This is a genomic window from Novosphingobium sp. HNCC26DJ243, assembly GCF_057180545.1.
The window spans coordinates 1-57,430 of record NZ_JBXUGN010000006.1 but is presented as its reverse complement, the minus strand read 5'-3'; the positions used below and the strand labels follow the sequence as shown (position 1 = coordinate 57,430).

Sequence of the window (57,430 nt, the reverse complement as noted above, 5' to 3'; positions counted from 1 at the left end):
AATTCCTCAAGCAGCATATCGCGCCGTTCAAGATTCCGGTCCGATTCTGGGAAGTGCACGAACCTCTGCCGCGCCTCGGCACCGAAAAGGTCGACAAGCGCTCCTTGCGAGAGCGTTACACCAGGGAAGTCACGCACTCCGCCTGATTCACTTGTTATTGGACGGTAAGCCGCGAGAGTCTAAAGGGGAGGCATGATGCTTCCCCGGATTGCCAACCAGCGCGCCATCGTTGACCGCCGCGCGCTTGCCGACGCCGTTGCTGCCGCCTTTGCCGAACAGGGCGATAAATCGCGTCCGGTGGTGGTCGAACTTCTGCGCAAGGCGCTTGAGGACGGGCGTGCGGAGATCGCGCGGCGGCTCGAGGCAAAACCTTCGGCTGGCAGCGAGTGCGCGCAGGGGCAGGCGTTCCTGATCGATCAGCTTGTGCGGGTGATCTATGATCATATCGTCGGGCGGGTCTATCGGGCAAGCAACCGGTCGACGGGCGAGCGCATCGCCATTCTCGCGGTCGGCGGATACGGGCGCGGCGAAATGGCACCGCATTCCGACGTCGATATTGCCTTCGTCACCCCGACCAAGCCGACATCGTGGTGCGAGCAGGTCATCGAGGCGATGCTCTATTACCTGTGGGACCTGGGGCTGAAGGTCGGCCAGTCGAGCCGCTCGCTCGACGAGGTCGTGCGCATGGCCAAGAGCGACCTGACCATCCGCACCGCGCTGCTCGAAGGGCGCTACGTCTGGGGCGATCGCGATCTTTACGAGGAGGCGTCGCGCCGCTTCTGGGCCGAAGTCGTGACCGGCACAGAGAAGCAGTTCGTTGCCGAGAAGCTGGAAGAGCGCAACCAGCGGCACAAGCGGCTGGGCGACAGTCGCTATGTCGTCGAGCCCAACGTCAAGGAGGGCAAGGGCGGCCTGCGCGACCTTCATACGCTCTACTGGATCGGCAAGTACATCCACAAGGTGCGCGACGCTTCGGAGCTGGTCGACGTCGGCCTGCTGACGGCCGAGGAATACCGGGCGTTCCGGCGGGCCGAGAACTTCTTCTGGTCAGTTCGCAGCCACCTTCACACTTTGACCAACCGCGCCGAAGACAGGTTGACCTTCGACCTGCAGCGCGAAGTCGCCATGCGGATGAACTTTGCCGACCGTCCAGGCAAGAGCGCGGTCGAGCGGTTCATGCAGTACTTCTTCCTGCAGGCAAAGCAGGTTGGATCGCTGACCGGGGTGTTCCTGGCACAGCTCGACGGACAGTTTGCCGGCCAGAAGCGCGGGTTCTTTGCAGCGCTGCGCAATCGCCGTCGCAAGAAGGTGGGGCCGTTCGTGATCGACGCCGGCAAATTGGCCGTGCCGTCGGACGAGACCTTCCGCGAGGACCCGGTGCGACTGATCGAGCTGTTTGCCTGCGCGGCGGCCGAGAAGGTCGAGATCCATCCCGAATCGATGCGCGTCGCGCGGCGCGATGCGACGCTCATCGACGCAGGCGTGCGCAAGGACGCGCGCGCCAACGCGCTGTTCCTGGAGGTGCTGACCAGCCGCAACGATCCGGAAACTGTGCTGCGCTGGATGAACGAGGCTGGCGTGTTCGGTCGGTTCGTGCCCGACTTTGGCCGCGTTATCGCGCAGATGCAGTTCGACATGTATCACCACTACACGGTGGACGAGCACACGATCCGGGCGATCGGCCTGCTGGCGATGATCGAGAAGGGCGAGGCCAAGGAAGATCATCCGTTGGCGAGCGAGGTCGTTTCCAAGGTCGCCTCGCGCCGGGTGCTCTATGTGGCGACGCTGCTGCACGACATCGCCAAGGGGCGGCGCGGGGACCATTCGGTCCTTGGTGCCGAAGTGGCGATGAAGCTGTGTCCGCGCCTGGGCCTGTCCGCTGCGGAAACCGAGCTGGTCGCCTGGCTGGTGCGCTGGCACCTCTTGATGAGCGCGACGGCGTTCAAGCGCGATCTTGCCGATTACAAGACGATCGCCGATTTCGTGAACACCGTTCAGAGCCAGGAGCGCCTGCGCCTGCTGCTGGTACTGACCATCGTCGATATTCGCGCGGTCGGTCCTGGCGTGTGGAACTCGTGGAAGCGGCAGTTGCTGGGCGACCTGTTCGTCGCGGCCGAGGAGATGCTGCGGCTTGGCCACAAGACTCATGGCCGTGCAGAACGCATCATCGCAAAGAAAAAGGCGGTGGGCGCGATCCTGAAGGAGCGCGATGCCCTGATCGGCACCGTCGGCAAGCAACTGGGCGATGCTTACTGGATTGCCGAACCCGAGGACATCATCGCACTCAACCTGCAGCAGATGGATTCGGCGCTGGGCGAGCCGCTTTCGGTCGAGGCGCACTGGTATCCGGCGCGGGGCGCCACGCTGGTCACCGTGCTGGCGGCCGACCATCCGGGCCTGTTCTACCGCATCGCCGGCGGCATTCACCTTGCGGGCGGCAACATCATCGACGCGCGCATCCACACCGCGCGCAATGGCACGGCGGTCGACAATTTCCTTGTACAGGACCCGCTGGGACGCCCACTGAACGAGGCAACGCAGATTGCGCGGCTGAAGAACGCGATCGCCGATGCCCTGGCCAACCGGGTAAAGCTGGTGCCGCAACTCATGGCCCGCCCGCTCGCTCGTCCGCGCGCCGATGCCTTCGACGTGCGGCCGATCGTGATCTTCGACAATAAGGCGTCCAACCGCTTCACCGTGATCGAGGTGGGCGCGCGCGATCGCCCGGCGCTGCTCAACCGCCTTGCGCGAGCCCTGTTCGAGGCAAGGCTGGTGGTCCATTCGGCACATATCGCGACCTATGGCGAGCGCGCGGTCGACACCTTCTACGTTACCGACGTTCTTGGCGAGAAGGTCGAGAACGATAGCCGGATGAAGACCGTCGAGAAGAAGTTGCTCGAGGCTGCCGAGGAACGCAGCATGAAGGTGGCGGCGTGATCGCGCGCACCTCGTAATTGTCCATCGGTAGCCCTATCTTGCCGGATGATGAGCGAAGCTGAGTACCTCGCCGGCAGGCTGCTGCTGGCCATGCCCGGGATGGGCGATCCGCGGTTCGATCATGCCGTGATCGCAATGTGCGTGCACGATGAGCATGGTGCGCTGGGAATCGGCGTTGGCCAAGTGCGCGAGGGTATCACCCTGCACGGTCTGCTGGAGGATATCGGCATCGATCCGGGCGTGGCTCCCGACACGGCGGTGCTGAACGGTGGACCGGTAGAGACCGCACGCGGCTTCGTGCTCCATTCGAACGACTGGGGCGGAGAAGGCAGCGTGACGGTCAACCCGTTGTGCGAGCTTTCTGCCTCGCTCGACGTCCTGCGCGCCATTGCCGAGGGACGCGGGCCGTCAAAGTTCATCGTCGCGCTGGGCTACGCCGGGTGGGGCGCTGGCCAACTCGAAGGCGAGATGCGCCATCACGGTTGGTATGCGGCACATGGCAGACCCGAGATTCTCTTCGAGACCCCCACCGGGCGCCGCTGGACACAGGCGTGGAAGCGCGAGGGGATCGATCCCTCGCACCTGTCGGGCCAGATCGGCAGCGCCTGATCGCGTCGCTGTGCGTGCCTGTTGCATCCGGGCGGGGATGCACCTAGATACCGACATACATCGAGAGTTGGAGTGACGCTCCAACGCCAACCTGCCTCTCCGGGCAAGGTGGCGCCTGACGCGGGAAACCGGCCGGAAATCGGTTGGTCAACCGGGAAGGGGATGTGGCCGATCCGGCAATTATTCGGACACTGCCGCAGGCGTCTTCTCCAGTCAGATACGAGAGAAAGACCAAACGCCGTGCCGATCAGGATTTCCGACAATCTTCCCGCCCGCCGCACACTCGAAGCCGAGGGCGTTATCGTCATGGGCGAGACCGAGGCCGCGAGGCAGGACATCCGTCCGATCCGCATCGCGCTGCTCAACCTGATGCCCGACAAGATCACGACCGAGACGCAGATCGCGCGGCTTCTCGGGGCCACCCCGCTGCAGGTCGAACTTGAGCTGCTGCGCATTTCCGACCACGTCAGCAAGAACACTTCTGCTGGCCACCTCGCCGAATTCTACCGTCCGTGGGAAGATGTGAAGGCCGAGAAGTTCGACGGACTGATCGTGACCGGAGCGCCGGTCGAGACGATGGCCTTCGAGGAGGTGACGTACTGGGACGAGTTGCGCAGGATCCTCGACTGGTCGCAGAGCCACGTCCATCGCACGCTGACCTTGTGCTGGGGCGCCATGGCGGCGCTGCACCACTTCCACGGAGTGGAGAAGCACAACCTGTCGGCCAAGGCTTCGGGCGTATTCAGTCATTCTAACAAGGCGCCTGCCAATCCCCTCATGCGCGGCCTGCCCGATGTGTTCGACGTGCCGGTCTCGCGCTGGAGCGAGGTGCGGCGCGAGGACCTTCCCGAAGGGCACGGGTTGAGCGTTCTGGCCGAGAGCGCCGAGACCGGTCTGTGCCTGATCGACGATCCGGCGCAGCGCACTTTGCACATGTTCAACCACCTCGAATACGACACGTTGACCCTGGCAGGCGAATACGCGCGCGATGAGGGCGGGTACCTTCCGCGTCATTACTTCCCCGGCGACGATCCGCAGGCCCAGCCGTCCAACACCTGGCGCGGACACGGGCACCTGTTGTTCGGCAACTGGATCAACGAAGCCTACCAGACGACCGCGTTCGACCTGGCGGACATCGGGGTAACGTGAGTCTGCTTGCCTTTCCCGAGCGCTTGGCCTAACGGCCCCAGCTTCAACCGACACGGATTCGATGATCGGCCTGGCCACAAGGGCTGCCAAGGCAGATCGGACGCGTCGTAATCAGGAGACGAAAATGCCCAAGATGAAGACGAAGAGCGGCGTGAAAAAGCGCTTCAAGCTCACCGCCACCGGCAAGGTGAAGCACGGCGTTGCCGGCAAGCGCCACCGCCTGATCAGCCACAACGCCAAGTACATCCGCCAGAACCGCGGCACTGACGTGATCTCCGACGCCGATGCGCGGACGATCAAGAAGTGGGCGCCCTACGGGCTGAACTGAGGAGCGCTGACTTATGAGCCGTATCAAGCGTGGTGTAACCACCCGTGCAAAGCACAAGCGGATTTTGGATCAGGCGAAGGGCTATCGTGGCCGTCGCAAGAATACCATCCGCGTCGCCCGCCAGGCCGTCGAAAAGGCCGGCCAGTATGCCTATCGCGACCGCAAGGTTAAGAAGCGCAGCTTCCGCGCCCTGTGGATCCAGCGCATCAACGCCGCTGTCCGCGCCGAAGGCCTCACCTATTCGCAGTTCATCCACGGCACCAAGCTGGCCGGGATCGAACTGGACCGCAAGACGATGGCCGACCTTGCCATGAACGAAGGCGCCATCTTCACCACGGTTATCGCACAGGCCAAGGCAGCGCTTCCCGCCGCCTGATCGCCAGCGATCGTGCAAGACAAGAAGGGGCGGGTTCCTGAGGGAGCCGGCCCCTTTTTCGTTGCGACTCATTACGCTGCGATGCACTGTGCGCAGGACAGGTACGACTGAGAAAACGGGGCGCACATTATCTTGACCGGGGACTGTACAGTCCGGGTTCGATTCCATCGGCCGCCAGAGCGGCTGAGCCGCTATTTCACGACCTTCTATCTGACCGAGATCGATGTGCCCTCGGGTGGGCGAGTTACCGATCGCCTCCATCCCGAATGGGCCAACCTGCGCGTCTACAGCGGGGACCTTCCGGACTCCGAACTGCCTGGTCAGCCGCCGTTCGGCGGCGCAGCGGCCAACTTCACAGGACCCACCAGCACGACGCTCCGGTTCACGGTGGGAACATCGCGGATTTGGGGTATCGGCTTTCTGCCGCTGGGCTGGGCGCGGTTTCTCAAGGTTCAGGCGAACCTTCATGCCGACCATATCTACGCTGTGGAAAGTGCGCCGTTCCTTTCGGGTTTCAGGCCGCTGGCCGACAGCATCTTCGGCGAAGCCGTGGACGAGGCGGCCGAATTGCAGCGTATCATTGATTTCTTCCACCACGCTCTGGAGCGATCGGACGAAGAAGATCCCCGCATTCTGCCCGCCCACGCCGCGCTGATGAACCCCGACGTTTCCAGCGTAAGCGAAATGGCTGAAGCCGCGCATCTGCCGGGCCATACGCTCGAGCGGATATGCCGCCGCTATTTCGGTTTCACCCCGCGCCTGCTGCTGCGCCGCCAGCGCTTCATGCGCAGCCTGGTGCAGTACATGCTCGACCCGTCGCTGCACTGGATCGGGGCAATGGACGGGCACTATCACGATCAGGCGCAGTTCGTGCGCGACTTCCATCGCTTCATGGGTACCAGCCCGAGCGAATATGCCATGGCGCCCAAGCCCGTGATCGAGGCGGTCATGCGGGCGCGCCATGAATTCATGGGCAGCGCCGTCCAGGCGCTCGATGCGCCGCTGCGGGCATAGCTGCGGACTTTTCAAGTGCGCCGTTTGCCGCTAGCGGCTTCGCGCATGGAACAGCTCGATCAACAGCAGCACGCAACGCTTGCGGCAATCGCGGATGCGGCCACGCCCGAGGCCGTGGAGGCGCTGCGCGTCTCGGCTCTGGGCAAGCAGGGATGGGTCAGCGCGCTGCTCAAGTCGCTTGGCGGGATGACGCCCGAGGAACGCACGAGCGAGGGTCCGAAAATTCACGCCGCGCGTGAAGCGGTGACGGCGGCACTCGCATCGCGCAAGGCGGCGCTCGAAGGCGCTGCGCTCGAAGCGCGGCTGGCTGCCGAGACCGTCGATCTCTCGCTGCCGGCGCCCGAAACACCAAGGGGTTCGGTGCATCCGGTCTCGCAGGTGATGGACGAACTGGCCGAGATTTTCGCTGACATGGGCTTTGCCGTGGCGAGCGGCCCGGAGATCGAGGACGACTGGCACAATTTCACCGCGCTCAACATGCCGGAAACCCATCCGGCGCGCGCGATGCACGATACGTTCTATTTCCCGGACAAGGACGCGCAAGGGCGGGACATGCTGTTGCGCACGCACACCTCGCCGGTGCAGATCCGTTCGATGCTGAAGGAAGGCGCGCCCTTGCGCATCATCGCACCGGGCCGGGTCTATCGCTCGGACTCGGATGCGACGCACACGCCGATGTTCCACCAGATCGAAGGCCTCGTCATCGACAAGGGCATCCACCTCGGCCACCTGAAGTGGACGCTCGAGACCTTCCTCAAGGCGTTCTTCGAGCGTGAAGACATCGTGCTCCGCCTGCGCCCGAGCTATTTTCCGTTCACCGAGCCTTCGGTGGAAGTCGACGTCGGCTACACGCTGATCAATGGCAAGCGCGTGGTCGGCGGCAGCGGCGACGCGGCCGATGGCGGCTGGATGGAAGTGCTGGGCAGCGGCATGGTCAACCGCAAGGTTATCGAGTTCGGCGGGCTCAATCCGAATGAATGGCAGGGCTTTGCATTCGGCACGGGCGTCGATCGCCTCGCCATGCTCAAGTACGGCCTCGACGATCTGCGCGCCTTCTTCGATGGCGATGCGCGGTGGCTGGCCCACTACGGTTTCGGGGCGCTTGACGTGCCGACCCTTTCCGGCGGTGTTGGAGTACGTTCGTGAAGTTCTCGCTCTCGTGGTTGCGCTCGGTCCTCGATACCAAGGCAGATGCAAAGCTGATCGCCGAAAAGCTTACCTCGCTTGGGCTTGAGATCGAAGGCATCGAGGATGCCTCGGCCGCGCTGACGAAATTCCGCGTGGCCCGTGTGCTGAGCGCGGACAAGCATCCCCAGGCCGACAAGCTGCAGGTGCTCTCGGTCGATACCGGTAACGGCGCCCCGCTCCAGGTCGTCTGCGGTGCGCCCAATGCCCGTGCGGGCCTGGTCGGCGTACTCGGGCTTCCGGGCGCGGTGGTTCCGGCCAACGGCATGGAACTGCGCAAGTCGGCAATCCGTGGCGTCGAATCCAACGGCATGATGTGTTCGACGCGCGAGCTGTGTCTGGGCGAGGATCACGACGGGATCATCGAACTGCCAGAAGACGCGCCGGTGGGCATGAGCTTTGCCGACTACATCGGATCCGACCCGGTGTTCGACGTTGCGATCACCCCCAACCGGCCCGATTGCATGGGCGTTTATGGCATCGCGCGCGATCTGGCAGCAGCGGGGCTTGGCGTGTTGAAATCGATCGCGGCGGCACCGGTGGCAGGAAGCTTCCCTTGTCCGGTCGAGGTTCGCACCGACGACACCGAAGGCTGCCCCGCCTTTTTCGGTCGCGTCATTCGCGGCGTGAAGAACGGTCCCAGCCCGAAATGGATGCAGGACTACCTCAAGAGCGCGGGCCAGCGCCCGATCTCGGCGCTGGTAGACGTCACCAACTTCGTGATGCTCGGCTATGGCCGTCCCGCGCATGCTTATGACCTCGCCAAGCTGAGCGGTGCGGTCGTCGCGCGCAAGGCGGTGGCGGGCGAGAAGGTCACTGCGCTCAACGGCAAGGAATATGCGCTCGAACCCTGGATGACGGTAATTGCCGACGATGCCGGCGTGCACGACATCGCCGGGATCATGGGCGGTGAACATTCGGGCTGCGACGAGGACACGACCGATGTCCTGCTTGAGGTGGCATATTTCGATCCGCCGTCGATTGCGCGCACCGGTCAGGCGCTCGCACTCGCCTCGGACGCGCGCGGACGGTTCGAGCGCGGTGTCGATCCGGCGTTCCTCGATACCGGCATGGACCTGCTGACCACGCTGATCCTCGAGATCTGCGGCGGCGAGGCATCCGAAGTCGTCCGCGCCGGGCAGCCGCCGCTGGCGCGCAAGACCGTCACCTATGATCCGGCGCTGGCTGGCAGCCTCGGCGGCATCGATGTCGCCAATGGCGAGCAGAAGCGCATTCTCGCCGCGCTCGGCTTTGCCGTATCGGACGACTGGTCGGTCACGGTGCCGACCTGGCGGCCCGATGTCGACGGCGCGCCCGATATCGTCGAGGAAGTGATCCGCGTGCACGGCCTCGATGCGGTGCCGTCAACTCCGCTGCCGCGCGCAGATGGCGTGGCCAAGCCCACGGCGACGCCGGTGCAGATGCTCGAACGCCGCGTGCGCCGCGCTGCTGCTGCGCGTGGCCTGCACGAGGCGGTCACCTGGTCGTTCCTTCCCGACGTAGAAGCCGCGCACTTCGCCGATGGTGAAGCATTGTGGGCGCTGGCCAATCCGATTTCCGAAGACCTCAAGGTCATGCGCCCTTCGCTGCTGCCCGGCCTGTTGTCGGCGGTGAAGCGCAATCTCGATCGCGGTGCCGACAGTGTGCGCCTGTTCGAGATCGGACGCCGCTATCTGCGCGGGGCCGATGGTGCCAGCGACGAGAAGCTGAGCCTCGCCGTGGTGCTCGCGGGAGAGAAAGTTGCGCGCGGCTGGGCCATAGGCAAGGCACAGGGCTTCGATGCTTTTGACGCCAAGGCCGAGGCACTGGCGCTGCTGGCCGAAGCTGGCGCTCCGGTCGACAATCTTCAGGTCATGGGCGAGGCGGGAGCGCAGTTCCATCCGGGGCAGTCGGCTACGCTGCGTCTGGGGCCCAAGACGGTGCTGGCACGCTTTGGTGTGCTGCATCCGGCCACCGCAAAGGCCTTCGACATCGGTGGACCCGTCGTCGCGGTCGAACTGTTCCTCGACCGGATCCCGGCGAAGAAGGGCGCAGGCAGTTTCGCCCGTCCGCACTTCGCGCCGCCGCCGTTGCAGGCGGTGACGCGCGACTTCGCCTTTCTCGTTGCGGCCGATGTCGCGGCGGGCGATCTGCTGCGCTCGGTCAAGGGTGCGGACAAGGTCAACATCGTGGCAGCGCGCGTGTTCGATGATTTCCGCGGCGCAGGCGTGCCCGAAGGTCACAAGAGCCTTGCCATCGAAGTGACGCTGCAGCCGGTCGAGAAGTCCTATGACGAGGCCGCCCTGAAGGCGATTGCCGACAAGGTGGTTGCAGCTGCCGCGAAGCAGGGCGCAACGTTGCGCGGATGAGCGACGAGCTGGTCACGATTTCCAGCGGTGGCCTGACCGCGCGGATCAATCCGCTCGGCGCGGAGCTGTGGTCCCTGACCGAGGCGGTCGGCCGCGAATACATGACCGATGCCGACCCGGTGTTCTGGGGAGGACACGCGCCGCTGCTGTTTCCGATTGTGGGATCGCTGAGTGGCGATGTGTTGCGGCTCGACGGGAAGGACTATCCGCTGCCCCGTCACGGATTCGCGCGGCGGAGCCTGTTTGCCCCGGTCCATGTCGAGGATGGGCTGGCGCGGTTCCGGCTGACGGATTCGCCCGATACGCGCGCCGTCTATCCGTTCGGCTTCGTGCTGGAGGTGACCTTCCGGGTTGAAGGCATGACGCTGTTCACAGAGGCGAGCATCACCAATCCGAATTCCGGGCCGCTGCCCTTCAGCTTCGGCTATCACCCGGCATTCGCATGGCCGCTTCCGGGCGGGCCGGACAAGGCCGCGCACAAGCTGGTGTTCGACAGCGATGAGCCACAGGACGTGCGCCGTGTCTCGCGCGAGACCGGACTGCTGCTCGATGCGGGAGAGCCGACCGCGATCGTCGGGTGCGAACTGATGCTTTCCGAAGACCTGTTCCGCGCCGACGCGATGATCTGGGACAAGCTTTCCAGCCGCTCACTGTCTTATGGAGCAGAAGGCGGGGCCTGGCTCGACATCGCATTTCCCGATACGCCGTCGCTCGGCGTGTGGCAGGTTCCCGGCGCTCGCTACATCTGCATAGAGCCCTGGGCGGGTCATGCGGACCCTCAAGGGTTTGCTGGTGATTTCCGCGAAAAGCCCGGCGTGGTGCTGCTCGATCCCGGCGCAACGCGCAGCTTCCGCATGGACGTAAGCCTGCGTCCCGTTTAGGGGGGCGCTCATGTCAAATCGCCGCACCTTCGCCATCATTTCGCACCCTGACGCGGGCAAGACCACACTGACCGAGAAGCTGCTGCTTCAGGGCGGCGCGATTCATCTTGCCGGCGAGGTCAAGGCGCGTGGGGCTGCGCGGCGCGCGCGCTCGGACTGGATGAAGATCGAGCAGCAGCGCGGTATCTCGGTGACCTCGTCGGTGATGACGTTCCAGAAGGACGGTATCGTCTTCAACCTGCTCGACACGCCGGGCCACGAGGACTTCTCCGAAGACACCTATCGCACGCTCACCGCAGTCGATTCGGCGATCATGGTGATCGACGCGGCCAAGGGCATCGAGCCGCAGACCCGCAAGCTGTTCGAGGTCTGTCGCATGCGTTCGGTCCCGATCATCACTTTCGTCAACAAGGTCGACCGGGAAGGTCGTTCGGTATTCGAGACGCTGGACGAGGTGGCCGATGCGCTTGCGCTCGACGTCGTGCCGATGTCGTGGCCGATCGGCATGGGCGGCGTGTTCCAGGGCGTGATGAGCTTCGCCGACGAAACCATCGCGCGCCCCGAGGGCGACAGCCGCGAGTTTCTCGGCAAGGTGGGGCCAGCTGACGATATTCCCCAAGACATCGCCGAGGAAATCGAACTGGCGCGGGCGGGCTATCCCGAGTTCGATCTCGAGGCCTATCGCAATGGCGACCTGACGCCGGTCTATTTCGGATCGGCGCTAAAGAATTTCGGCGTGATCGACCTGATCGATGCCATCGCGAAGTTTGCACCGCCGCCGCGCCCGCAATCGTCTAGCGTCGGCACGGTGGATCCGGAAAGGCCCGACGTGACCGGGTTCATCTTCAAGGTGCAGGCCAACATGGACCCGCAGCACCGCGACCGTATCGCATTCATGCGGATGGTTTCGGGCACCTTCAAGCGCGGGATGAAGCTGACGCCTTCGGGCCTGGGCAAGCCCATCGCGGTGCATTCGCCGATCCTGTTCTTCGCGCAGGACCGCGAGATTGCCGATACCGCCGAGGCGGGCGACATCATCGGCATTCCGAACCACGGCACGTTGCGCGTGGGCGATACGCTCTCGGAACGCAACGACGTGCGCTTCACCGGTCTTCCAAACTTCGCGCCGGAAATCCTGCGGCGCGTGGCACTGAAGGACCCGACCAAGACCAAGCAATTGCGCAAGGCTCTGGACGACCTGTCAGAAGAAGGCGTGATCCAGGTGTTCTACCCGGAGATTGGTTCGCAATGGATCGTCGGCGTCGTCGGCCAGCTCCAGCTTGACGTGCTGATTTCGCGGCTCGAGGCAGAATACAAGGTCGAAGCGGTCCTCGAAGCTTCGCCCTTCGATACCGCGCGCTGGCTCAAGGGAAGCGACAGTGCGTTGAAATCATTCGCAGATTTCAATATGTCAAACTTGGCCAAGGACCGCGACGGCGATCCGGTGTTCATGGCGCGATCGGCATGGGATGTCGGTTACCAGCAGGAGCGCAATCCTGAACTGGTATTCTCTGCAACGAAAGAAAGGTAAGTTCTGCGGGGTTGAAACCGGATGGCAGGGGGTGCAGTTACCCCTCCATGCAATTGCTCGGTCCCACTTCGAACACCTTCATTTCGCAACGCCTGCGCCTCCACTACGTGGATTGGGGCAATGCCGACAAGCCGCCGCTGCTGCTCGTGCACGGCGGGCGCGACCATTGTCGGTCGTGGGACTGGACCGCCGAGGCGCTGCGCGAAGACTGGCACATCATCGCGCTGGATCATCGCGGGCATGGTGACAGTCAGTGGACGCAGGACGGCAATTACCGGACGATGGACCTCGTCTATGACGTCGCGCAGCTGATCCACCAGCTTGATCTTGCGCCAGTTACGATCGTCTCGCACTCTTGGGGCGCGAACACCAGCCTGCGCTACGCCGGCCTTTTCCCCGAGAACGTGCGCAAGATCGTGGCGATCGAGGGGCTGTTTCCGACGCCAGAGCGCGAGGCTTTGATCAAGGACGTGCCCTTCGCGCGAAGGGTCCGCGAATTCATTGGCGAAAAGCGCAAGGCCGCCGGGCGCCTGCCGCGCCGTTATGCGACGCTCGAAGACGCCTATGCACGAATGAAGGGCGAGAATCCGTACCTGACCGACGCCCAAGCAAGGCACCTGACGCTGCACGGCATCAATCGCAACGAGGATGGCACCTTCAGCTGGAAGTTCGACCCGCACCTCAATGTCGATGGTGCGCCCTATGACATTACGATCGAGCAGCGCAACGAGCTGTGGAAGGCGATAACCTGCCCGACGCTGCTGCTCAATGGCGCGGATTCGTGGGCCGGCAACCCGGAGCGCAACGGCATGGCTGCGCATTTCCGCAATGCCGAAGTGGTGGAATTCGCCGATGCGGGCCATTGGCTGCATCATGACCAGTTCGACCAGTTCATCGCCGCGCTGAAGGATTTTCTCTGATGGCAGACTTCACCGACCACATCACGCCTGCGCACGAGGCGATGATCGGTCGGCAGGCGGTGTTCTTCGTGGCGACGGCCGCGGGCGAAGGGCGGATAAACCTCTCGCCCAAGGGGTATGACAGCTTCCGCGTGCTCGGACCGAACCGGGTCGCCTATCTCGATCTTGGCGGCTCGGGCAACGAAACCCACGCGCATCTTCTGGCTGACGGACGCATCACCGTGATGATGTGCAACTTCGAAAACCCCGCGCTGATCCTGCGGCTTTACGGTCGGGGCAGGCCGGTGCTGCCCGCCGATCCTGAATGGGCAGACATTGCCGCACATTTCACGGTACTGCCGGGCACGCGCCAGATCTTCGACATCGCGGTGGACTGCGTCCAGACGAGCTGCGGCTGGGGCGTCCCTGTAATGACGCTCGATCACGAACGGGCAACGCTGGTCAAGTATCACGCGCAGGCCGATCCGGTTGCGTGGGAAGCCAAGGTTGCCGGACGGACTCGGAGCATTGACGGGCTGCCAGTGCGGCCGACCGATCGCTACATCGGTGGCGCCTGACGCCGTCGTGAAACTGAAGGTCGCCAGCTACAACATCCACAAGGGCGTCGGTCTTGACCGGCGGCGCGATCCCGACCGCATCCTGACGATCCTGCGTGAAATCGATGCCGATGTGATTGCCTTGCAGGAGGCGGACTTGCGCTATGGCATGCGCGAGGCGGTGATCCCGCGCGCGACGCTCGACGACCACAGCCCGTGGCGCGCGGTCGAGCCGGGACACTTCGATCGCGCACGGACAGGCATGAGCATGGGCTGGCATGGCAATGCCTTGCTGGTCCGGCGCGACATCGAAGTCGTCGGAGCTTGCGCGGTTCCGCTGCCGACGCTGGAGCCGCGCGGGGCAGTCTGCACCACCTTGCGGGTCGACGGCCATCTTGTGCGGGTCATGGGGATGCACCTCGACCTGTCGGGCCTGCGCCGCCGCGCCCAGGTCGAGACGGTCTGCGGCCATATCGCGGGCTATGACGAACCAGGGCACGCAGTGCTGATGGGCGATTTCAACGAATGGTCGGTTACCGGCGGGGCGCTGGCGGCCTTTACTGCCCCGTTCCGGGTGCTGGCTCCCGGACGCAGTTTCCCCTCGCGCCGGCCGATGGCTCAGCTTGACCGGATCGTCGTCTCGCAAGGGTGGGAGGTCGATGGCAGCGGCGTCCATCACAGCCCGCTTGCCGCGATCGGCTCGGACCATCTCCCCGTCTGGGCACATCTCAGGCTGCCCTGAATCAAGGCGCTTTTGCCTGCTTAAAAAAGAGGCAGATGCCTCACATTGCCCAAGAATCGGGCGCGCATAAGCGTCTTTCGGCTTGTTTGGTTCCCGTAACCGTCTGAATCCGTGAAATTGCGGATTTGGCACGCCCCTTGCTTAATCACTCTTGCCGGCAGGTCGCCCGGTGCGAAGGGTCATGAAAGGGGGCATGAATGAAGTTCATCATCGCCATCATCAAGCCGTTCAAGCTCGACGAAGTGCGCGAAGCGCTGTCGGCTTTGGGCGTTGCTGGGATGACGGTGTCGGAGGTGAAGGGTTTTGGTCGGCAAAAGGGCCAGACCGAGATTTACCGCGGCGCTGAGTACTCCACCAACATGCTTCCGAAGGTGAAGATCGAGATCGCCGCGAGCGACGACCTCGCGCCGCAGATCGTCGAGACGATCCAGCAGGCTGCCAGCACGGAAGCCATCGGTGACGGCAAGGTGTTCGTCCTCGACCTCGCGTCGGCGACCCGCATCCGCACCGGCGAAACCGGGGACACCGCGCTTTGAGCGGGCTTTCCATTTCCGACCTTAGGGGAACCAACATGATCCGTAAGATGATCGGTGGCTTGGTGGGAACGGGCGCTTCGCTCTTCGCCGCTACGGCTGCCTTTGCACAAGATGGGCCGATCAAGGCTCCGACCGCCGAGCAGATGGCCGGCATGGTCGACAAGGGCGACACGACCTGGATGCTGATGAGCTCGGTGCTCGTCCTGCTGATGAGCGTGCCCGCTCTCGCTCTTTTTTACGGCGGCCTTGTCCGCACCAAGAACATGCTCAGCGTGCTGATGCAGGTGTTCATGATCGTTTCGGTCGCAGCGCTCGTCTGGGTGAGCTGGGGCTACTCGATGGCCTTCACCAGCGGCAATGCGTTCATTGGCGGCTTCGGCAAGGTGTTCCTCATGGGCGTGGATGCCACGACTTACGCGGCGACTTTCTCGAACAACGTCTACATTCCCGAACTCGCCTTCGTCATCTTCCAGATGACCTTCGCCTGCATCACGCCGGCGTTGATCGTCGGTGCTTTTGCGGAACGCGTGAAGTTCACGCCGCTGATGGTCTTCACCGTGCTGTGGCTGACCTGCATCTATTTCCCGATGGCGCACATGGTGTGGTACTGGGCCGGCCCGGACTTCCTGGCTGATGCTCCGACCGACTATGGCTACCTTTGGGGCATGGGCGCGCTCGACTTCGCCGGTGGCACCGTGGTTCACATCAACGCCGGTATCGCTGGTCTCGTCGGCTGCCTCATGATCGGCAAGCGCGTCGGCTTCGGCAAGGAAGCCACTCCGCCGCATTCTCTGACCATGACCATGATCGGTGCCTCGCTGCTGTGGGTGGGCTGGTTCGGCTTCAACGCCGGTTCCAACCTCGAAGCCAACGGCGTGACCGCAGTTGCTTTCATCAACACCTTCGTCGCCACCGCTGCCGCCGCCGTCTCCTGGGCGATCGTCGAGCAGCTTCACCATGGCAAGCCTTCGATGCTGGGCGCTGCAACGGGTGCCGTCGCCGGCCTCGTCGCGATCACCCCGGCTTCGGGCTACGGCGCGCCGATGACCTCGATCGTGCTCGGCCTGCTCGTTTCGCCGATCTGCTACTTCTTCGTCAGCACGGTGAAGAACAAGCTGAAGTATGACGATACGCTCGACGTGTTCGGCGTGCACTGCATCGGCGGCATCGTCGGCGCAATCGCAACCGGCGTGATGGCGGCCCCTTCGCTGGGTGGTCAGGGCGTGTTCGACTACACCGTGTTCCCTGCCGGCTTCGATGCCGCCAGCTACGACATGGGCAAGCAGGTCTTCATCCAGATCAAGGCCGTCCTGCTCACGCTGGTCTTCTCGGGTGTCGGTTCCGCGATCCTGTTCTTCATCGTCGACAAGATCTTCGGTCTGCGTCCGACGGAGGAATCCGAGCGCGAAGGCCTCGACATCTCCGAGCACGGCGAACGCGCCTATAACTACTGATCTCACCGAATTGGCGGGGTGGGGGAAACCAGATCCTCTCCCTCTCATCCCTCACCCCGCCAAACCATGTTCCTCCTGCGAACAGACTCAAGGCCGGAAGCGCTAGCCCGCTTCCGGCCCTTTTTTCGTCCAGCACTTGCGGTCCGCTTGCCCGGAACCTGCGTAAACACTAAGGCGCAGGCCATCATGGCAAACGCTCCGCAACCCAAGGACTGGATCCTCGGCATTCACGCCTACGTCCCCGGCAAGTCGACCGGTGCAGACGGCAAGGTGCTGACCAAGCTCTCCGCCAATGAAAACCCGCTGGGGTCAAGCGCAGCAGCGCTCGAGGCGCGCGGTCATGCGGGCGATCCGGCGCGCTACCCTGATCCCGACAGTGTCGCGCTGCGCCGCGCGATCGGCGAAGTTCATGGGCTCGATCCCAAGCGGATCGTCATGGGCACAGGGTCGGACGAACTGCTCAACCTTGCAGCACAGGCCTATGCCGGGCCCGGCGATGAAGTGCTCTACGTACGCTATGGCTTTTCGGTCTACGACATTGCCGCAAGGCGCTGTGGCGCGGTGCCGGTGGTGGCGCCCGATACCGATTACGGCACCGACGTCGACGCGCTTCTCGCCTGCGTGACCGAACGGACGCGCGTGGTGTTCCTTGCCAATCCGAACAACCCCACTGGAAGCTGGCTGCCGCGCGCAGAGATTGCGCGGCTGCACGCAGGTCTCCGGCCGGACATCCTGCTGGTGCTCGACGGGGCCTACGCCGAATATCTCGATCCGGAACACGATGACGGCGCGCTGGAGCTTGCGACCAACTCGGCCAACGTGCTGGCAACCCGCACGTTCTCGAAGATCTATGGCCTTGCGGGCGAGCGGATCGGCTGGGGCACGGGTCATGCCGACGTGGTCGACATGCTCAACCGCATTCGCGGACCCTTCAATGTCTCGCTGAGCGGTCAGGCATCAGGACTTGCCGCGGTGCAGGATCAGGCTTTCGTCGAGGCGTCGCGCAAGCACAATGCCGAGCAGCGGGCGCGGTTTGTCGGGAAGCTGGCAGCGCTCGGCAACCACGGCGTGCGGCCCTTGCCGAGCCAGGCCAACTTCGTGCTTATCCTGTTCGAAGGCAAGCTGACTGCCGAAGCAGTCTATCTTGGCTTGATGGACCACGGCTACATCACGCGCTGGTTGCCCGGGCAGGGACTGCCCCAAGGCCTGCGCATCACGATTGGCACGGCCGAGCAGATGGACGAGATCGCAGACGCGATCCGTGCAATGTGCGAGGCTGCAAAGTGAGCGTGGCGCCGTTCTCGCAAGTGACGATCGTCGGGCTGGGCTTGCTCGGCGGATCGGTCGGGCTTTCGGTACAGGCGCACATGCCCGGTGTCCGGGTGATCGGCTACGATGCGGATGCCGAGGTGCGCGCCAAGGCGCGAGAGCTGGGCCTTGCGCACAGCGTTGCGGAAACGCCGGTCGAGGCTGCACAGGGATCGGACCTCGTGGTTCTGTGCGTGCCGGTTGGCGCCATGGGTGCGGCGGCAGCAGCGCTCGCACCGGGCCTGCGGCCCGATGCAGTGATCAGCGACGTCGGTTCTTCAAAGGCATCGGTTGCGCGCGCACTTGCCGAGGCGCTGCCCGATCACGCGATCATACCGGCCCACCCCGTGGCAGGGACGGAGCGCAGCGGCCCTGACGCAGGCTTTGCCACACTGTTTTCCAATCGCTGGTGCATCGTGACTCCGCCCGAGGCCGCCGATCCGGCCCTCGTTGCGCGGATGGTTGCCTTCTGGGAAGCGCTTGGCGCCCGCGTCGAGACGATGGACCCCGATCATCACGACAAGGTCCTTGCTGTCACCAGCCACCTGCCACACCTTATCGCTTACACGATCGTCGGCACGGCGTCGGATCTTGAGCAGGTCACCCAGAGCGAAGTGATCAAGTACTCGGCCGGTGGCTTCCGCGACTTCACTCGCATCGCCGCTTCGGATCCGACGATGTGGCGCGACGTCTTCCTGACGAACCGCGAGGCGGTGCTGGAAATGCTCCAGCGTTTCACAGAAGACCTCACCGAATTGCAGAAGGCGATCCGCAAGGGTGATGGCGACGTGCTGTTCGATCACTTCACCCGCACTCGCGCGATCCGCCGGGGTATCATCGAGATGGGTCAGGACGATGCGCGGCCCGACTTCGGTCGGTCGGACCACAGCGGCGGCAGGTAACGCTCAGCCAAGCAGGAACAGCAGCGCAATTCCCCACATCACGGCGGTGGAGAGCCAGCCGCCGAAGGCGAGTTTGCGCGAGATCGTCAGGTGCCCCATGACGCGCGGGTTGCGTGCGATCAGCATGGTCACGACCATCAGGGGCGGGGCGAGCAGGCCGTTGACCACGGCGGCCCAGTAGAGCGCGCGCATCGGATCGAGCCCGGTGAAATTGAGCGCAACGCCGCCCAATGTCGCCACCGCGATCACGCCGTAGAAAGCCTTGGCCTCGCGCGGCTTGCGGTCGAGGCCCTCGGGCCAGCGGAAGGTCTCGGACACGGCATAGGCTGCCGAGCCTGCGAGGACCGGCACGGCAAGCAGGCCGGTGCCGATGATGCCGATGGCGAAAAACGCGAAGGCGAGGTTTCCCGCGATCGGACGCAGGGCGTTTGCGGCCTGCGCGGCCGAGGTTATGTCGGTGACGCCGTGGGCGTTGAGCGTGGCGGCTGTGGCGATGATGATGAACAAGGCAGTGAGGTGCGAAAAGCCCATCCCGACCAGCGTATCGGTGCGGATGCGCTTGAGTTCGGGCCCTGCCGAGCGCGGCGACACATGAAGCGGCTTGGTATGGCGGCGGTGCTGCTCTTCCACCTCCTGCCCGGCCTGCCAGAAGAACAGGTAGGGGCTGATCGTGGTACCGAATACGGCGACCAGCGCCATCGTGTGATCACGGTCGAGCGTGAAGGACGGGATGGCGACCCCGCGCAGCGCGTCCCACCAGTTCACTCCGGCGACGAAGACCACGGCGACGTAGGAGAACAGCGAAAGGGTCGTCCACTTGAGGATGCTGGCGTAGCGGTTGTAGGCGATGAACACCTCGGCAAGGACGCTCAATACGCCGAAGAGAACGGTGAACGCCAGCACCGGACCGGGAACCAGGAGGCCCAAAGCCGCGCCCATAGCTCCCAGATCGGCGCCAAGATTGATCACGTTGGCGATCAGCAGGAGCAGGACCATCACCCGCAAGAGCGTCGGGGGATAGTGGCGGCGCAGGTTGTGCGCGATCCCACGCCCCGTAGTCGCGCCGATCTGCGCGCAGATCGCCTGGGTGGAAGCGAGCAGAGGAAAGCCGAACAGCATGGTCCAGGCCATGCCGTAGCCGAATTGAGCCCCGATCTGGCTGTAAGTGCCAATGCCGGACGGATCGTCGTCAGCCGCGCCGGTGACAAGCCCGGGGCCAAGTACGGACATGAGCGGGCGGGTTTCGGTCTCGCTCATGGATTGAGCGCGTTGATCGCGGCTTCGACGCGAGCCTCGATGTCCTCGCGCGGGAGGCCGGGCGGGATTTCTTCGCCAAAGCGGTAGCGCACGGTCCCCGGCTGCTTCCATCGGCGGTGGTAGAGTGGACCACTGTCGACCGCGACCGGGATTACCGGCAACCCGAGAAGCTTGTAGATTCCGGCAAAGCCCGACTGCAGCGCGCGACGTTCTCCGTGGGGAATGCGCGTGCCTTCGGGGAAGATCACCAGTGGCCGTTCCTCGGCAATGCGCGCTCGGGCTTCGGTCAGCATGGCGCGCAGCGCGCGTGCGCCACCTTCGCGATCAACTCCGATCAGGCCGAAGCGCGCGCCGGCAAAGCCCCAGCCGGGAATGCGCAGAAGCTCGGCCTTGGCGAAGACGACCGGGTTGAGGAACAGCCACGGCATGTCGATCGCTTCGAAGAACGCTTCATGCTTGACCGCGTAGAGGACGCCGGAGCGAAACACCGGGCTTTCCAGCTCGACCCTGATGCCGAGCAGGAAGCGGCAGCACAGGCGGTGCCAGTGGCTCCATTCGCGAACGACCCAGCGGAAAGCCCCCTGTGAAACCTTCATCTGGGCGAGCGAGGCGAGCACATAGGGCACCGATCCGAGATAGAACACGGCGTAGAAAACGAGACTGCGCGCGATGGAAGCTAGGGTGCGGATCATTACCAGCCAATAGCCCATGCGAGCAGCCGCGCTACCAGCTTGTTGTATTCAAGGAACAGGATGCGGAAGCTGGGGCGCGACGGAACGGCGTCTTCAAGGATCACGGTGCCCGCTGGCACTTCTTCGGCAAGGTCAAACGCGGCGCGACGCATGTGCCAGTCGGTGGTGACAAGCCGCACCGAGGAGATCTTGTTCTCCTTCATCCAACGCGCGGATTCGACGGCATTTGTGTGCGTGTCGACGGCGTCGTAGCCGAGCATGATGCAGCAGGACATCAGCTTGTCCGGCACTTCATATTCGACCGCGAATTCACGCGGGCGCACTTCGCGATCGACGCCCGAGACGAGCAGCCGCTTGGCCGCACCGCGTTCTAGCAGGCGCAGGGCGTGGGGGATGCGTCCTCCGCCGCCCGTCAGTGCGATGATGCCTTCGGTGCGTACAGGCCCTGCAAGCGGTCGCGGCAGGAAGGTTGCGAACCAGATGAAGCCGAGCGCCCAGGCCAGCAGCAGCAGCGAGAGGAGCCGCCGAAAGATGCCGCGCTTCGTCACAGCATCCGCCTCAACGCTCCAAGCACGGTGTAGCGTGCGGTGAGAACGGCAAGCAGAACGCCAGCGAGCGGGATGCAGCAGATGAACAGCCAGTCGATCCAGTCAAGACCCGACGAGGTCATCATGCCCGATCCGAGCGCCGCGAACTGGCGCCCGAGCAATGCCGTGGCGACAACGCCGAGCAGCAGCCCGCCAATGCCGCCTGCCGCTGCGTCGACCGCCATCGAGCGCTGGAAGATGCGGGCGATCTGGCTGTCGGTGCCGCCGAGCATGTGGACGATCTCGATCGTCGCGCGGTGATTGCCCAGAGCATTGCGCGAGGCGAGCAGCACGGTGGCGATCGTGGCGAAAGCGAGAAGCGCAATGAGGCCGCCCGCCAGCCATTGCAGCGTCGTGATTGCCTCGAAGACCGGGGCCAGCCAACTCGCCTGCGCGTCGATCCGTGCTGCCGGGGCTGGTCCTTTCAGGCGTTGGCGCAGGGTGGTGATATGCGCGTCGTTCGCGCCATCGGTCAGACGCACGTCGATCAGCGCGGGAATGGGCAGGGCGTTGATGTCGTCACCGGCGCTGGTGCCGAGCCAGGGTTCGACAAGGGCGTTGAGTTCGTCTTGCGGCACGAGCCTGGCGGTCTCGATGCCGGGCGTGGCGTTGATTACAGCAAGCGCTGCCTTGGCCTGGCGGTCGCGCTCGCGTGGTGCGCCGTGAACGATCTGCACGGTGACGCCGCCTGTGACGTCCGCGCTTGCTACCCTTGCCGTGTTGCGCAAGGCAAGGCCGCTCGCGGTGGCGACCACGGTCAGGCCGATCATGATCGCGATGACCCAGGGCATCGGGCCGGAAAGCTTGCCCTGCGGCAGCAGCCGGTTCTCCGCACTGGCGCGGTCACGCCATTCGCCGCGCAGGGCATCGACCACGGCAGGCAAGACGCTCATGCTCCGAGCACGTCCGGTCGTGGCGGCTGCATCGCACGGCGAGGAGGATAGCGGAGCGCGCCCGTTGGATCGGACAGGCGCCCCTTGTCGAGCCGCATGATCAGCGAATCGGGCATCTTCTGGATCAGGTGAATGTCGTGCGTGGCGACCACGACAGTCGTGCCGAGGCGGTTGAGCGCCTCGAACAGGCGCAACAGCTTGACCGCCATGTCGGGATCGACGTTTCCGGTGGGTTCGTCCGCGACCAGCATGTCGGGGCGGCCGATCACGGCGCGGGCGATGGCGACGCGCTGCTGCTCACCGCCCGAAAGCGTGGCCGGCCGCGCGTGACTGCGATCGCCGAGGCCCACCCATTCGAGCATGTCGGTGACCGGGCGGATGATGTCCCGTTCAGGCACGCCCGCAACGCGCAAGGGCAGCGCAACATTGTCGAACGCGGAGAGATGCTGCACCAGCCGGAAGTCCTGGAACACGACCCCGAGACGGCGGCGAAAGCCCGGAAGCCGTTCGCGCGGAAGTGTGATCGCATCGGTTCCGAACATCCGGATCAGCCCGCGCGAGGGGCGTTGCGAAAGATAGAGCAGCTTAAGCAGGCTGGTCTTGCCCGCGCCCGATGCGCCAGTCAGGAAATAGAATCGTCCTGAAAACAACGTGAAGCTGACATCGGTCAGCACTTCCTTGCCCGTGCCATAGCGCAGGCCGACATTGTCGAACTGGACAATCTCCGCATCGTCGGACTGGTTCATGATCGGGAGACTGTATCCGGTTGGTGTGCGCAATAATCGGGTTGGTAAAACGGCTATACGCGGCAATCCATGTGGAAAAAAGGCCGCAAAAGCGTTTCTTGGTGGGTGAGGCTATTGTTTCGACGGCCCCGGCCATGCTTAACCCGTACGCATGATCATCGCGTGCCCCGCCTGCTCGACGCGCTATGTCGTTCCCGACACCGCAATCGGCGTGGAGGGCAGGACCGTGCGATGTGCACGCTGCCGCCATTCCTGGTTCCAGAACGGCCCAGAACTGGCTGAACGCGCGCCGGCGCCCATGCCCGCAATGGCGCAAACCTCTGTTTCGCATGATGAAATTGGCCGCGATGTCGAAGAGGCTGCTCCCGTAGCACAGGCTCCGACCGCGCCAGCGCCTGCTTCCCCGGTCGTTTCGATGGCCCCATCGGAATCCGCGCCGACGATCGAGGCCGAGCCACCGACACCTCCGCCTTTGCGGCGCCCGGCCCGCGTGGTGGAGCCGGTCGAGGAGGAAAGCCCGTCTCCGTTCGATCACCAGCCGCCGTTCCGACCGCGCCGCAATCCTGCAAAACTGTGGACAATGGCTGCAGTGGCGTTCGCGCTGTCAGTCATGGCTCTCGGTGCCGCCGCCTGGTACTTCGGTCTGCCGCAATGGCTGCCCGGAGCAGGCCAGACTTTCGGGGCCGACCGGCCTGATCTTGAACTGTCGTTCCCCCCCGAAAAGCAGGACCGACGCCAGTTGCCCAATGGCACCGAGTACTTCGGCGCGAGCGGCACGGTGAGCAATGTCGGCAAGGACGTGCGTGCGTTGCCCGCGATCCTGATCGTCTTGCGTGATTCTAAGGACAAGGTCGTCAAGACCTGGGAAGTGCCGCCGCCGCAGGATGAACTGGCTCCCGGCGAGAGCGTTACGATCAACGCGGCGGTGACCGATGTGCCCAAGTCCGCCAAGGTTGCCGAGATCGGCTGGAAGCCCGACTGACCGGCCTTCTCGACGACGGGACAACAAAAAAGTTCCGATCGTTGTTGCGCCCTGCAAACCTCTTTGCTAGGGGCGCGCTCCTACCCCCCACGGGGAGCCTTTCTTCGAACTGGCACCCCGTCTGATTATGCGGTCGTGGCGGAATTGGTAGACGCGCAACGTTGAGGTCGTTGTGGGCGAAAGCCCGTGGAAGTTCGAGTCTTCTCGACCGCACCAAACAGTCTTCATAGCGAACGGAAACCACCCCCTCGGGGGCGCCCTGCGTACAAGTGGCGCGGTTCCGCGAGGTTTCGCGAGCCATCTTCCCGCTTTGAAGCCAGAGACGCCGTCCCGCCCCTGGCTGACGGCACAAAAAGAGCCGGATTCTCTGTGCGCAAGAACCCGGCTTCACTGTCATTTGCCTGATGGTGGGGCGTTCAACCGGCGAAGCCGAGCAGCCGCTCCTGCGCCGCCCAGTCGATCGGCAGGTTCGCCGCGAGAAGCATTTGGCGGGTAAGCTTGCGGGGTTGCGCACCGTCGACGATCGCCTCGACGATCCGGGGGCTGAGCCACACGATGCGCAGGAGACGCGCAAGATGGGTCCGGCAGCGCCCTTCGCGCTTGCCGATCTGATGCAGGCTCAGTTCCGGGCTGGATTGGACCAGTTCCAGCGCAGCGCGCGCGTTCGCCAGCAGCGCCAGCAAGTCGTCATTTACCGACTTGCCGGGTTTCCCACTGTCGATCCTGAGCTTGGCTTCGCGAAACGGCTTGCGAGCCGGAAGCGAGATGGTCCAACGCCAGCATGGCTGATCGGCGAGACCGAGCGCGGCGGGCTTGAGGGTGAGTTCAAGGCTGCCGCTCTCCACCCTGATCAGCGCGACCAGTGACCGGATCGCGGCCTGCGCATCGCCCGCCTGCTTTAGGCGCATCCAGAGCATTCTGGCGCCCTCGAACATGGTCCGCAGCAGACCGGCATCATCGAGGTTCGCTAGGCGGCGCAAGCCATGGTCATCCTCGAGCAGCGCGCCGAGGTGATGCAGGACATGGCCATCGAGCGCACCCTGCCCGAACCGAGTGGACGGCGGATCGGCAGGGCGTGCGAGGTCTTTGCGGGTCTCGTAATACGAGTAGCGGCGCGTGCCCTTGGTGGCATAGGTGGGCACGATCTGGCGCCCATGCGGATCGGCCAGCAATCCGACCAGCAGCGCGTTCTGTCGGTCATTCTTTGGCCGTTTGCGGGGTGGTGCCTTTTCCCGGAGCCGCGCCTGCACTGCGTCCCACAGTTTCTCGTCGACGATTGGAACATGTTCGCCATCATGAGCGGTGCCCCGGTGAACGATCTTACCACGATAGACCGGATTCTTGAGCAGGTAGAACAGGCTGCCCCGCCGGAACGGGATGCCCCCGCGATGAGGGCCGCTCACCCGTTGCTGGACCTTTGTCAACATGCCCTCCCGCTCCAGCCGCGCAAGCAGGCGTGGCGCCGAAAACGATTCAAGGTAACAGCGCATGATATAGCGCACCCGCTCCGCCTCTTCGGGCTCCGGCACCAGCTTTCGCTCGACCACCTGATAGCCGAGCGGCACCGGCCCACCCATCCAAAGGCCCTTTTTCTTCGAGGCGGCGATTTTGTCGCGGATCCGCTCGCCGGTGACCTCGCGCTCGAACTGGGCGAAAGATAGCAGCACGTTGAGGGTGAGCCGGCCCATGCTGGTGGTGGTGTTGAACGCCTGTGTCACCGAGACGAAACTCGCCTGCCGTGCATCGAGCCGTTCGACGATCTTGGCGAAATCCGCGAGACTGCGGGTCAGGCGGTCGACCTTGTAGACGACGATGACATCGACCAGCCCCGCATCGACATCGGCAAGGAGCGCCTTCAAACCGGGCCGCTCCATGTTGCCGCCCGAGAAGCCGCCATCATCATAGCGGGCGGGAACGAGGTTCCAGCCCTCGTGGCGCTGGCTCAGGACATAGGCTTCGCAGGCCTCGCGCTGGGCGTCGAGACTGTTGAATTCCTGCTCCAGCCCATCCTCGGTCGACTTGCGGGTATAGACAGCGCAGCGCAGCAGCTTCATTTCCTGGCCTTCGTCGAGAGGCCGAAGAACCGGGGGCCATTCCAGTGACTACCGGTGATGGCCTTGGCGATGGCGGTGAGCGACCGCCAGCGCTGGCCAGCGTATTCAAACCCGTCCTCCAGCACGATTACGGTGTGGCCGACTCCACGCCAGTCCCGGACCAGACGCGTGCCCGGGGTGAGCTTGCGTGGCATCGGGCCCTTGTTCTCCGGCTCGGCCGCGCGAGTTATCAACTGGCGAAGAAAGCTTCTGGTTGAGCTGCCAAGGCCGCCCAGCCTCTCCTCCTGCAGCTTGTAGCCAAGCCCCAGTCGCAGCAATTCCGGCGACAGATTCGGGGCGGGCGCACCGAAACGGCGCACCCACTCTGCCCTCAGAGCATCGCCTTCCAGCCCCGCCAGCCTGTCGAGTTTCATGGTGAGGCGGAGGGCCATCAGGCGGCAACCCCGACCGGCGGCAGGTGATAGAAGGCGATACCATCATCCCGCTTCGCCTTTTCCGGCGAGTGCCCCCGCTTGCGCAGGCTGGTCAGGAAGGCCCGGCAGGTATGCGGAAGCCAGCTGGTGGCCTCGCAAAGTTCGGCGAGCGAGGCGCCACCATCGCGGGCGAGCAACTCCTGAACAAGGCTGGCCTTCGTCTGCGGTTTGACTATAGCCGGTCCGCCGGGAATGGAGGCATGCACAGCAGCGTCGGCATTGATGCCGTCGATCGGCGCGGACTGAGCCTCGCGGGCCATCTTGCGCGGGCGACTGGTCTTAGCGGTTTCGGTCATGGGTGGTTCTCCATTTGGGAGTTGCACTATGCCGCTCCCACCACCCAAGGCCCCGCCAGTCGCGCTGGCCGGGGCTACGCGCCACTAACGGGCGCGATTCACAAACTCACCAATGCTCGCCGCGCCCGCGAAGTCCAATGCAATGTGACAAGGCCCGAAAGCTGCGTCTGGACTTGCCCCGCCGTTGTCGGCTTCCTGGCCCCATGGACCGGGATACAACAGAACTCGTCGCCCAGCTTGCCACCAGGCTGGGCATGGCACTCGAGGATGCCGCGCCAGTTTCGCTAACACTGGTAACCATGGATGACAGCGAGCGCGCTCGCGCGGTGGGTTACTTGGAGGAGGTCCTGACCATCACCAATGTCCTCCTCGCCGCGATCGTAGTGTTGATGCGCTGATCAGTCTTTAGTTCGGCACAAGACCTGCAAGAGGACGATCCGGAACAGCGGCTTTGGAAAGGCGAAAGGCGATAAACTGCCACTCCAGCGGATCGCTGCTAGCGCCCGCCCCCGCTAGGGGCGGTTGGCGAGGCGCTGGCACGCGAGCTTCGTGCCGCCGGCGCGGTGCGCGCACAGGATAAGGGGTAGGAGCGAAAGGATCGCGCGCATCGACGGCGCGGCAGGTTACGCCCCCGCGCGACGGTTCGACCGCGAATGGACGGGGGGGCTTCACGGAATCGAACTATGCCGCTATCGTCATGACCAAGGCGTGGCGGCCCGGAGGGGACTTCGGCAGGGCTATTCCGACATTCGCGATCATCGCCCACTTAAACACGGGATAACCCCGGCTGGCTTCAGGACGTGCGCTCGATGCCCCTTTTAGCGCAACGCGATCCTCGTACGCTAGATATCAGCACGCCGAATGACGCTGATGCCGAACTACTGAAGCTGCTCGAGGCCAAGGGCGCTGATCCGGACTTCTGGTCCTTGAAGGATCGCGATCGCAGCGATAGCGCCCACAGCATCTTTCAATATCCGGCGATGATGGTCCCGCTGGTCCAGCGCCGGCTCCTTGGGGCCGTATTGGAAGCGCAGCCAGGCATCAAGTCGATTTACGACCCGTTCGTGGGTTCGGGCACCTCGCTCGTCAGCGGTATGCACTTTGGCCTCGATGTCTACGGCAACGACATCAATCCCCTGGCAGTGCTGATCAGCCGGGTCCGGACGGCCCGGACCATCGAATTCTTCATCGGAGCCATCGCTGAACAGGTGGCTGCCAAAGCCAAGGCTGATCGGCGCGAAACGATCGAGACGGCGATGGCCAATCGCGAAAAGTGGTTCCAGCCGGAAGTGGCGGTGGAACTGTCACGGCTGCGGCGGGCCATCCGCGAATGCGATAACCTCTGGGTGCGCCGGTTCCTATGGGTGACCCTTGCCGAGACCGTTCGGCTGACCAGCAACGACCGCACCTCAACCTATAAGCTACATGCCCGTCCCGCTGAGGAGATCGCAAAGCGCGCGCTATCGCCGATCGCCGTGTTCCGTGAACTCGCCCGAGAGAACGCATCGAACTTCTCGACCTTTAGGCGTCGGCTGGCCGAGGCCAAGCAGATCAAGTCCTCCGAATATGTCGGCGAGACCGGGGTCCGTGTTGGCGATACGCGGCAGGCCTTGGACTATTGGGGCGAGGCAGCTCCCTTCGACCTCCTGATGACCTCGCCGCCATATGGCGACAATCTGACGACGGTTACCTATGGCCAGCATTCCTATCTTCCGCTGCACTGGATCGACTTCAAGGATATCGACCCTGCCGCCGATATAGCAACCTTGCGCACCACCCATGAGATCGACCGGCGCAGCCTGGGCGGGACCTCGGGGGATGCGGCCTGGGACGAGGCCAAGCTCCTTGAAGCGTCGCCCCAGTTAAAGCGTTTTGCGGATGTCTTGCCATCGAAACCCGATGACGGTCGAAGCCGGCTTATCCGCTTCTACTGCGATTTCGGCGCCAGCCTTGACAGCATCGTCGGGGTCATGAAGCCCAACAGCTACATGATCTGGACGGTCGGCAACCGCAACATTGCTGGCCAGCAGGTGCCCACGAATTTAGTCCTCTGCGAGTTGCTGGAAGGCTTGAACTGCAAGGTGGTCACCACCCTGACTCGCCGCATCCATCACAAGCGCATGCCGGATCGCAACGCCACCTCGGCGACTATGCGGGAGGAAAAGATCCTCCTGGCCCGCAAAGTCGAGTCCTAGTCGCATGGCTAGTCCGCACTTTGATATCAGCGCCGCAGTCGTGCGCCAGCTGGGCGACGAGTTGGTCTCCGACGAGGTCACCGCCATCGTTGAACTGGTGAAGAACGCCTATGACGCGGACGCCGACTACGCCCACGTAGTGGTCAATACCATCGACCCGCCCCCTGGCGAGCAGAGCAAATTTCCCAAGGCCGTCGGCTACATCACTATCGAAGATGACGGGATGGGCATGGACCGGGCCGACATCGAGCGCGGCTGGTTGATGATCTCGCTGTCCGGCAAGCGCGTCTTGAAGGCGGCCGGAGGCGTGACTCCCAAGGGGCGCACCCCCCTCGGCGACAAGGGCTTGGGACGGCTCAGCACCCAAAAGCTGGGGCAGAACCTGGAACTCTATACGCGCAAGGACGGACAGGCTGCGACGCAGCACGTCGCCTTCGCTTGGAACGCCTTCACCGACGACAAGAGTCTGAGTGAGGTCCCGGTGACCATCGAGCCAGCGGCTGGTGGCCGGGCAAAGGGCACGATGCTGGTAATCTCGAGCTTGCGCAATCCGGATGTCTGGAGGGGCGGCGCCGTGGAAAAGCTGATCGCCGACCTCTCGCAGATCATCTCGCCGTTCACCGAGGCCCGGCCGTTCCTGGTGACGCTGCGCATTGATGGTCGGCCGATCGACCTTGGCCAGGTCTCCGCCAAGGTGCGCGGCGCGGCCGTCGCTAAGTTTGTCGTCGACTTCGCCGACGGCCAGATGGACTTGGGGGGCAAGTTCCGGCTTGTGAAGCTCCGCGGCAATCAGGATCAGGACTCGTTCGACCAGCTGCTGGCCCGCGACAATGGCCGCGCGTTCTATGAGTATCTGAAGGCTCGTAAGGCGCCGGTCGAGTTTCGCTACAGCGACGACCCAAACTATTTCCTAGAGTTCAAATACCGTCTGCCGCTGTCGTCCCTGGCGAAGGTCGAGACGGTTCCGGGCGAAGGCGACGACGCCATTGTCGCCGATCCGGGCCCGTTCCACGCTGAGATCGACGAGTTCCTGCTCCGCGGCGACGAGGTCGGCGCCAAGCTTGGCGGCTTGGCCAACACCAACGAAGTGCGCCAGATCGTCCAGCTCCACGCGGGCATCAAGGTGTTTCGCGACGGGTTCGCCATCAAGCCCTATGGGCTGAACGGCGAGGACTGGCTGCGGCTCAGCGCTCAGCAGACGAGCGCAACATCCTACTACGGTCTGCGTCCGCAGAATGTCATCGGCTTCGTCTCGATAAGCGAAACGACCAACGGCAAACTAAAGGAAAAGACCGACCGCGAAGGCTTCGTCACCGATCCTTATTCCCACAACTTCCGGCGCTTGATGATTCAAGCTGTTGAGGTGATCGGCGGCTTCTACGAATGGACGCGACGCAACTTCAACACCTACAAGGCCGATCTACCCGCACGCTCCAAGCCCTTTGAGGGTGGTCGCAAGGCGATCGCCGACGCAGAAGTCGTGGCCCGCCGACTTGCCACCTACAGCCGTTCCGCCAAGGTGCTGGAAGCCAACACCACCGCCGCCCGCAGCAAGATTGAGGCGGTCACGACCAGGATTAAACAGGCCCCGATTTTATCGAGCGCGGCGGAACGCAAACTCGCCGACCTGTTGACTGAAGCCAATCAGGCGCTTGAAGCCTCTCAGGCGCTATTCGGCCAGCTTGCGGGCTACGCCGAAGAGGCCAAGGACCTTGCCGATATTGTGGCGACGTTGTCGCCGAGGCTCGACGTGCTGAATGACCAGCTCCAAGACTTCTCCGAATTGGCCGGTCTTGGCCTGCTGGCCGAAGCTCTTTCGCACGAGGTGCAGAACCAGACTGACCGGCTAATGCAGAAGGCCGCCGCAGCGATCGCTCGCGCGCGCAAATCGTCGCCCCCGAACGCCGACTTGCTGGTCCTGGGTCAGGACGTGACCGCTGCGGCCTCGGCGCTTCGCCGGCAGATCGGCCATCTTTCACCGTCGCTGCGCTATCAGCGCGATAAGATCGAGAGCTTCAAGGTCGCCAGCCTCGTCGATCAAATCCGCGAACACTTTGCTGACCGCTGGGCCAGTCGCGGCATCAAAACGGAAATCGAGCCGGGCAGCGTCGATTTTGCTGTGAAGACCAATCGCGGGCGGCTTACGCAGGTCATCGACAATGTTCTGCTGAACGCCGAGTACTGGCTCGCAGAAGCTCAATCCCGAGACAAAACCTTCCGCCCGAAACTCTCGATCGCCTACGCCGCGCCTCGGCTTCGCATCTGGGACAACGCTGGCGGAGTGGACCCTGCCGTCGAGGACGTCCTGTTCGAGCCCTTCATCACCTTGAAACCAAAAGACGAGGGGCGTGGTCTTGGCCTGTTCATCAGCACCCAGATTCTGGAGTCCATGGGCTGCAGCATCGCCCTGCTGACCGATCGCAATGCCCAAGGCCGCCGATTCATCTTCGAGTTGGATCTTTCGGGGGTCGTCGATGGCTAACGAACCCAAGCCGGAGGCGACCAAGGCCGCCGCTACGCTCGAGCCCGTCGCGGCCGAAGACGACGTTGTCGCAGAGACAAAGGTACTCGCGCAGCCTGCCGCCGAGTCGTCGGCGCCTGAGGCGGATGACGCGCGCGGCAAGCTTGCCCAGCTCTTTGCCCATCTGAAGATCGCCAAGATCGTCTTCGTCGATGACAAGGCCGAACTTCAGACCGACGCCGGCGCAGTCATCAAGGTCTTGGCGGCGAAGCCCGAGGCGAGCGAGGCGCTAGCTCAGTTTTTCACCGGCGTTTCGTTGAACCTGGACAATGATGCGCTGCAGGAACAGCTAGCGGCACGACTGGCGGAACTCGACGGCGAAAAGCTGGCGGAGCTTCGTGCTGTGCTCTCCGCCCAAAGCGAGGACGCTGCGGAACGCGAGGCACTGGGACGGCTCCAAGATCTCCTGCCCGAAGAAACGACGGCGCATCTACTGACGCCGCATGCCTGGCATGAGCGACGGGCGGCCTTGATCGAAGAATGTACGGAGGAGGGTCGGACACTCTTCCTGTTCGATCAGGAACTTGAGGTCGATGACGCCGGCCTCGGTTTCCATAAAGGTTCAGACATTATTCGCGACATGGCGGAGAAGGAGCGGGCCGGGTTCGGCACGCGATGGTTCTGCGGCATGCTGACCCACACAGTCGACAAGGGCGAGGAGGTGGCCTCTTGGCGTAGACTGGAGAAGTCCGAGAAGCTTGACCTTCGCTTCTTCATGCCGATCGCCAAGGCTACCTTGGACGATGCGCCAGCTTTTTACGGGGCCGTCTATAGGACTCTGATCAACACCTACAGCCAGACGATGAAGAGTCTGGCGGCCGACGCTTTCGAGAAAGCCCTGGAAGACGCCCTTGAACGGTTCTCGGACCTCGATCCAATCGACTTCGAGCACATGATTGTGAAATCATCAGAGACGGAGGGGGTCTCAGAGCTGGAAACCTTGATCCGCGTTTATGGGATCATCCAGAAGGATCAGGTGAAGGCCCAGATCCTGCAACAGGCCCGGGTAAGCGAATTTTCTGCCGCAGCGCGGACCGTCAAGGACATTGCCGACATTGGTCGTGAGCTGTCGGCCACCTCACAGGAACGACTGCACAAGTTGCGGTGGGAAGAGCTCTTCGAGAGCGATGAGCTAGTCAACGGCTATAACGATCCGTTGCGCAACGGCGACTTGTTTGAGATCGGCGAAGGGGCCAATCTCAAGCTCTGGGTCCTCATCGCTCAACCATGCGACCTGATGGTCCGCAGTAATGGTGAACGGGTGCGCGAAGACAACTTCAAGGTCGCTGTTCTCGCGCCGCTGCGCACCCGGCCGCTAGGCGATGAAGCGGCGATGAAGGATGGCCTGACCTTCTCGCTCGATCATTACGACCACAATGGCGCGCAATCGGCCTTGGTCCTGTTGGCCGACGCTACACCGGCCAACCTGCATGTGTTAGACCTCGCCGTTTTTAACAAGGACGGAGGCTGCCAGCTCAGCGCCCATCCTGATCCGGCCCTGAGTCTTCCTAGCAAGTCATGGGAGAATCGTGTCGGCAAGCTTAGGGCTCATTTCGCCAAGGTGAGCAAGCAAATCGAGGATGCGCGCGGGGCGCACAAGGATGATGTCGCCGACCTTTTGGCCGCCGCCGTCATCCCGCGAGCGTCGCCCAAGAAAGGGTTCGCCAAGTATGGCACCTACGATAAGGGCGCCTATAACTATCCGATCCGTCGGCGCGGCCGGATCCGCGATCCTTTGGCGATCTCGCTCTTGAACGCCTACAGCCGGTTCTTGGCTCGGGACGCCTACGAACACGACTACTCGCGTGCCGGCTGACGGTTGTCGATGCTCGGGGCGGGTGAACGTAGGGGTCTTTGGTTAGCTGTCAGAATGCTCGTTACGACCGCTATGTCAGCGACGGTGATCTTTCAGTCAGAACGCGGATTTTGGAACTCGCGTGGATGATACGTGAGGCGCTACATTGTATCGCCGACATCGTTTCTCACTCTTGCCAGCAATGCCGCCGTGATCAGGTCGAGCCAGCGGCATATCTGGACGTCGTCAACTGGGTTCGAGGTCTCATGGTCGTCGAAACTGCAAGCTTCCGCTTCGATACCAGAATAGGACTGATGCATAACCAGCGATAGCATCGGATAGGCATGATTGTGATAGATGGGGCCGAGGGGCGACAGTCGCGCCTTTTCTGCCGCATTCTCGAAAAGCCCCGGGAAATTTGAAAGTGGTTTCCAGTCCACGGAGTTACTGCCGTTGCCGAGTTCGGCGCGGCGGTTTGCCGCCAATGCTTGCATGCGCAGGCCGAAAAATTGTGGGGAAAGCCAGTCCAGATAGAAATTGAGAAAAGCTTCATAGGCCATCCTGACAATGGCCAAAGCGTGTTCGCGCCGGTTCGCTTGGATGAGGTTCAAGACGCTATCGAGCGCGCGCTCGTGTCGCGCGACGACCGCGTGAAGTGTTTGGTGATAATGGATCGGCGCAATCCTGGTTGGCTCTTCATGGAAAGCCTTGATGCTCGCGCGCGAAAGGCTGCAAAGTCGCATCATGCGCGTGAGCGCCCCGGGAAGATCCGACAACTCATCGCCGATTATGGATTGATAAGCCTTTATCACTGGCGGCACCAAGCGAGCCATTCCAATATATTGACCGCGCTTCTCCATCCAGATCGCAGCTTCGGTGCTGGGTATCGGCTTTGGCCGTATGATCCGGCAAGGGACAAACTCGATGTTAAGCTGCCGGTATGCGGCGAGCGTGACCTCATCATCGGGGCAGATATAACCGCCGCCGTCAGGCGCGTGCGGACTCCAATGTAAATCCAGGGGATCCCGAAATCCACAGCGTATTCTCTCAGCTGCGCACGGCACCATGTCTGCGTCAAAGTTCGAGACATGCTCGACCGCACCGAACGCATCGCGCAGAAAAAAGCCAGGAATGATCGAGGTGGCGGGCATCCGTGTCAGCGCCGTCTTGATTTCGCCTCGGTTGAGAGCGGCGTAGGTCCGCACTATCCTTGGGTCGGTCTTCGAGGCGGGGTCAATCTGGATTTGATCAGCCGGGACCTCGAAGGTCGCCGGAATTCTTGAATGTTCAATGCGTGCCATTTTGCCATTGTAGACTGCACGCCGGTCGGTACAAAGTACCATGGTCAGGTGCGTCACGTTCAGACAACCATCGTCATCCGCAAAAACACGGGAAGCGAGATCATGTGAACGTATGCCGGTTTGGATGGATCAATATCTGTCGCTTAACGAGGACTTTGTCGGCGAAAGAACATCAGCACTGGACGGAAGTGTAGCACAGCATACTCATTCCAAAAGGCGCGTGATCGCGACGAACGGGCGACGTGAAAGCTCGAAACTGTCAATCCAGCGCGCGGACGCGCCGAACGAGGCGTTAGCACAATCGACCAACGGTGGATTCGAAGCTGCACCATGACGCCATAGGGGATGGCGCACGGCGATTACTCGCAGCCCGCCAATGTGTTTGATCGCGATCGCGGGCACCGCTTCACCTGTAATCAAGTCAATATTCGCACTGCTTCGCGCAACCCGAGTGAGTGCCTCGGTGGCTACCTCACGCCAATCGGACAGCTCCGGGGCTGAGAAATCGCCATCACCGCCGATCATAGCCGCCGGGTCGAGAAAGGCCCGCGCATAGGAAAGGCCAAGTCGCCAGTCGAGCAGTCCGTGATAGTTGCGATTGCCATAGCGCTGCAGGCATTCGTAGCAGGCCTGATCACATGTCTGCCTGTGCCGTCCGTTGAGAAAATCCCGCATCGGCCATGCGTTCTGATTGCCGACGATGTCACGCAGCAAGTCAAGTGCCCACGGTGCCTCCGTTGGCAACGAGAGGTGCCTCGATAGGCCGGAGCCATTGACCAAAGTGTCGGCGATCTGGATCACAGGCCAGTCGCGATCTCCCAGCCGCGTGACGCGCGGCGGAAGGATTTCGAACTCACCGGGGTCGACGTCCAACTCCAGCGCAGCGCGGTCGACTAACATGAAGGCCATCGTCAGCGCCGCCGCGCGAATGGCCGTGATCTCGCCATCACCCGCGACCGAGGCGACATCTAGCGCGCGATTCATCGATGTGGGCGTCAGGAACAGGCTGTCGGTGATCTTGCGAGACGCCAACCACATCTCACCCGGGCGGTTGTCGGGCATCCAGGCGCCTCTCAACTCGGCGGCGTGGTCATCACTTATGATCTGCCGCGCCATCTGAAAGCGAGGCTGGCCGGGCCGCCAGAACTTTTGATTGCCGGCCGACAGATCGAACCCGCCGTTGAACATGTCGTCCCCCGATCCGCCAGGGTTCAATCGGATGACGCTGGCCGATCGCTCCAACGCGAGCGCGACGTTGCTGTTCCGAACCACCGTTGGCGTGACAGGCGACGCTTCCGCGCAAACGATGCGGGCGCGAACGATGCGGATGTCCTCCTCGCCAATTTTGGCAGGATTGAAGTCGGTGCGGAACGCTGCAGGCGTGACGCAGTGGTGGAAGCTGTCAACTGGGATCGTCGCGGCGCATGACGCGCACGCCGTCGCGGATGGATCATCACGCCGGGTCCAACCACCGCAGGAGTCGCAGCGACCGATCCACCATTCCTCTGAGATGGGGGACCGCTCCTCTTGCTTGGGAAGTACCCAATTTCCCCATTTTTGAGGGTCTGGCAGGGTCGAGGTGATGCCCACGGCGCGGTGAAGACGCTTGTCCCGCACGAGGGACGCGCCGGGCGCGAACTCATAAATCGCCAGATCAGCGTCTCGATCAGTGGTGTCCCAGGTGTAGCTGTCGGCCTTGATCCGTTCGAGGCCGAGGTAGAGAGGACGCACCCGGGTCGGCATGCCATACATCGGCAAGAGCCCCCCCTCCGCCAAGGCCTGCGCGACGCCGATGTCATAACGGGACTCGTTGTCCATGACCGTTGTGACCGCCGCCATCACCGTCTCGACTGACAATGACTGGCGCACCTGCTCGCGCAACCCTGCCTCGAAGGTCGTCAGAGTGACGGCGATCGCGTCATCGCGTGTAGCCGTCGTCGCGCGCAACGCCGCCTCAAGGCGAGCGGGCCAGGGCGAATCCTGGTCCTTGTAGAGCGCGGACGAGACGAACTCGCCATGAATGTCAGGCGGGTTCAGATCATAGCCTGGATAATTCGCGCCGAACTCGAGCCGCATGTTCTTGAAAGCCGCCTGGAGCCAAGCCTTGCGGATCACCCGCAGCGGTATGTCCTCATAGCCCGTGGCGAGGAAGGGCGGCGGCGGCGGGTCGCCCGTGATGCGATCGGGGTGTCGAAAATAATGCAGATCGTGGCTGCGGCTTCGGCAGACGGTCAAGGCGAGCGAGAAGGCTTGGCCACGACGTCCGGCGCGACCGACCCGCTGCTGATAGTTGAACCGCTGCGGCGGCATGTTCGCTTGATAGACCGCCTGCAACGGACCGATGTCGATGCCGACCTCCATCGTGGTCGTCACGCTCAACAGATCGATCTCCTTGCCCAGGCGCGGAAGCTCGCCACTTGGGTCCGCGCCGTCCTCGACGAGGATCCCGCGGAATCTACGAAGGCGTTCAGCGCCGTCGCGCGTCTGCCCGGTCAATTCCTCGCTGCGCAACCGGAATGGCGCGGTCGCGGAGTTGCCCGCTCGCGCGATGCGATGCGCGAGGAAGTTCCGCCGCCAAAGCTCTTCGACGATGCCGGCGCGGGCTTCTTCGAGGGGTGTGAAGCAACGGGTGCAGACGCCCTGCCCGCGATGGAGGTGGACACGGTCGCACTGACGGCATCGCCAGAACGGATCCTCCGCGCGCGTCAAGCGCACGCCGAGGTTGAACAGTTCTATGAGACCGCCATCATGCCCAAGCGTGCGCAACCGACCGAGGATATCGTCGATCACGCGATTGGGATTGTTCGCGTCCACAAGAGCGGCGAAGCGAGCGACGCGATTGTTCGGCGGAACATCGCCAGCGTTCGCCCACAGCTTGATCTCGTCCGGATCGACGTAGCGCGAAGCCGCGACCCGATAGGCATCGGCGAAGACGCGAAGCGCCGCGTCCATCCGGTCGCGCTCATCGGTGCGCTCACCATCAGGGTAAAGCGTGGGATAGCCGAGCCCGGCCTCCTCGAACGAGAAATAGGTCTTGTTGAACAGGGTGTCGTAGATCGCCTCCTCCTGCTCATCGACGATCTCGCGTCGCTCCGCCGCGACACCCTCTTGTAGGCGGGGGTCGCTTGGACGCGCCCAATCGATCGTTTCCCCATTTTTGCGGAACAGGTTCCACCACGGCTTATCGTCGGTGACGGTGGCATCACTCGGGTGCGTGCCCAATCGCACCATGGCCGCGATCAAGGGCGCCATCGGAACGGCCTGACCCGGCTGCGTGCTTTGATAACTCGCGTCGCGCGGATCCTGGCCGATAAGACTGAGCCGGGCCACAGCCTCACCACGCTGATCAGCCTCAGCCACCTCGCGCTCGAGCCGGTCCGCGTCCGCCCAACGGCGTTCCGCGATGGCCTCAGCCAATTGGGCCTGTAGCGCCTCCAACTCGGCGGCGCGATAGGAGCGGTCGACCCGCTCGCGCAGCAGGCGCACCGTCATGTCTCGAATGAGCGCGCGGTGATGGTTCGCCTCCAGTTCGACCGCCGATCGAGCGGCGTCCTGCCGGCTGTCGGAGAAGACGATCGCCTTGGGTGATTGCAAGCCGCCGGCGTGTAGGAGCTCGAACAGCTCACTGGCGAGAAGCTGTGACGTCTTCGCGAAACCGGTTCGGAAATTGCGGATCGGGCTGGAGCGGCCCTGCCGTCTCAGCAGATATGAGGTTCCACAGCAGGGGCAGGCGACAGGAGAGGCCGAACCCCGGTCCGAAGGCCCGCGATCACGCGCGTCCTTGTCGGTCGGGTTGGCGCTTCTTCGATAGAGCAAACCGGAAATATCGGTGTCGGCCGCATCGCCATTCGGTGGCAACACGCGCGCTCCGAACGGATCGAGTCGCGCCGCGACCCAAGCTGGCTGGCTGCGATCCTTGCGGCCACTCACCTCGGGTGGCTCCGCCCGATTGCGCGTCGTCGGCCAGAAAATCGCGTAATCGTCGTAGCTCAAATCCTCGAACTCGGTGCCCGCCGCCGCGAAGGGTAGCGCCTCAAGTTTCTGCGTCGTCGGCAACAGCTCGATCGGCCTCATGGGGTCCGTGTTGGACCGCATCCCGCCGACCATCAGCTCGCCGCAGGCCTCGCAGTAGAGAATCTCAACCATGCGGCGTGCGAGTGAGTCCGATGAGGTCGTATCAGCGCGGGCGAGACCCGAACCCCGTTCGATCGACAGACCGTCAAATCGGGGCTGACCAGATTCCGTCCCCTCCAACGCGGCGAACAAGCCCTCGAGCGCGCGAAAGAAGATGTGCACACGGAAAGACGGCGTGGATTGATGAACACGCGGACCATCACGCGCCAAGATCGGAAGCGCGTCGCCCAATCCACGGGCGAACAACAGGCCGCGCACGGCCAGCGGGTCCTCCCCGCCAAATATCGCTCGTCCCAACTCATCAAGCCCCCGCGCCCTCAGCCCGCTGGCGTCGCGCGTCGCCGCCACCAATCGCGCCGCCGCCGCCTCGGCCAACGCGCAGATCTTTTCCGCAACCGTCGCCCGCGTGATGTCCGGATTAATCACCGCCAAGGCGAGAGTCACTGGACCGTCAAGGCGCTCCAGAGTTGGCGCTGAGAGCACGGCCCCTTCGCGACCGTCCAGAGCGGCGAGGATGAGTTCGCGAAATGGCGCGGGGTCGATCGTCGATGTGAGCGCGGCGGGGGTCACGGCTCGGCCCTGCACAACGCACGATCGCCAGAAGTCGGGATCCCTGGCGCCGTCGCCGCCGGCGGCGAAGGTCCCAAGCTCTCCAAAAAAGTCCCATAGGTAGCGCAACGAAGCTGCGGCCTGCTCACCAGTGACGGGCAGCGACGCGCTCGACGCGAGGACGCGCAATTTGTGTCGTCGACCCGGATGGTCGAGACCGAGCCGGTTCACGAGCATCCGCAGCAAGCCGGCGACCTCGCTTCCGGATGAGCCTCGGACGAGATGCAGCTCGTCGATGACAAGGTAGAAATAGGCGTCGGGATCGTCGCGCAGCCAATCACGGGTCTGATCGAGGATCGGTTCCTCCACCTCGCGCGCGAGCATCGCGTTCAACATCGACGAGTTGGTGACCAGTACGTCGGGGGGTGTCGCCTGCATGTCCCAGCGTGTGTTGAGCTCAGCCCCGTCGACCGATGGGAAGAGGAACCGCGTCTCCTCGACGAAATCCTCCTCACGGCGCGCGGCGAGCCCACGATCATAATCGACGGCGAGTCGCTGACTCTCGGCGAGATCGCGCAGATGCTCCCGCGTCCGCTCCACCGCCCGATCCCGCTTTTCGCGTGTCTTCTTGTCGTTGCGGACGGGATGAGTCTCGAAGCCCGTCGGCGGCGTCGCGCTGTTGTAGCGGCCGAAGAAGACGCGATTCCCTTTGAACCGCTCGTCACATACGGCGCGCGCCGCCTCCGAATCGAGTGCCTTGCGCAACCGGGTGAGCTGGTCCTCAACCAGCGCGTTCATCGGATAGAGGATTAGCGCTCGCACCGCCTTTGGCCGATCTGGGTGCTCGCGCGAACGCGCCGGCCGGAAATCGTCGTCACCAGTCCACCAGTCCTCATGGCCAAGCTCAGACATTGGCGCGGGCCAATGGACCGCTTCCTCGGAGATTCGGGCCAAGATCGGAAGCAGGAAAGCCTCAGTCTTTCCTGAGCCTGTGCCGGAGGTGACGATGCCCGGCATGCCGGGCTGAACGCCACGCTCAAGCATCTCGAACTGATGGAGGTAGGGGTGATGCTCCGGCACGCGACGAGGTTCGGCGCCGCTCGCTCTCACCTCGCCATCGAACAGTCCGGACGCAACGAGTTCGACGAACGCCAATCGACCCGCTCGCGAAAAATGCGACAGCGCTCCCGGCGCATCTATGACCGTCTCAAGGGGGTGCTGGGTAGCCTCATATCGCAGCACGGGCTCGATGAAGGGCTCGGCGCACATCCTTCCGGCGGTCGCGAGGAGTTCGCGCCGCGCCTGGGCGACGTCCGCCCTGCGAATTTTAAACGCCGTGTCGAGGTACGACACGAAGTAGTCGCGCATGCGTTCGAAGGAGCCGATTGGATCCAACATCGGTCAGTCACCCCCCTTGAGCATCTTCTCGGCGGCCGCGCTGATGACCCGCGCGATCATCATCGTCTCGTCCGGCTTGGACGCCCCAGATTTTGTCCAGCCCAGATAGGCGCGGAATTCCGTGCGAATCCGGTCAACGTCCTCCGTGTTGAAGGTTCGAGCGGCAGACACGGTGAGCGCCGCTACCCGGTCGGCGATCCCATTCATTCGCAATGGCCGCGCGAAAAGCTCGAGTGGCAACTCTCGCGTCGGCTCTTGTGGCGTCTCAAGCTCCGACATCACTGTATCCTCGAAGCTCATTGGGAAAAGCTCACCGGCTCGGACCAAACTAAGCCCCAGCGATGAGGGTTGACCTTCGACCAACGCGATCAGGAATAGATTGGCTGGCAAGCCATGGTCGGAGGGCCGTCGCATGGCCCGCGCCGCCTGCGGCAACCAATATCCTCCGGCCGCGACGTCGACATCGTCGAGGAGTGCGATAACGACCCGATCGGCTGCGGCATTGGCGCTGGCGATCGCGCTCGCCAGCGGCGCGGCGACGCCACGAGGCCCAGTGGGCAAGAGATCATCGAACCCCAGGAGCGTTGGGTCGGAAACCCGGGCCACAATTTTTAGCGGTGCGAAACTCGCCAACCAGCTTTCGATTGCTTCACGCGCGCGCGCGCCGAGGCCGACCACCAACTCACGTCCGCGCACCGCTGCATCCATCAGCAGGAAGCGAGGCACGCCGTCATTACGGATCGGCGACGCCTTCATGAGCGCGCTTCCGAACCTGGCCTCGTCGATCGGTTCGAACGCGGCGGCGGGTGGGATCTCGAAGGCCGTTGCCAGCGGCTCGCCCGCACTGCCGCCGTTTTCATTCAGGCCGAGTTTGGCGAGCCACTCCGCCGCGTATGCCGCCGGTTCCTTTTTCGCGCGGGCGATTAACGCCTCTAGAGATCTCGTGAACACAGCGGTCTCACTGCGTTGCCGTTTCCGAATGTCCTCGATTATCGCCTCGCCGCTTGCGATCTCGGCGCGTATCGTCTCGAGCGTGGTCTGATCGCGGGACAGATCATCGCGCATTTGAGCTTGCTCGGCCGCAAGACGCTCGCGCGCCTCGACTTCAAGGCGTTCAGCGGACTCGAGTGCTTGCGCCTCAAGATCACGCAGCATTGCCGCCTTCTCCGTCTCCATCGCACTAGCGATCGCCGGGGAGGCGAGCAGTGCCTCGACCAATTCATCGACGGCGACCGTTAGATCCTCAGCGTTCTCGGTAAGAGCCATGATGCGATCGAGGGCGGCGCGCACTTCCACCGACCGAAGAGCGGACAATGACTCTAGGGCGGGCGCCAATTCTCGCAATGCCGTCGCGGCCGTCGCGGCGCGCGCCTTATTGGGTGCATGCGGCAGCCATTTCCGCAAGTCGCTAGCGATCTGTTCCGCCAGTGCTCCGGGAGCTCGCCAATTTCGGATATCTGATCCGTGGCCCGAATGGAGAACGGGCAGCACCCAGCGGCCGTCCGGTGTCGAGCAACCGGCGATCTCCTCCAGCGTCCCTTCCAGCACCCGCATGTGGCCGAGCGCCCGTCCGTTGGTCAGGCGCGCGCGATCGTCCGCGCCCCGCTCGAACTCGGGGGCGAGAATCCATCGATCCTCGGCTTCCGGAAATAGAACTCCTCCAATTGAGGATTTAGGCTCAAAACCATCGACAGTTGCCAGTATGCGCAGCGCCTCGCTGGGACGCGGCTCAAGCTCCGTCAAGAACTGGGTCGCCGGCTTCACCTGAATCGTAATGTAGGCATCCTTGCCTTCCTCAGATCCACTTTGCCGTTCGTTGGGTCGCACTTGAAACGTCCATAGACTTCCAGCGGGCGCGAAGCGGAGATCGGCAGCGAGCGAGAATACGAGCCCGGCGTGAGGGAACCAAGCCTTGTCAACCACCCCGGTCCAGCAACGACCATCAAGAGAATAAAGAAGCGGCTTGAGCCTCGCGAAATTGTGCTGCGCGTACTCGACCTCGCCGAGAATGTGGCATTTCAATACGTCGATCACGATCATTCCCCCCCGCGCGTCGCGCGAATCACATCCCAGAGCGGTCGCACACGCGGGCCCTTCGATGTCGCCACTGCGACCGAGCGCCATTGGCGCGCGCGTGGCGTCGTCAAAACGATATCGCTCCTCGCCGCTCGACCGAAGAGCGAAGGCGCGATCCGCGCCAATTCTCTATCCGCGACAACGTCCCGCGCGTAACCGTAGCCACCTCCCGGCATCGGCCCGGCGGCGACGCCAAGCGTCAGGCGCAGCCAACGTGCGACATGCGCAGGCAACCTGGCGCTCGCTGCGGCCCATCGCTCCGCCTCCACGCTGAAGGGCCGAGATCCAATCGCGTTGTAGGCGTCGAGAATCGCATCGTCCCGATGCCGCCAAATTGTTTCGCCTGCTGCGTGTCGCACCGCCCAGGCCGGCGCAACATTGGCCTGATCGGAATCGAGAAACGCGAGTGGCGCATGGTCGCCCGCTAATGGAATGGCGCGGCGCGACATTCGGCTTTCGATGGCCGTCAGTGGTGCCGCGATATGTAAGGAAGTAACCGCCGACAGGTTCGATCGGGCGAATCCAACGGAAGTCTCGACCTCGCTCCCGATTTCCAACAGCGGAGCGAAGTCCTGACACATTACCACGGGCGTCGGCGGTGACCAGATCCCAATGCCGGCCCGCATTTCCATATTGAGGCCGTGATGGCCGACGGCCGCCTCCAAGCGGGCGATCCACGTCTCGCTCAGGCAGCCCTCGAACATCATCGCCCAGCCGGTAGGCGTTCGAGCTATCGCGCCGCGCGGCGGTTTCGAAAGCAGCACACGGCCACGCCATCCTCTAACGTCGAGCACGCGAACCACGCCGGCATCGCGAAGGGATTGTATGACGTCCCACGGGTTGACGCCGTAGTCGCCAATCGCCGTTCGCACGATCTCGCTGAACCCTCCCAACGGCAGTGGAGCCGTCCGAATGGCGAGAAATTCAAGGAGGTCGATCAGCGCTGGCGTCGGCGCCACGCCCCCCGGCACGGCGAGCGAACGGGTTGGGTCAGAAGGCTCCGCCATCGTCGGCCAGGCTGACGCCGGTTCAGGATCGGAATCGTACAGCCTATCGGGAATGGTCTCACGAAACGTCGGAGCCAGGATCGATCGCCGGAGGCGCAGACCGCGTTCGAAGGGCGCGCCTCCCGAGCGCGGCTCCGCCACGATCCGGACCTCCCCAGTCAAGGGCGCTCGCGGTGTCACGCGCCAAGATCGTTGGTCGATCCTCTCCAGAGACAATTGATCGGCGAGTTCACCCGTCACGGTCACCGACGCCACATGACCGGTGGCCTCGATCAAAAACGGTAAAGCGGGGCGCGCCAATATGCCTCCATCGACCCGCGTGCAGTCCGTCACGCCCACATCGATCAGGCGGTCTCGATCCACAGCTGGCGCGCGATCGCCGAAGACGCCCGCGACATCAAAAGTGAGGCCCCATCCCTCGGCACCGACGACACGCGAACAATTCAGCGTCTGATAGCGTCCGGAGAACGCCCTCTTCCGGATAAGCGCGGCGATCGGAGACCTCCCGCGCACTTCACCGAGCCAACGCAATCGGCCCCATTCGCCTTCGATCAAGGGAATCACATGCGATTTGGTCGCCACAGCGATGAGGGCACCAGGAAGCGTCCGGGAACGAAGGGCTTCCTCGAATTCGATGGCTCGCTCTTGCCGCGCGTCAATGATCTGAAAAATACCCCATTCATCCGCCACGATCTCGATTCCGGGGCTGTCCAACTCCGTGCGAAGGGTCTGGGTCGCGAGCTTCCACCCGGACCAAAATCGATGATCGCCAAGAGATCGTTCGGCCGCGAGCCAGGCATCTCGAAAGCTGTTGTAGGCTTCCTCGAAGGTCGGCGAGAATCGCCGCCGCGCAATGAGGGGAGCTAGCCACGCCAACACCGCGCGCGGCGCATCCAAGTCGAAGCGTTCGCCGCTGAGCTCATGCAACAGGCGACGCGCATCGTTTCGCGACGGGAAGGTGAGCTCGATGGCGTGCCCAATTTGCGTCCGAAATCTGGGATCGGGCAAGATCAAAGGTCGCGTCGGAGTGCGTTCCGCGCGTTTGCGCGTGAGGATCGCCAATCGCGCCCACAGGCGCGGCAGGGCCTCGCAATTGATGATGCGATCGTCCCATCCCATGATGTCGCGTATCCGTGCCCGGTAATCGTTGTCGTCGCTATCGGCGGCCTCGCTCGCGGCGAGACAACAAAGGACAAGCAACGGCAACAGGGCATCGCCCGGATTTTCCGATCCCACGAGCCAACGCTGCACGTTCAGGCGGCTTGGGAACGCGCTCAAGAACGCTTGCTTCGCCTCCGCATCCGAGAGCGTCAGGCCCCGTTTAGCGCAGGCGCGAGCAAACAGGGCATCGTCGACGTGAATGATGGATACGGGTCTACCGTCTCCGTCCTCATCGTCGAATAGCTCCGCCCAAAGGCAGTCCTTCCATGTGGCTAATGAGACAATGGCCAAGCACTTCCCCGTATGCCAGCCGCCCTGCGGCCCATTCCTTTGATCATCGCGACGACAATAGGTAGTCTACAAGCAAAATGATCGAAGGAAACAGTACGAAAGTCGAGCGCATTATCATGGTGGACACTCATCAACGAGTCCGCGTGGAAAGGAGATCAGGCGCTAAGGCGCAGGCCAATCTATCATGGGACCACACGAGTGGATTATAGATTTAAATGACCGACACCCTCTCCCCCGACGCCCGCGCTGAGCGCATGAGCCGAGTGCGTGGACGCAACACTGGGCCGGAGATGGTGTTTCGCCGCATGCTTCATGGCATGGGCTACCGCTATCGGCTGCATGCGAAGGAGCTGCCCGGGCGGCCGGACATCGTGTTCCGCAAGCGCCGTATCGCGATCTTCGTCCACGGCTGCTTCTGGCACCGCCATCCAGACCCCGCCTGTCGCCTCGCCCGGCTGCCCAAGAGCCGACTGGACTTCTGGCTCCCCAAGCTCGAGGGTAACCGGGCGCGCGATCTCGCCAATGTGGAGAAGCTTGAGGCCACTGGATGGCGGGTCTTGATTGTGTGGGAGTGCGAATTAGGAAATAAGGAACAATTGAGAAACACGCTGCAACGATTCATCGAGGGGCATTAGTGAAGACCATCGAACTTTTCGCCGGCGCCGGAGGGCTGGGACTGGGCGTGGGACGCGCCGGTTTCACCGCCGTGGACGTCGTCGAATGGAATCGGTGGTGTTGCGATACCCTGCGCGAAAACCGCGCGCGCGGCGCGGAAATCATTCGCCATTGGCCGGCCCCGCGCGAAGGCGACGTGCGTGGTTTCTCCTTCCAGGATTTCGAGGACAAGGTCGACCTCGTCGCCGGGGGGCCGCCATGTCAGCCGTTTTCGCTAGGCGGTCGCCATAAGGCTCAACACGATCATCGCGACATGTGGTCCGAAGCCGTGCGCGTGGTGCGCGAGACGCGGCCCCAAGCCTTCATCTTCGAGAACGTGAAGGGCCTGACGCGGGCGACCTTCCAGACCTATTTCACCTATATCTTCCTTCAGCTCTCCTACCCCGAGATCATCTTGCGCGACGGCGAGAGCTGGGTCGATCACCGCGCTCGGCTTGAACGTCACCACACATCGGGCAGCCGTTCTGGGCTGTGCTATCAGGTGTTGCCGCCCGAGGTGTTGAACGCCGCTGATTACGGCGTGCCGCAGAAGCGTGAGCGGGTGTTCTTCGTCGGCTTCCGTGTCGATCTCGGCGCCAACTGGTCCTTTCCACTGCCGACCCATTCACGCGAGGCGCTGCTTTGGGATCAGTATCGCGACGGTGCCTACTGGGACCGTCATGGCGTCGCCAAGCGCGAGCGACTGCTCGACGAGAAGGGCCTGTCGGCGGCCAGGCGGCTGCGCGAACAACCCGACACCCTGCCCTGGCGCACCACGCGCGACGCGCTGTTCGGCTTGCCGGAGCCTACATTTCAGGGCCGAGGATCGGCCAATTTCGCCGATCATCGTTTTCAGCCGGGAGCCCGTTCCTATCCAGGCCACACGGGCAGCCCGCTCGATGAGCCGGCCAAGACGCTCAAGGCCGGTGTCCACGGCGTACCAGGCGGCGAGAACATGCTGCGCCGGCCCGACGGCTCCGTGCGCTACTTCACGATCCGGGAAAGCGCGCGGCTCCAGACCTTCCCCGATGATTTCGTGTTTCATGGCGCTTGGTCCGAAACCATGCGCCAACTCGGCAACGCCGTACCGGTGAAACTCGCCGAAGTGATCGCGCGGAGCGTGCGAGAGGAATTGGATGTCGTTCAGGCGCGGTGTGGCCGCGCCTGATGACCGACGTCTACAATCCACTCGACAAGATAAATCTCGGCAAATCAGTCGCCGATGCATTGCTCGCCCAGCCGGTTCACGCCTTGGGTGATATCCCGCAGTTCGAAGGCGCGGGCATCTACGTCATCTATTATCGAGGGTCGTTCCCCGCCTATCAGCCGATCACGCGGGCCAATGCGGATGAAGCACGGTGGCCGATCTATATCGGCAAGGCCATTCCCTCGGGTGGGCGTAAGGGCGCGAGCCTGACCGCCAGCGCGCGCGGCAAGGCGCTGTATAACCGTTTGGCCGAACATCGCGACAGCATTCGCGACGTCGAGAGGGGATCGGGTACACTGGCGGTCGCTGACTTTCAGGCTCGTTATCTGACCGTTGATGATATCTGGATCCCGCTCGGCGAAAGCCTGCTCATCGCGCGGTTCCGTCCGATCTGGAACCGCGAACTCGACGGCTTCGGCAATCACGACCCCGGCAGCGGACGATACAACGGCCTTCGCCCGCTCTGGGATCACCTGCATCCCGGCCGGCAATGGGCGACGCGCTGCGCCATGCGGACCGAAACCATCGCCGACATCGAACAGAAGCTCGCGGATTACCTGATCGCGCACCCCCTCAAGGACGAATAGGGCGAACGCGCGATGGCCAAGGCGGTGTTCACGACCAAGGTGTCGCCGGTCTACGACGACCTTCCCGAACACCGGTATCATTTCCCCAAGACCTACCTCTGGCAAGCCCGAACACCGGTATCATTTCCCCAAGACCTACCTCTGGCAAGTGGAGCAATCGGTGGGCGACTGGATCGTCTACTATGAGCCTCGCCGTTCAACCGGTGATCTGTCGAGCACAGGCGGACGCCAGGTCTACTTCGCGACGGCTCGCGTGGATCGGATCATCCCGGACCCGGTCCGTGCCGACCACTATTACGCCGAGGTCTCGAACTTTCTGCCGTTCACGCGGCCGGTGCCGTTTCGCGAGGGCGGCAACACCTATGAAAGCGGGCTCGAAAAACCGGACGGTTCCACCAACAAGGGCGCGTTCGGTCGGGCAGTGCGCAACATGCCCGACGGCGAATACGACCTTATCTGGCGCTCCGGCTTCGGCCACGTCATCGGGCTCGATCGGCGTCCACGCCCCGAACCCGATGTTCCAGAGGAGCCCTGGCATCCGGCGAACAAGGTCGCGGAGGAGCGCGTTCCTTTTCAGTTCGATGTTCCGGAAGAAGTCGACCGCCGGATCGTCGAGCAGCTGATTTCCAGGCCCTTTCGCGATCGCGCGTTCACGGCGGCGGTGAAGAGTGCCTATAACGACACCTGTGCGATGACTGGCCTCAAGATCATCAACGGCGGTGGGCGATCCGAGGTACAGGCGGCGCACATTCGCCCGGTCGAGCATCGTGGTCCCGACAGCGTGCGCAACGGCATCGCCTTGTCGGGAACCGTGCACTGGATGTTCGATCGCGGCCTCATCTCGATCGACGACGGCTATGGCCTCTTGGTCGCCCAGGATCGGCTGCCCGATACCGCGACGCGGCTGCTCAATCCGGATGGCAAGCTCCGTCTACCCGATCGACCCGATCTACTGCCCCATCCCAAATTCCTCGAATATCACAGGCGCGAAGTCTTCAAGGGCTGCGCGTCAGCATCTTGGAGCACATCCACTCGATGCTCTCCTCGTGTCGGTAGGATGCCTGGGCCGACCGAGAATACCCGGCGGCGAACATGAGCGAAGCCATGCGGACAATGTGGCCAAATCGCCTTCGCGAGTGCCATTCACCCGGTGGCCCTGTCCTCCGGCGGCGAGATGGATCAGAGCCTCCGGCAATAGCCGTGGCTCATCTCCGAAATACCAGGTCGCCTGTTCGTCGAAGACAAGCACAGGCCCCGACAGGTCCTTTCGGATCTCGTTTGCGCCTGGGTGATAGTCGGGTCGGAGGCGCTTGAAAGTGCCGTCGGCCTTCTGGCGGTAAACAGCATCCGACCTGCCGCGGAATTCGCGTTCGTACTCAACAGTCTCAAGCTTTCTCTCGATACGCCCGGCCCATGCCACGAGGCCCCGTTCAAAGGGGCGCGGATAGAAGCCCATCACCCAATCACCGGGCATCGCGCTGGACCGGATCTTGGGTTTGCAAGTCGCCAGCGTTAGACGGCCACGATCGCTGCACGGCGCCATCCCGGTATCGGTTTGCAGGATGTACCGGAATATCCGCGTCATCCCTCGATGACCCTGATGATTTCCTCCAGCCAACGGCGCGGTTCCTCGTGCTCGCCGATGTCCGCGACGAATTCCTGCCCGCGCGACACAATCTCCAGACGGTTTCCCGCTTGCCACTGGTCGGCGCGACCATGATAGCTGAGCCCGGTTTGGGCCAGCCAGGCGGGAACATCCCACAGCCGCAGCGGCCCGCCCACAGTGGTAAGACGCAGGCGCGAGTCGGCACTGCCGGCGAGTCTGCCGGGCCCAGCATAAAGGCAATTGTTCGCGTTCCACTCGCCAACGGTATGGGGATGCGGGCGGGGCGCTTTCGCCACCTGCGGGTGCCCGAAACTCAGATTCGCCCCCTCGATCACGCTGTCGACGCGCATATAGCCATACAAACGGTGATGCCGTTCGCGGCCTCCATTCTCCGAGAACAACCCGAAAAACAGGAAAACGTCGCCAGGCCCAACGCCTTGGCGTCGCAGGTGCGACTGGGCGGCGCCGCATTGCCCGAACAGGCAACCACCATCGAAGAACATGGGGTCCTCGTGACACAGGTGGTCCGCGCCGATCCGGCCCCGGGTGATCCGGGCCACCGTTTTGCCAAGGCCGAGATCACTGTAGCAGGTGGACGAGCGCCGTTTCGTCGGGATGGGCAGGGAAACGGGCCGACCATCGATGATGGGCGAAGGCGCGCCACCCGAGCCGGTATCAAAGCCCTTGCGGCTGAAGACGATGCGCATGCCCTTGCCTTTCACCCGGTCCCGAGGGGGATTTTCCAGTAGTCGAGTACGCGCGCCACCTCTTCCCTGGGATAGTATTCACCGGCCGTCGCGAATTCTTCCCGGATTGTGGCAAGTCTCCTCGTCGCCTGTCTCTCGATGTCTGGCGTCAGATCGACCACCCCCAGCGGTGTGCGGGCGCCGGGCTCGCGCGGCCAGCTTTCCGGATACGCCGACCAGTCTTGCCACTGGTCCAGCGCCGCGTTGACCGATGCCATCGTCTGATGATCGCACTGCCAGCGATAGAGATTGCGGGCGCAGATCCGCAGCATCGCCTTTATCTCGGGCATGGTGTCGGTGAACGCCTTGAGCGGCGTCGGAAGCAGAACCATGTTGCCGACGCACGAATAAAAGCGATGGTCGGATACGACGGCATTGGCTGTCTGGTAGGTCGCGTCATCGACGCCCCAAATATGGCAGCATGACCAGTTGGGGCGGTTTGCCTGCCTGAGCCCGAGCGCCAGCGTTAGCGCCTTGTTGGCGTAGACGTTGCCCTCGGTCTTGTGGACCATCACTCCCGTCGTCCGGTTCCGGTTCATCTGTGGCGCGGTCCAGCCGCCCTTGTAGAAGTGGCGGCGGCGCGCATGCTCGGGATACCATACCGGGAGGAGCCTGAAGGTCTCGGGCGATACCCAGCGTGCGGTGCGCTCGATAAGGCGCGCGATTTCGGCCACGCCGATTTCGAGGCGCAGCGCGTCAAGGCCGTCAACCGCGGTCATCGAGATCATCTCCCGCGACCCAGTTCGCTGTGACCGGCCGGGGATCAAGGGCGAAGTTGTTTTCCCACTCAGCAAAGATCTCGGCGACCTGATCGACCCGGAAATAGCGCAGATGCGCGGTCCTGGGGCTTCGGTCCCTACGCGCTTGGCTATCGGCGACCTCGCGCGGAATGAGGAACAGCCGACGTGTCCCTGCTTCCAGTATTACCGCGCACAACCACTCGAACTCGTCGTGGCAATTGTAATCCAGGTAGGCCGCGCCGCGCTTCCATGTGCGCGACTTCACCGAAACGCGCTGGGGCGGGCCATCGACCGGCTGGGCGATCACGTCATAGTGCGGCCAATTGTCCGGTACCTTGAGTGCAGGTACCCCGGCCAGGGTCAGTTCAGCAGCGACGAGCATCTCGCAGGCATCGCCCATCTGCTTCGAGGTGAACTTGCGCGGCGGGGATAAGGTCGGCGTGATCATGATCCAGTAATATATGGGCGATCGGCGAAGAACAATTCGCCGTCATGATGTTCGTTCAGCCAAACAGCCGCCTTACCCAACTACTTGCGGAAACTGGGCGCCGCGCGCCGGTCCACATCGTTTGTACGTCGAGAAGGTCGAACTCGGCACGCGTTCCTTCAACGGTAACCTGGCAGCCGAGCATTCGCCGGGCCTTGCGCCAGGACAAGACATCGAGCGCCCAAACGCCACCGCCATCGACATGCAGCTCGAATCCGCGCCTGCCGGTCAGGAGTATTCCGGTGATAGTGTGGCGGGTGCCATGGGGCATTTGATCGACCATTTGCATACGATAAGTGACTTCGTGAAGCCGGACGAGTGCCGGCAAGTCAAGCGGAATGTCACTGATCGTCTGTAGACGGATCGGCTGCATCGGCGTGTTTCTCTGGCGATGGATGATGTTCGCCAGCGCCTCGCCGGAAATCTGCGCAAACTGCGCACTGCCAAGGGCTTGAGCCAGGAGGCTTTTGCCGATCTGGCGGGTATCCACCGGACCTATGTGAGCGATCTGGAGAGAGGCGCCCGCAATCCGACCATCACTGTCGTGGAGAAGCTGGCGCAGGGGCTCGGCGTGACCGCGAGTGAACTACTCGCCTGAGGTCCGGGAGACCACGGCCCGGGCAGCCTGTCGCTTCAATATTCGTCGTCCAGTCGCTTCGCGGCGGCCACGACCTGGTTGAGGAACTCCTGATCATCGCGGTCCAGCCGCATGGTGACAGCCTCGGGCGGGAAACGGGTCATCATCTCCATGAAAAGCTTGAAGTTCTTCTCGTTGCCGCTCGCCGCCTTGTTGATGATCTGACTCAACACCACTTCCAGCTTCGCCATCGTCCGCTTGCGACCATTCTCGGTGACGGTCACGTTTTCCCGCAGCAGCCGGTGAAAAATCTGGCCGGGCCCCTCCTGCGGGCGCTTCTTGCCTGCCGGGTTGCCTGACCTGCCCTTCTGAAAGCGCGTGTGCTTGGGCGGCCTGCCATAACCCACCTCATAATCGTCATCCATGGTAGGCCTCCATCTCAGCGGCCCGCGCCTCCGCGAGTTCGGAGAAGGTGAGGCCGGTGTCCACATGGATGGCATCCTGCCCGCTTTGCCGCTGGAAGCGGCGGATCGCGGTATCGGCATGCACAGGGTCAAGTTCCATGCCGTAAGCGCGCCTGCCGACCCGCTCGGCGGCGATGATCGTGGTGCCCGAACCGAGAAAGGGATCGAGCACGAAATCACCGCGCGCGGTCACGTCGAGGATGGCGTCGGCGATCATCCGCACCGGCTTCACCGTCGGGTGAAGGCGAAGCAGGTCGCCCTCATCCGAGTGACGAAAGCCACCGATCCCCGGGTACTCCCAGACATTGCTGCGGTTGCGCCCGTTGCGACCCAGTTCAACGTTGTTGCGATGCCGCTCGCGGCCCGATTTCCAGACGAAGATCATCTCGTGCTGCGAGCGGTAGAGCGAACCCATCGCAGGGCGGTCCTTGGCCCACACGCAGACATTCTTGAGTTCGCTGAACACCGCGTCGCCCGCGGTCTGCATCTCGCCCAGGTGGCGCCAATCCATGAAAATGTAGTGCAGCGAGCCTGACCGGCTGTGGTGGACGATGTTTTCGAACGCTCGCTGGAGGAACGCCGTGAACCCGGTCTTGTCCATTTCACCAGAAGCCATCGGAAATTCGGCGTGCCGGACCTCGCCGAGACCGGAGACGTGACCATTGATCTTTACATTGTACGGAAAGTCGCTGCAAGTCATCGCCGCCTTCTTGCCCGCCATCAGCTTGGTCCAGTTTGCCTCATCGAGCGCGTCACCGCACAGGATACGGTGATTGCCAAGCTGCCAGAGATCGCCGACCTCGTTGACTGCGGGGCCTGACACGTCATCAATCACGGCATCGTCGGGGTCATCATCCGGCAGCGATTCAACGCCTTCGATGCGCAGATCGATCTCGCCCATGGAAAAACCGGTCGCCTCGATGTCGAATTCAAGCTCGACCTCGGCCAGAAGCCTGAGGTTCTCGGCAAGCAGCGCGTCATCCCAGCTCGACATGTCGGTGAGCCGGTTGTCGGCAATCATCAGGGCACGCTTCTGGTGCTCATCGAGATGCTCGACGCGCACGACGGGGACTTCGGCAAGGCCGACCCGCTTCGCCGCCTCGACACGCGCGTCGCCTGCGATCAGCACGTTGTTCTCGTCGGCGATGACCGGCGCGACAAAACCGAAAGCATCGATCGACTTGGCCAATGCCTTGATCTGGCGAGCGCCGTGGAGCCGGGGATTGTGCTTCGCCGCCACGAGGGCGGAAGGCGCGACATATTCGATGCGCAGCCTGATATTCGAGAAACGTTGATCGTACCGCATCGCGGTCACTCCTTTAAATGTAAATTATCACTTATAAGGCTATAGTTGGACTTCCTTGCTTACCGGAAATGATCGCGGGCTACCTGCGACCCGGCTTGATGTCAGGGGCTTCGAGTGCCCAGGCGACCCATTGGAGCATGAGCCGTTTGAGCGGAATCAGCCGACGCGGCGCTTCGCTGCCGAACCGCTCCACGGGTTCGAGCATGGGCAGCGCGTCATCGGCTTCTTGCGCACCGACGAAATCGATCTGCCCCCATTTTTCGCCGCGCCGATCATGCAGGCGGACGAACACTTCGTCCGCAATCAGTGGCTTGATCCGCCCCCGGCTTTTGACCCAGTCCGCGACAAGCGCGGCATCGGGCAACGCCAGCCAATTCTCGGCGTACAGGCGGTGCATCGCCTCGCGCTGGCCGACGAGCACCGCCGCGATGTCCTTGGGCCTGAAGCCGAGATCCAGAGCCGTGACCGCCAGTCCGAGTTCAATCAGATCGGTGAAACCGTAGCGGATACGCTTGCCGGGACCGCTAGCCTGGGTGGTCGATGCCCCTGGTATATCGAGGAGGCGAAGATAGCGGATCTGATCCCGGAAATGCTGGTCGGGTTCGTGCCCATAACGAACCGCCCAGAGCATCTGGCCAAGGGTGAGATCGAGGTCGGGCAAATGGTGAGGCATGGGCAAAACCTATAGAGTGATTTTTTACACTTATATATACCACATTGCTTCCGGTCAATCACCCGTTCGCGGAAGCCCCAGTCGGGCGCAGGGCTAGCCATTCCGTAAAATCCAGGCGTTATTCAAGGCATAAGAAGCCCAACGGCCGGGCTGGGCAGAAAAGACCACATGCTTCTCACAAGAGCGCAAATACGCGGACTGCAAGGGCGAGACACGCTCGTCGGACGCATCCAACGGACCGGTTGCACCATTGCCGGCACGCCCGTTTGGACCGCCGATGAGTTGGAGGCACTTCGCCTGCTTTACCCCGACAAGCAGGCGCTGACGGCGGCATTGCCTCGCCGCACTGCGGGTGCAATTTCTCATAAGGCTCGGACAATCGGACTGGTGCCGCCTTTGCGGATTTGGACCGACGGCGACGCCGCGCAACTACGACGCCCTTACGTGACAGGCGTGCCTGTGATCACGCTCACCGAGATGTTCCCGGGCAAGTCGAAAAGGCAGATCTGGGGCAAGGCCTGCGCGATGGGATATCGTCGTCCTCGGCGCGCGCCGAAGTCGACCGGCATGCCGTTGGTTGATAGCATTCGCGCCCGGGCCTTCGACCTTCGCATCACCATGACAGAGCTCGACTCGTACGTGGCACGCAAGCGCTATTTTGTAAGCCCGCGGCACATGGACTGGACCGCGCTCCAGCGCGCGATGACGCTGTTGGGCGGGACGCCTATCGTGCAGTGGCGGGAGCCATGAGCAAGCCTTTGGGCGCCTTGGTAGCCACCGACCGTCGCGGGCAGACGGCGAGTTGGACCGCCGACGAGGACGAGCGACTGCGAAGCCTGTATCCCCGTTACGACCTGTTGCAGTCGGCTTTGCCGCACCGCTCGCTTGCCGCGCTCAAGCACCGCGCGCGCCACCTCGACATCGTGCACCGTCGCCACATTTGGACAAATCTCGAGGTCAGGCGTTTGCGCGAGGCCTTCGAAAACCATGTTCCGGACAAGGAACTCGAAGCGCTCTTTCCGGGAATTCGGCTAAGCCAGATCAAGGCAAAGGCCGGGCACATCAAGGCACCCCATCGTCGCGCGCAACGGGCAATCTTCAAGGTTCAGGCGCTGGACGCCATTCGCCACCGCGCCAAGGCTAGCGGCCTTTCGTATGTCGAACTCGACCGGCAGGCGAAAACCGGTAAATTCTATCAGAAATGCCGACGCCAGCCGATGCTCAGGCCGATCGCGCGGGCGGCCGCGCTACTCCAAGGAGACGTGCATATCGAGTGGCATGATCTCGACTAGTTTGTGTCCGCTGAGCTGATTGAAATCCTGAAAGCACAGGCAGAAAACGAATGGCGGGCTCGGATTCTTTAAGCCGATTGGGATTGGAGCCGCGAGCAGACACACGCAGCGAGCCGGAGGCGGGCGTTGAATTACTGGTACCACAGAAACGACATTATGGTTCTGCCCGATGACCTCATCGCGTTCGCTTGGTCCGCTCCCATGCGCGATCTCGCCGCTCAGGTTGGCCTGAGCGATGTCGGCCTGAAAAAACTGCTGAAGGGATTTGGGGTGGTTACCCCGCCTCAGGGGCACTGGAACCGGGTCCATGCGGGCAGGAAAGTTCTCGCTCCTCCTAAGGCGCCTCACCGACGCCCCGGCGAGACCGGCAGAATACTGATCGATTCCCGCTTCGCCCCATTCATCGCGCAGGCGGCGCCCATTTCTGCCAGCGGCCCCTTTGCGACTCCTGATGTTCCCGAGGACCTGGAGGAATTGCGCGCGAAAGAACTAAAGGCCCTCGGCCGGGTGGCCGTGCCGCGCACTCTCGAGAGCTATCACCCGGGGCTCAAAGACATCCTTCAGAAAGAGGAACGTCGCCGTCAGAAGGCGACGAACAGTTCCTGGCACTGGGATGAGCCGAGGTTCGATAATCCGCTGGATCAACGGCGACTGAAGCTGTTCAACGCTATTCTGCTGGCCCTGGCGAAGCGCGGCCATGGCGGAGACGTAAGCGCGACCGACACGGAAATCAGCGCGCGGGCCTGGATAGGATCCACAGCACTGGGCCTTTCGCTAGAGATCGTCGGCAAACACCGCACCATTGTCAGCCGTGGATATCGCCGCCCGGATCCCGCCCTGCCCGCGAGCACGCCTTTAGTCCTCAGTGTGAAGCCCGGCTTTGATCGAGAGGTGGGTGACACCTGGCGAGATGAGGACGGCAATAGGCTGGAAAGTAGGATCGCGGAGATCGCGGCGGCACTCATCGTCGCGGGAGAAGCCAAATTCAGGAAGCGCCTTCGCGAAGACGAGGAACGCGCGGAGCAGGAGCGCATAGAGCGGGAACAGAAGGAGGCCGAGGCGCGCCGCGAGCGCGAGAGGCGTCGTCTCGAGCGGATCCGCGAACTGAACGAACAGCGCGTGACCGATCTCCGGAAAAGTGGAGAACTTCTGCGGGCCGCGCGGGATCTACGCGCTCTGGTGGCGGAAGTGCGGGAAGCCATGAGCGATCGCGTCGATGTGGAACCCGAGACGCTGGAGGCATGGGCGAGTTGGGCGTTGCGGGAAGCGGACGCGCTTGATCCTATTCTGTCAGGTCAGGTGCTGAAGCACCTCCGGCCACCTGAGCTGCCAGCGCCAGAAGATTGATTACAGCCGGGTGCAAAGCGGATGGTCGCCCGAGTGACGCCGAAATTCCCTGCTTCGGGTTTTGCATTCCCTGCTCGCCACAACAGGGAATTTGGTCTCGCACGCCCGTGATTCCGGGCGTCTCACGACCGCAGGATCGGGTCGGATAAGCGGATTCGCCCGGATTTCCCTGCAAAATACCCTGCTGGCAGGGAACTCGGCACCGCAGACCCGTTCGCTCAGGACTGCGTCGCGCACCAGACAGTCCTACAAGATAATAGATTTTCGCCTTCGGGCACCCCCTTCGCATGGAGGAGCGCAGTTCAGCGCGCTTCTGGCTATGTGATAACCGGTAGTGAAGACGGAGACGGACTGGCTCAGGTGGCGGCCGGTGCAACAATGCGGCCAATTCTCCGTCGACCGGAAGCCGTCTTCACCTGACTTTGCTGTGGAATTGCGCGCTAGCGTGAGAATCCGAAGAGGCGTTCCTGCTCAGCCCAGTCGACCGGAAGCTCGGCTGCGAGCAAGGCTCCTCGGTCCAGTGTTTTCGGCTGCGTCCCGTTAGCGATAGCTTCAACGATCTTCGGGCTCAGCCACGAGA

General features: G+C 63.1%; 51 protein-coding genes, 1 tRNA gene and 1 riboswitch (1 of these 53 cut by a window edge). Of the genes, 32 read left to right on the top strand and 20 right to left on the bottom strand.

What is annotated here, in order from left to right; all coding sequences use genetic code 11:
• The 18 genes from AC2A04_RS15435 to AC2A04_RS15350 form a co-directional block, all read left to right on the top strand.
• Nucleotides 1-146 carry the 3' end of a class I adenylate-forming enzyme family protein gene (locus tag AC2A04_RS15435; protein WP_484213251.1) on the top strand. The gene continues 1,561 nt to the left of window position 1, outside the view, so the window shows 146 of its 1,707 coding nt (coding positions 1,562-1,707); its start codon lies off the left edge, out of view; the stop codon is at nt 144-146.
• A 46-nt stretch (nt 147-192) separates the two neighbouring features.
• Nucleotides 193-2,937, top strand: a complete 2,745-nt coding sequence (locus AC2A04_RS15430) for a [protein-PII] uridylyltransferase (RefSeq protein ID WP_484213250.1) — start codon at nt 193-195, stop codon at nt 2,935-2,937.
• A 48-nt stretch (nt 2,938-2,985) separates the two neighbouring features.
• Nucleotides 2,986-3,546: a YqgE/AlgH family protein gene (locus AC2A04_RS15425; RefSeq protein ID WP_484213249.1), complete on the top strand. Its 561-nt coding sequence runs from the start codon at nt 2,986-2,988 to the stop codon at nt 3,544-3,546.
• A gap of 52 nt (nt 3,547-3,598) precedes the next feature.
• A riboswitch (SAM-I-IV-variant riboswitch) is annotated at nt 3,599-3,740 on the top strand.
• 46 nt (nt 3,741-3,786) lie between these two features.
• Nucleotides 3,787-4,695: a homoserine O-succinyltransferase gene (locus AC2A04_RS15420; RefSeq protein WP_484213248.1), complete on the top strand. Its 909-nt coding sequence runs from the start codon at nt 3,787-3,789 to the stop codon at nt 4,693-4,695.
• A 124-nt stretch (nt 4,696-4,819) separates the two neighbouring features.
• The gene (gene rpmI / locus AC2A04_RS15415) at nt 4,820-5,023 is read left to right on the top strand and encodes a 50S ribosomal protein L35 (RefSeq protein WP_379500618.1); all 204 of its coding nucleotides are present in this window, start codon (nt 4,820-4,822) and stop codon (nt 5,021-5,023) included.
• 13 nt (nt 5,024-5,036) lie between these two features.
• A complete protein-coding gene (gene rplT, locus AC2A04_RS15410; RefSeq protein ID WP_484213247.1) occupies nt 5,037-5,399 on the top strand; it encodes a 50S ribosomal protein L20 in 363 nt (120 codons plus the stop codon).
• A 132-nt stretch (nt 5,400-5,531) separates the two neighbouring features.
• Complete coding sequence (locus AC2A04_RS15405) at nt 5,532-6,413, top strand: helix-turn-helix domain-containing protein (RefSeq protein WP_484213246.1); 882 nt, start codon at nt 5,532-5,534, stop codon at nt 6,411-6,413.
• 45 nt (nt 6,414-6,458) lie between these two features.
• Nucleotides 6,459-7,559, top strand: a complete 1,101-nt coding sequence (gene pheS / locus AC2A04_RS15400; RefSeq protein WP_484213245.1) for a phenylalanine--tRNA ligase subunit alpha — start codon at nt 6,459-6,461, stop codon at nt 7,557-7,559.
• Complete coding sequence (gene pheT, locus AC2A04_RS15395) at nt 7,556-9,946, top strand: phenylalanine--tRNA ligase subunit beta (RefSeq protein ID WP_484213244.1); 2,391 nt, start codon at nt 7,556-7,558, stop codon at nt 9,944-9,946. The genes pheS and pheT overlap by 4 nt, the downstream gene beginning before the upstream one ends.
• Nucleotides 9,943-10,827: an aldose 1-epimerase family protein gene (locus AC2A04_RS15390; RefSeq protein ID WP_484213243.1), complete on the top strand. Its 885-nt coding sequence runs from the start codon at nt 9,943-9,945 to the stop codon at nt 10,825-10,827. The genes pheT and AC2A04_RS15390 overlap by 4 nt, the downstream gene beginning before the upstream one ends.
• A 10-nt stretch (nt 10,828-10,837) precedes the next feature.
• Entirely contained in the window at nt 10,838-12,358 is a 1,521-nt protein-coding gene (locus AC2A04_RS15385) for a peptide chain release factor 3 (RefSeq protein WP_484213242.1), read from the top strand.
• Between the two features lie 47 nt (nt 12,359-12,405).
• Nucleotides 12,406-13,278: an alpha/beta fold hydrolase gene (locus tag AC2A04_RS15380; protein ID WP_484213241.1), complete on the top strand. Its 873-nt coding sequence runs from the start codon at nt 12,406-12,408 to the stop codon at nt 13,276-13,278.
• On the top strand, nt 13,278-13,835 hold the full coding sequence (locus AC2A04_RS15375; protein ID WP_484213240.1) for a pyridoxamine 5'-phosphate oxidase family protein: 558 nt from the start codon (nt 13,278-13,280) through the stop codon (nt 13,833-13,835). The genes AC2A04_RS15380 and AC2A04_RS15375 overlap by 1 nt, the downstream gene beginning before the upstream one ends.
• Before the next feature lie 7 nt (nt 13,836-13,842).
• Nucleotides 13,843-14,556, top strand: a complete 714-nt coding sequence (locus tag AC2A04_RS15370; protein WP_484213420.1) for an endonuclease/exonuclease/phosphatase family protein — start codon at nt 13,843-13,845, stop codon at nt 14,554-14,556.
• Between the two features lie 197 nt (nt 14,557-14,753).
• Nucleotides 14,754-15,092, top strand: coding sequence for a P-II family nitrogen regulator (locus tag AC2A04_RS15365; RefSeq protein ID WP_054107869.1), 339 nt, complete (start codon nt 14,754-14,756; stop codon nt 15,090-15,092).
• Nucleotides 15,093-15,127: 35 nt separating this feature from the next.
• The gene (locus tag AC2A04_RS15360) at nt 15,128-16,546 is read left to right on the top strand and encodes an ammonium transporter (RefSeq protein WP_484213239.1); all 1,419 of its coding nucleotides are present in this window, start codon (nt 15,128-15,130) and stop codon (nt 16,544-16,546) included.
• 186 nt (nt 16,547-16,732) lie between these two features.
• Complete coding sequence (locus AC2A04_RS15355) at nt 16,733-17,833, top strand: pyridoxal phosphate-dependent aminotransferase (protein WP_484213238.1); 1,101 nt, start codon at nt 16,733-16,735, stop codon at nt 17,831-17,833.
• A gap of 2 nt (nt 17,834-17,835) precedes the next feature.
• Nucleotides 17,836-18,756, top strand: a complete 921-nt coding sequence (locus AC2A04_RS15350) for a prephenate/arogenate dehydrogenase family protein (RefSeq protein WP_484213419.1) — start codon at nt 17,836-17,838, stop codon at nt 18,754-18,756.
• Nucleotides 18,757-18,759: 3 nt separating this feature from the next.
• Here the strand turns inward: AC2A04_RS15350 and AC2A04_RS15345 are convergent, their stop codons facing one another.
• From AC2A04_RS15345 to ftsE, 5 genes are read right to left on the bottom strand one after another with little or no spacing between them, the layout of a single operon-like run.
• On the bottom strand, nt 18,760-20,013 hold the full coding sequence (locus AC2A04_RS15345; protein ID WP_484213237.1) for an NRAMP family divalent metal transporter: 1,254 nt from the start codon (nt 20,011-20,013) through the stop codon (nt 18,760-18,762).
• A complete protein-coding gene (locus AC2A04_RS15340; RefSeq protein WP_484213236.1) occupies nt 20,010-20,705 on the bottom strand; it encodes a lysophospholipid acyltransferase family protein in 696 nt (231 codons plus the stop codon). Before AC2A04_RS15340 ends, AC2A04_RS15345 begins: the two co-directional genes overlap by 4 nt.
• On the bottom strand, nt 20,705-21,253 hold the full coding sequence (locus tag AC2A04_RS15335; protein WP_484213235.1) for a YdcF family protein: 549 nt from the start codon (nt 21,251-21,253) through the stop codon (nt 20,705-20,707). Before AC2A04_RS15335 ends, AC2A04_RS15340 begins: the two co-directional genes overlap by 1 nt.
• A complete protein-coding gene (locus tag AC2A04_RS15330; RefSeq protein WP_484213234.1) occupies nt 21,250-22,185 on the bottom strand; it encodes a cell division protein FtsX in 936 nt (311 codons plus the stop codon). The genes AC2A04_RS15335 and AC2A04_RS15330 overlap by 4 nt, the downstream gene beginning before the upstream one ends.
• Complete coding sequence (ftsE, locus tag AC2A04_RS15325) at nt 22,182-22,931, bottom strand: cell division ATP-binding protein FtsE (protein WP_484213233.1); 750 nt, start codon at nt 22,929-22,931, stop codon at nt 22,182-22,184. Before ftsE ends, AC2A04_RS15330 begins: the two co-directional genes overlap by 4 nt.
• A 151-nt stretch (nt 22,932-23,082) precedes the next feature.
• On the opposite strand from ftsE, the gene AC2A04_RS15320 reads away from it, so the two are divergent.
• On the top strand, nt 23,083-23,913 hold the full coding sequence (locus AC2A04_RS15320; protein WP_484213232.1) for a zinc-ribbon domain-containing protein: 831 nt from the start codon (nt 23,083-23,085) through the stop codon (nt 23,911-23,913).
• A 129-nt stretch (nt 23,914-24,042) separates the two neighbouring features.
• Nucleotides 24,043-24,129 (top strand) — tRNA-Leu (locus AC2A04_RS15315).
• 200 nt (nt 24,130-24,329) lie between these two features.
• On the opposite strand, the gene AC2A04_RS15310 is transcribed toward AC2A04_RS15315, so the two are convergent.
• From AC2A04_RS15310 to AC2A04_RS15300, 3 genes are read right to left on the bottom strand one after another with little or no spacing between them, the layout of a single operon-like run.
• The gene (locus tag AC2A04_RS15310; protein ID WP_484213231.1) at nt 24,330-25,967 is read right to left on the bottom strand and encodes a recombinase family protein; all 1,638 of its coding nucleotides are present in this window, start codon (nt 25,965-25,967) and stop codon (nt 24,330-24,332) included.
• A complete protein-coding gene (locus AC2A04_RS15305) occupies nt 25,964-26,380 on the bottom strand; it encodes a DUF2924 domain-containing protein (protein ID WP_484213230.1) in 417 nt (138 codons plus the stop codon). Before AC2A04_RS15305 ends, AC2A04_RS15310 begins: the two co-directional genes overlap by 4 nt.
• A gap of 17 nt (nt 26,381-26,397) precedes the next feature.
• Nucleotides 26,398-26,736, bottom strand: a complete 339-nt coding sequence (locus tag AC2A04_RS15300) for a DUF3489 domain-containing protein (RefSeq protein ID WP_484213229.1) — start codon at nt 26,734-26,736, stop codon at nt 26,398-26,400.
• A gap of 203 nt (nt 26,737-26,939) precedes the next feature.
• Here AC2A04_RS15300 and AC2A04_RS15295 point away from each other — a divergent pair, with 203 nt between their 5' ends.
• The 4 genes from AC2A04_RS15295 (at nt 26,940) to AC2A04_RS15280 (ending at nt 33,268) form a co-directional block, all read left to right on the top strand.
• Nucleotides 26,940-27,134, top strand: coding sequence for a hypothetical protein (locus AC2A04_RS15295; RefSeq protein WP_484213228.1), 195 nt, complete (start codon nt 26,940-26,942; stop codon nt 27,132-27,134).
• A gap of 411 nt (nt 27,135-27,545) precedes the next feature.
• Complete coding sequence (locus AC2A04_RS15290) at nt 27,546-28,931, top strand: TRM11 family methyltransferase (RefSeq protein WP_484213227.1); 1,386 nt, start codon at nt 27,546-27,548, stop codon at nt 28,929-28,931.
• Between the two features lie 4 nt (nt 28,932-28,935).
• On the top strand, nt 28,936-31,413 hold the full coding sequence (locus AC2A04_RS15285) for an ATP-binding protein (protein WP_484213226.1): 2,478 nt from the start codon (nt 28,936-28,938) through the stop codon (nt 31,411-31,413).
• Complete coding sequence (locus AC2A04_RS15280; RefSeq protein WP_484213225.1) at nt 31,406-33,268, top strand: hypothetical protein; 1,863 nt, start codon at nt 31,406-31,408, stop codon at nt 33,266-33,268. Before AC2A04_RS15285 ends, AC2A04_RS15280 begins: the two co-directional genes overlap by 8 nt.
• Nucleotides 33,269-33,408: 140 nt before the next feature.
• Here AC2A04_RS15280 and AC2A04_RS15275 read toward each other — a convergent pair whose 3' ends face one another.
• The 4 genes from AC2A04_RS15275 to AC2A04_RS15260 all read right to left on the bottom strand — a co-directional run bounded on the left by AC2A04_RS15275 (nt 33,409) and on the right by AC2A04_RS15260 (nt 45,164).
• The gene (locus AC2A04_RS15275; RefSeq protein ID WP_484213224.1) at nt 33,409-34,548 is read right to left on the bottom strand and encodes a hypothetical protein; all 1,140 of its coding nucleotides are present in this window, start codon (nt 34,546-34,548) and stop codon (nt 33,409-33,411) included.
• A 204-nt stretch (nt 34,549-34,752) separates the two neighbouring features.
• Nucleotides 34,753-40,599, bottom strand: coding sequence for a DEAD/DEAH box helicase (locus AC2A04_RS15270; RefSeq protein ID WP_484213223.1), 5,847 nt, complete (start codon nt 40,597-40,599; stop codon nt 34,753-34,755).
• Nucleotides 40,600-40,632: 33 nt separating this feature from the next.
• Nucleotides 40,633-42,669, bottom strand: a complete 2,037-nt coding sequence (locus AC2A04_RS15265; RefSeq protein WP_484213222.1) for a hypothetical protein — start codon at nt 42,667-42,669, stop codon at nt 40,633-40,635.
• Nucleotides 42,666-45,164, bottom strand: coding sequence for a hypothetical protein (locus AC2A04_RS15260; RefSeq protein WP_484213221.1), 2,499 nt, complete (start codon nt 45,162-45,164; stop codon nt 42,666-42,668). Before AC2A04_RS15260 ends, AC2A04_RS15265 begins: the two co-directional genes overlap by 4 nt.
• Nucleotides 45,165-45,379: 215 nt before the next feature.
• Between AC2A04_RS15260 and AC2A04_RS15255 the strand changes: the two genes are divergently transcribed.
• From AC2A04_RS15255 to AC2A04_RS15240, 4 genes are all read left to right on the top strand, one after another.
• Nucleotides 45,380-45,799: a very short patch repair endonuclease gene (locus tag AC2A04_RS15255; RefSeq protein ID WP_484213220.1), complete on the top strand. Its 420-nt coding sequence runs from the start codon at nt 45,380-45,382 to the stop codon at nt 45,797-45,799.
• Nucleotides 45,799-46,986 (top strand): DNA cytosine methyltransferase, encoded by a 1,188-nt coding sequence (locus AC2A04_RS15250; RefSeq protein WP_484213219.1) that lies wholly within the window; start codon nt 45,799-45,801, stop codon nt 46,984-46,986. The genes AC2A04_RS15255 and AC2A04_RS15250 overlap by 1 nt, the downstream gene beginning before the upstream one ends.
• Nucleotides 46,986-47,612 (top strand): Eco29kI family restriction endonuclease, encoded by a 627-nt coding sequence (locus AC2A04_RS15245; protein WP_484213218.1) that lies wholly within the window; start codon nt 46,986-46,988, stop codon nt 47,610-47,612. Before AC2A04_RS15250 ends, AC2A04_RS15245 begins: the two co-directional genes overlap by 1 nt.
• Before the next feature lie 160 nt (nt 47,613-47,772).
• Nucleotides 47,773-48,708, top strand: a complete 936-nt coding sequence (locus tag AC2A04_RS15240) for an HNH endonuclease (protein ID WP_484213217.1) — start codon at nt 47,773-47,775, stop codon at nt 48,706-48,708.
• On the opposite strand, the gene AC2A04_RS15235 is transcribed toward AC2A04_RS15240, so the two are convergent.
• Genes AC2A04_RS15235 through AC2A04_RS15215 form a run of 5 tightly spaced genes read right to left on the bottom strand, consistent with a single transcriptional unit; the run spans nt 48,622 to nt 51,462 of the window.
• Entirely contained in the window at nt 48,622-49,155 is a 534-nt protein-coding gene (locus AC2A04_RS15235; RefSeq protein ID WP_484213418.1) for an Nmad2 family putative nucleotide modification protein, read from the bottom strand. The two genes, AC2A04_RS15240 and AC2A04_RS15235, sit on opposite strands and share 87 nt — an antisense overlap.
• A gap of 38 nt (nt 49,156-49,193) precedes the next feature.
• Nucleotides 49,194-49,925, bottom strand: a complete 732-nt coding sequence (locus tag AC2A04_RS15230) for an Nmad3 family putative nucleotide modification protein (protein ID WP_484213216.1) — start codon at nt 49,923-49,925, stop codon at nt 49,194-49,196.
• An 11-nt stretch (nt 49,926-49,936) separates the two neighbouring features.
• Complete coding sequence (locus tag AC2A04_RS15225; RefSeq protein WP_484213215.1) at nt 49,937-50,683, bottom strand: hypothetical protein; 747 nt, start codon at nt 50,681-50,683, stop codon at nt 49,937-49,939.
• On the bottom strand, nt 50,670-51,152 hold the full coding sequence (locus AC2A04_RS15220; protein WP_484213214.1) for a hypothetical protein: 483 nt from the start codon (nt 51,150-51,152) through the stop codon (nt 50,670-50,672). The genes AC2A04_RS15225 and AC2A04_RS15220 overlap by 14 nt, the downstream gene beginning before the upstream one ends.
• 55 nt (nt 51,153-51,207) lie before the next feature.
• A complete protein-coding gene (locus AC2A04_RS15215; protein ID WP_484213417.1) occupies nt 51,208-51,462 on the bottom strand; it encodes a DUF5818 domain-containing protein in 255 nt (84 codons plus the stop codon).
• A gap of 120 nt (nt 51,463-51,582) precedes the next feature.
• Between AC2A04_RS15215 and AC2A04_RS15210 the strand changes: the two genes are divergently transcribed.
• Entirely contained in the window at nt 51,583-51,789 is a 207-nt protein-coding gene (locus AC2A04_RS15210; protein WP_484213213.1) for a helix-turn-helix domain-containing protein, read from the top strand.
• Between the two features lie 35 nt (nt 51,790-51,824).
• Here AC2A04_RS15210 and AC2A04_RS15205 read toward each other — a convergent pair whose 3' ends face one another.
• From AC2A04_RS15205 to AC2A04_RS15195, 3 genes are all read right to left on the bottom strand, one after another.
• The gene (locus AC2A04_RS15205) at nt 51,825-52,193 is read right to left on the bottom strand and encodes a DUF5681 domain-containing protein (RefSeq protein ID WP_484213212.1); all 369 of its coding nucleotides are present in this window, start codon (nt 52,191-52,193) and stop codon (nt 51,825-51,827) included.
• The gene (locus tag AC2A04_RS15200) at nt 52,186-53,538 is read right to left on the bottom strand and encodes a site-specific DNA-methyltransferase (protein ID WP_484213211.1); all 1,353 of its coding nucleotides are present in this window, start codon (nt 53,536-53,538) and stop codon (nt 52,186-52,188) included. Before AC2A04_RS15200 ends, AC2A04_RS15205 begins: the two co-directional genes overlap by 8 nt.
• 79 nt (nt 53,539-53,617) lie before the next feature.
• Nucleotides 53,618-54,211 carry a hypothetical protein gene (locus AC2A04_RS15195; RefSeq protein ID WP_484213210.1) on the bottom strand — a complete coding sequence of 198 codons (594 nt, stop codon included), beginning with the start codon at nt 54,209-54,211 and terminating at the stop codon, nt 53,618-53,620.
• Nucleotides 54,212-54,493: 282 nt separating this feature from the next.
• Between AC2A04_RS15195 and AC2A04_RS15190 the strand changes: the two genes are divergently transcribed.
• The 3 genes from AC2A04_RS15190 (at nt 54,494) to AC2A04_RS15180 (ending at nt 56,850) form a co-directional block, all read left to right on the top strand.
• The gene (locus AC2A04_RS15190; RefSeq protein ID WP_484213209.1) at nt 54,494-54,961 is read left to right on the top strand and encodes a hypothetical protein; all 468 of its coding nucleotides are present in this window, start codon (nt 54,494-54,496) and stop codon (nt 54,959-54,961) included.
• A complete protein-coding gene (locus AC2A04_RS15185) occupies nt 54,958-55,503 on the top strand; it encodes an SANT/Myb-like DNA-binding domain-containing protein (RefSeq protein WP_484213208.1) in 546 nt (181 codons plus the stop codon). Before AC2A04_RS15190 ends, AC2A04_RS15185 begins: the two co-directional genes overlap by 4 nt.
• Before the next feature lie 201 nt (nt 55,504-55,704).
• Nucleotides 55,705-56,850 (top strand): hypothetical protein, encoded by a 1,146-nt coding sequence (locus tag AC2A04_RS15180; RefSeq protein ID WP_484213207.1) that lies wholly within the window; start codon nt 55,705-55,707, stop codon nt 56,848-56,850.
• Nucleotides 56,851-57,430: the final 580 nt, after the last annotated feature.

Coding starts and splice junctions, on each gene's coding strand:
- AC2A04_RS15340 (WP_484213236.1), bottom strand. CDS start 20,705: ATGATCCGCACCCTAGCTTCCATCGCGCGCAGTCTCGTTTTCTACGCC.
- AC2A04_RS15245 (WP_484213218.1), top strand. CDS start 46,986: ATGACCGACGTCTACAATCCACTCGACAAGATAAATCTCGGCAAATCA.
- AC2A04_RS15375 (WP_484213240.1), top strand. CDS start 13,278: ATGGCAGACTTCACCGACCACATCACGCCTGCGCACGAGGCGATGATC.
- AC2A04_RS15215 (WP_484213417.1), bottom strand. CDS start 51,462: ATGCCCCATGGCACCCGCCACACTATCACCGGAATACTCCTGACCGGC.
- AC2A04_RS15310 (WP_484213231.1), bottom strand. CDS start 25,967: ATGAAGCTGCTGCGCTGCGCTGTCTATACCCGCAAGTCGACCGAGGAT.
- AC2A04_RS15360 (WP_484213239.1), top strand. CDS start 15,128: ATGATCCGTAAGATGATCGGTGGCTTGGTGGGAACGGGCGCTTCGCTC.
- AC2A04_RS15195 (WP_484213210.1), bottom strand. CDS start 54,211: ATGCCTCACCATTTGCCCGACCTCGATCTCACCCTTGGCCAGATGCTC.
- AC2A04_RS15290 (WP_484213227.1), top strand. CDS start 27,546: ATGCCCCTTTTAGCGCAACGCGATCCTCGTACGCTAGATATCAGCACG.
- AC2A04_RS15365 (WP_054107869.1), top strand. CDS start 14,754: ATGAAGTTCATCATCGCCATCATCAAGCCGTTCAAGCTCGACGAAGTG.
- AC2A04_RS15225 (WP_484213215.1), bottom strand. CDS start 50,683: ATGACCGCGGTTGACGGCCTTGACGCGCTGCGCCTCGAAATCGGCGTG.
- AC2A04_RS15270 (WP_484213223.1), bottom strand. CDS start 40,599: ATGCGCGACTACTTCGTGTCGTACCTCGACACGGCGTTTAAAATTCGC.
- AC2A04_RS15345 (WP_484213237.1), bottom strand. CDS start 20,013: ATGAGCGAGACCGAAACCCGCCCGCTCATGTCCGTACTTGGCCCCGGG.
- AC2A04_RS15285 (WP_484213226.1), top strand. CDS start 28,936: ATGGCTAGTCCGCACTTTGATATCAGCGCCGCAGTCGTGCGCCAGCTG.
- AC2A04_RS15220 (WP_484213214.1), bottom strand. CDS start 51,152: ATGATCACGCCGACCTTATCCCCGCCGCGCAAGTTCACCTCGAAGCAG.
- AC2A04_RS15390 (WP_484213243.1), top strand. CDS start 9,943: ATGAGCGACGAGCTGGTCACGATTTCCAGCGGTGGCCTGACCGCGCGG.
- AC2A04_RS15430 (WP_484213250.1), top strand. CDS start 193: ATGATGCTTCCCCGGATTGCCAACCAGCGCGCCATCGTTGACCGCCGC.
- AC2A04_RS15320 (WP_484213232.1), top strand. CDS start 23,083: ATGATCATCGCGTGCCCCGCCTGCTCGACGCGCTATGTCGTTCCCGAC.
- AC2A04_RS15385 (WP_484213242.1), top strand. CDS start 10,838: ATGTCAAATCGCCGCACCTTCGCCATCATTTCGCACCCTGACGCGGGC.
- AC2A04_RS15230 (WP_484213216.1), bottom strand. CDS start 49,925: ATGCGCATCGTCTTCAGCCGCAAGGGCTTTGATACCGGCTCGGGTGGC.
- AC2A04_RS15425 (WP_484213249.1), top strand. CDS start 2,986: ATGAGCGAAGCTGAGTACCTCGCCGGCAGGCTGCTGCTGGCCATGCCC.
- AC2A04_RS15200 (WP_484213211.1), bottom strand. CDS start 53,538: ATGCGGTACGATCAACGTTTCTCGAATATCAGGCTGCGCATCGAATAT.
- AC2A04_RS15355 (WP_484213238.1), top strand. CDS start 16,733: ATGGCAAACGCTCCGCAACCCAAGGACTGGATCCTCGGCATTCACGCC.
- AC2A04_RS15300 (WP_484213229.1), bottom strand. CDS start 26,736: ATGACCGAAACCGCTAAGACCAGTCGCCCGCGCAAGATGGCCCGCGAG.
- AC2A04_RS15265 (WP_484213222.1), bottom strand. CDS start 42,669: ATGATCGTGATCGACGTATTGAAATGCCACATTCTCGGCGAGGTCGAG.
- AC2A04_RS15330 (WP_484213234.1), bottom strand. CDS start 22,185: ATGAGCGTCTTGCCTGCCGTGGTCGATGCCCTGCGCGGCGAATGGCGT.
- AC2A04_RS15295 (WP_484213228.1), top strand. CDS start 26,940: ATGGACCGGGATACAACAGAACTCGTCGCCCAGCTTGCCACCAGGCTG.
- rplT (WP_484213247.1), top strand. CDS start 5,037: ATGAGCCGTATCAAGCGTGGTGTAACCACCCGTGCAAAGCACAAGCGG.
- AC2A04_RS15210 (WP_484213213.1), top strand. CDS start 51,583: ATGGATGATGTTCGCCAGCGCCTCGCCGGAAATCTGCGCAAACTGCGC.
- ftsE (WP_484213233.1), bottom strand. CDS start 22,931: ATGAACCAGTCCGACGATGCGGAGATTGTCCAGTTCGACAATGTCGGC.
- AC2A04_RS15185 (WP_484213208.1), top strand. CDS start 54,958: ATGAGCAAGCCTTTGGGCGCCTTGGTAGCCACCGACCGTCGCGGGCAG.
- AC2A04_RS15235 (WP_484213418.1), bottom strand. CDS start 49,155: ATGGCGCCGTGCAGCGATCGTGGCCGTCTAACGCTGGCGACTTGCAAA.
- pheS (WP_484213245.1), top strand. CDS start 6,459: ATGGAACAGCTCGATCAACAGCAGCACGCAACGCTTGCGGCAATCGCG.
- AC2A04_RS15275 (WP_484213224.1), bottom strand. CDS start 34,548: ATGGCACGCATTGAACATTCAAGAATTCCGGCGACCTTCGAGGTCCCG.
- AC2A04_RS15305 (WP_484213230.1), bottom strand. CDS start 26,380: ATGAAACTCGACAGGCTGGCGGGGCTGGAAGGCGATGCTCTGAGGGCA.
- AC2A04_RS15380 (WP_484213241.1), top strand. CDS start 12,406: ATGCAATTGCTCGGTCCCACTTCGAACACCTTCATTTCGCAACGCCTG.
- AC2A04_RS15205 (WP_484213212.1), bottom strand. CDS start 52,193: ATGGATGACGATTATGAGGTGGGTTATGGCAGGCCGCCCAAGCACACG.
- rpmI (WP_379500618.1), top strand. CDS start 4,820: ATGCCCAAGATGAAGACGAAGAGCGGCGTGAAAAAGCGCTTCAAGCTC.
- AC2A04_RS15180 (WP_484213207.1), top strand. CDS start 55,705: ATGCGCGATCTCGCCGCTCAGGTTGGCCTGAGCGATGTCGGCCTGAAA.
- AC2A04_RS15280 (WP_484213225.1), top strand. CDS start 31,406: ATGGCTAACGAACCCAAGCCGGAGGCGACCAAGGCCGCCGCTACGCTC.
- AC2A04_RS15255 (WP_484213220.1), top strand. CDS start 45,380: ATGACCGACACCCTCTCCCCCGACGCCCGCGCTGAGCGCATGAGCCGA.